Here is a 57046-nt window from a genome sequence, read left to right as displayed (position 1 = left end):
GCAAGGAAGGCCGAGCGGCGCAGCAGCGAGCCTTTCACCGCCCAGGTGATGCCGGCAATGACACCTGCGATCCCGAGCCAGCCGGCGACGATGCGCGGGCGGACGTCGTCGAGCATGCCGGAGACGACGAGGCACAGCATGGCGCAGAGCAGCGCGGCATAGGCGAACCACGGCTCGCCCGCCCGGGTCGCCGGCCAGATCGGCGCCGCGATCAGGACGAGGCCAATCGCACATGCCGCGAGCACCTCGCCTTTGCGTTTCGTGATGGCAGCGGACGCGAGCGCAAGAGCGACACCTGCAGCCCCGCAGAAAATCGCCCAAAGCGGCTGGGCCCGCTCCGCGCCGGTCCGGAAGTGGATGATGTCGTCGACCGTGACCACCTCCAAGAAGGCGACGACCGCCAGCGAAAACGCTCCGTAGATCGACAGAACACTGCCGAGGCGAAGCGCTCTCGGCGACGGCCTTGCTGCAATCGCGAGCCCGGCGCCGAACAGCAAGGCCGCACCGTTGGCGAGCAGGAACGACGGCTCGGCCCCATCGAAGTCGAAGCGAAGGGACGTCGCGCCCCACCACGGAAGCACCGCGATCGCGACGAGATGAGCCGCCGCACGGGAATTCCAGGCGAATGCGAGCGCGGCGGCGAGGAGCCAGACCGCCACGAACGGAAGATGCAGGACGTCGGGCGCGTCGTAGGTCCGCATGCAGGTCCAGATGCAGGCGGCGACGAGGCCGACCGCGAGCGCACCGCGCGAACCGGTCAGCAGCGCGGCGGCAAATGCCCCGATCGACCACAGCAGCATGCCGCCGGCAAAGTCGTCGCCGAGATGGTACATCTGGCCGACCAGCGCGATGCCGGCGCCGAAGATGATCGCGCCGATGCTTGCGCAGAGGTCGGCAAGAACCGTGCGGCCCGCGTTGGCGAACCACGCCCCGAGGCCGCTGGCGACTCCCATGCCGGCGAGCAGGATCGCGAACCGCGCCAGCCGCGCGATCTCGGTCCAGTGCGCCGCGACGAAGGCAAGGAATGCGGCTGCGATCAACAGGCCGCCGACGATGCCGACGACCACGGCAATGTTGATGCCCGCAGGGAGCGGCGGCAACGCGCCGCGGATGGAAGCGGCCGCGGCCGGCGCGATCACGCCGTCGGCTTCCCATTGTACAAGATCGGCTTCGAGGCGCTGCCGGTAGGCTTTGTCGAACATCGTCGTGGATCACCTAACTGCCGGCGGGCGGCCTGCCGCCAGTCAGCCGGCGGGATGTTGCTTGGTCGGATCCCGCCGATGGCGGGTTCAAGACCGCGTTGGCTGCGGAGACATAGACGGTTGCTGCGCAGCTCTTTCCAGCTTGCAGGAATGATCTCGCTGCCCCACAGCTCGATCATCTTTTCATATTCTGCAAAAGAGATGCTCAGATAACGCCAATGGTTGGAAGACCCTCACAGCTGTAACTTTCAGTCAACACGGCCATAAACGGCCACACGGCAGCGAGGGAGGACTGCAACCATGGAAGGCATCGCCGTCAAGGTGATGAGAGCGCTCCTGTGTCTCGTCGCCGCGACGACGCTGGCGCTCCAGGCGGGCGCCGCGGGGGCGCAGACGGCCGCGGAATCCTGGCCGAACCGCGCGATCACCTGGGTGGTGCCGTTCGGGGCGGGCGGCGTCACCGACCTCGTCTCGCGCAAGATCGCGGAGCTGCTGCGGACACGGCTTGGGCAGCCCGTGGTGGTGGAGAACCGGCCCGGCGCTGGCGGGACCATCGGGACGGAGTTCGTTGCCCGGGCCCAGCCCGACGGCTACACCGTGCTCTACGCCTCCGGCGGACCTATGACGATCCAGCCGAACCTCGGGCTGACGAAGCTCAACTACGACCCGCTCAAGAGCTACGTCCACGTCCGCGGCGTGAGCTCGTCGAACCAGATCCTCGTCGCGACCGCGGCAGCGCCCTACAGCACGCTTGCCGAGTTCGTCGCCTACGCGAAGGCCAACCCGGGCAAGGTCAATTTCGGCTCCCCCGGCCCCGGCACCGCCCAGCACCTCGCCGGCGAGATGTTCCAGGCGGCCGCCGGCATCAAGCTGACCCACGTGCCCTACAAATCGGGCTCGAGCCAGATGACCGACATGATGTCGGGCATCCTGGACGTCTCCTTCGACTACCTCACCGTGCTCAGGCCGCTGATCGACACCGGCAAGGTCAAGGTGCTCGGCACCACCGGCGCGGCACGGCTGGCCGCGCTGCCCGACGCGCCGACGGTGCTCGAGGCCGGCTACCCGGACGCCGTCAGCGTCGGCTCGACCTGGGTCTCGGTCCCGGCCGGGACCGACCCGAGAATCGTGGGCAGGCTCTCTGAGGCGCTGATCGCCGTGCTCGCCGACCCCGCCATCGTCGCGGACCTCGCCACCAACGGCCAGGTGTCGATCGCCGACAAGGGGCCGGCCGAGATGGAGCCGTTCATCGTCGAGGAGACCGCACGCTACAAGCGGGTGATCGAGAGCGCGGGCATCGGTGCGCGTTAAAGCATGATCCGGACCCGAAGGGCCGCGTTAGCGCAAAGTGCGCCTAAAGCGCGATGACGATTCATCCTCATCGCATCGCGCTTTAGTTCGCCTTGATCCCGGCCTCATTGATCAGCTTGCCCCATTTCGTGCTTTCGCTCTGAATGAAGCGCCCGAACTGCTCCGGCGACATCGGAGCCGGCTCTGCGCCGAGGGTCCGGATCTTCTCGACCACCGACGGGTCTTTCAGGGCCTTGACGAAGGCCTCGTTGAGTCTGCCGACGATATCGGGCGGCGTTCCTGAGGGAGCAACGAGCCCGAACCAGCCCACGGCTTCGAAACCGGCAATGCCGCTCTCGGCAAGAGTCGGCACATCGGGTAAGGACGCAAGACGGCGCGCCGAGGAAACGCCGATGGCGCTGAGCTTGCCTTCGAGGATCAATTGCCGCGATGCGGGGATATCCAGCACCGCGAAGGGGACATGTCCGGCGAGGACATCGACCGTTGCCGGCGCGGTCCCGCGATAGGGAACGAGCTCCATGGCGATCCCCGCCTTCTGGGTGAACAAAGCGGCCGTCAAATGCATGGCCGTCGAATTGCCGCCATGTCCAATCGACAGCGCGCCCGGCTTTGCCTTGGCGAGCGCGATCGTCTCCGCCGTGTTGTGCGCAGGCACGTCCGCGGACGCAACGAGCACAAAGGGAATTTCCGCCAGCAGGGTGATGGGCGCGAGATCTTTCGGATCGAACGGCATCGACGAATTGAGGTGCGGGTTCACCGTCAGGGCGCCTGCCGGCGCGACGCCGAGCGTGTAACCGTCGGGCTTGGCCTGCGCGACCGCGGCCATGCCGATGTTGCCGCCCGCACCAGCGCGGTTCTCGATCACCAGGCTCTGCTTCAGCTCGGCGGTGACCAAGGGCTCGAGCGCACGGATGACCGTATCGGCACTGCCGCCGGGCGGGAAGGTCACGACGATCTTGATCAACTGCTCCGGATAGGCCGCCTCAACGGCTCCCAGCGGCAGCATGGCGAAAGTCGCGGCCGTCAGCGCGGCCAGAGTGCGGCGCCTTGCAACGTGAAACACGTTCTTCCTCCTCGATGCATTTTTTGTTGGTGAGCCACCAGGCTGGCGGCGCCGTCAGACGGGCAGCTTGACCTTCCCTTCACGCCGCCGCGCCGGTGAGGCGCGCCAGCAGGCCCGGCGGATCTTCGGGGGCGGCGTGCCCGCGCCAGGCGATATGCTGATCGGGCCTCACCAGCACCAGCTTCTCCGCATAGGCGCCGTTCGCCTCATCGGGTGCGACGTCGATCAGCGCGAACGGCACGCCGCGCGCCTCTGCGGCCGACTTCAGCCGTGATACATCGATCGCGGCATCGAACCGCAGCAAATTGTAGCCCGGTCCGAACGCGTCATAGAGCGATCGCCCGTCGCGCAAGAAGAGATGCGGCGCGCGTGCCCCCGGCACGGTGGAGGGCGTAAAACTTCCCATCGCATAAGCCGGTGGCGTCTCGCCATCATAGGCGATGATCGGCGAGGCATCGTAGTAATAGCCGAAATTGAGGCCGGCACAGCAATATTGCTGCACGTTGAGACCGTAGGCCGCTCTCGCAAGTGCTGCGCGCGCCGCATGGCCACGCGGCGTGTCGTCCTCGATCTCCACTGAGACGCCACCGCGCTGCGCCATCATCTTCATCGCATGGTCCATCGCAAAACGTGACACCTGTTCGGTGATGGGCTGGCGTTCCGCCTCATAGGCATCGAGGATCGCAACCGGCGCCCAGCCGTTCAGATGCGCCGCCAATTGCCAGCAGAGATCGACGGCATCCGCGATGCCTGCATTCATGCCGTAGCCGGCATAGGGCATCCACAGATGCGCGGCGTCGCCACAGATAAAGACCCTGCGGTCGCGGAAGCGATCGGCCACCAGCCGGCGCCCGACCCAATCCTCCTTGCTGAGAACCTTGTACTCGAAGCGCTCGTCGACGCCGAGAATGGCGCGGATCGACCAGTCGCGATCGACCGAGTCGAACTCGGGCTCATCGGGCTTGAGGTGGTTGTGGATCAGCCAGCGATCGTGACCGTCGATCGCAACCGTGGTGCCGGAGCGGCGCGGGTTGAGCGAGAGCACCATCCACGCGGGCTTGTGCGCGCCCATCAACTCCTTGAGTTGCGGCGCTTCGATGAAGGTCGATTGCACGCGCTGGATCACCGGCGTCCCCGACAGGCTCGCGCCGATCGATTTGCGCACGAGGGAACGGCTGCCGTCGCAGCCGATCACGAAGCTGGCTTCGATGCGGAGCGAGTTGCCGCTGTCGAGATCGCGCGCCAGCGCGACCACCTGATCGCCGTCCTGCTCGATGTCAGTGATCTCCGTGCGCGCCAGTATCGTGATGCGCGGCTGGGCGGCGGCGTGGCTGAACAGGATCGGCTCGAGATAGACCTGGTTGATCCGGTGCGGCGGCTCGGGCGTCGGCCACCAGGTATCGGGGCCGCCGGTCGCGCTATAGCGGCGCGCGCGGGAGGGAATGTCGATACGGCACAGCTCGATGCCAGTCGCCGTGGTCCGGTAGGAGCAATCGTTTGGGAAGTCGGCAGGGAGTCCCGCGTCGCGCAGCTTTGCAGCCACGCCGAGCCTTCGGAAGATTTCCATCGAGCGCGCCGACACGTGATTGCATTTGACGCTGGGCGGATCGCCGGCGTGGCGGATTTCCGCGACGACCACGTCGATCCCACGCGAAGCCAGGTCCATGGCCGCGGTCAATCCCACGGGCCCGGCGCCCACGACCAGCACCTGTGTCCTCATCGTCTCCATCCCCAGTATCGCCGCGGATTCGTTGACCGCACAGCATGCATTTTATTGCAGGCTCGCTTATGCGATAAGCCGGAAAGAACTTATCAATTCATGAGCTTTGCCTATGAATGTGACCTTGCGACAATTGCGGGCCTTCACCACCGTCTATCGCACGCGCAGCATCACGCGGGCTGCGCACGAGCTGGGCATCACGCAATCGGCGGCGAGCCTCTTGATCCAGCAGCTGGAAGCTCAGCTCAGCGTCAAGCTGTTCGACCGCTCCACGCGGTCGGTGCAGCCGACGCTGGCCGCCAATGAGGCGTTTCACGCAGCCGAACGCATGCTGAGCGATGCGCTGGGCCTGTCGCGGCGCATGCGCGACCTCGCGCAAGCGCGCGCCGGCCGCGTCGCCTTCGTGGCCTCGGCCGGCGCCGCGTCGGCGCTGCTGCCTTTGGTGCTCGCGAAATTCCGCGCAGGTTATCCCGACATCGAGATCGACATGCGCGACGTCGCCGCCGACGATCTCGTTCCGCGCCTGATCGCAACCGACGCGGAGTTCGCGATCGGCAGTGTGGAAGGCGAATTTCCAGAGATGACCATCGAGACGCTGACCCGCGGACGGCTGAGCGCGATCGGCCGCCGCACCGCCGACTTCGCCGCGCGGCGTTCCCTCACATGGGACGAGCTGGCGCAGATGCCAACCATCGCGATGCGCCGCGAGACGCGGATCCGCATGCAGATCGACCAGGCGCTCGGCGCGCAAGGCAAGCAGCTCGCCCCCACCTACGAAGTGACGCTGATCAACACCGCGCTCGCCATGACCGCACAAGGCCTCGGCCTCGCCATCCTTCCCGCCACGATGCTGCCGGCCGACCAGTTTCCAACACTGATTGCAAGACCGCTGGTGCGCCCGGCGATCACGCGCCCGGTGTCGCTGCTCCAGCGGCAGGGCCGAACGCTGTCGCCGGCCGCGCAGGCATTTGTGGGCACGGCCCGAACGGTGCTGGCGGAGCAATCGGGATGAGCTTCGTCGACGTCAGGCTGATTATTCGGCGCTGATTTGGTGATGGCGGAGAGGGAGGGATTCGAACCCCCGATAGGCTTGCACCTATGCCGCATTTCGAGTGCGGTGCATTCAACCACTCTGCCACCTCTCCTGAAGGCGCCATGGTAGGAGCAGGGCCCCTGTGGTTGGGGGCGTTAATAGGCGAGGATGGCGGGCCAGACAAGGCGCGGGCGACGAAAATCAGACCGGTTTTCCGCAGGTCCGACGATGTCGCGGGCGGGAACGGGACCATTTGCGGATTTCGGCGGCAGTTTGGGCAAACTGGACGCGAACTGTTCCGTCGATCTCTTGGCGATGTCCTGGCGCGAGCGCCGCGGCGGCGGCATCGGCCCCGAATCACGCATCCGGTGCAAACCCAGAGAACGGGTGGGACCGCCAGACGCGGTAAACACTGGCGGTCCCGGTGCCGCTCATTGAAATGCTGGCTGGGAAGGGCGGCTTCGCCGGCCAGGTGAGACGACGATTCGACCCTAGCGTGCGGCTGATGCGCCGCAACGCAATCCGGTCCTTAACCTAACCAGTCAAGGTTACCCCTTGTCGGATTTGCCGCCGTCCTTGTTGTTTTCCTTGGCCTTTTTCTTGCCGTTCTCCGTAGTGTCCCGGTCCTTGCCGCTGTCCTTGCCGCTGTCCTTGCGGCGGTTGGTGAAGCGGGCATTGCCGAGCCCGGTGCCGATGGTGAGCACGCCCCAGCGCTCGACATCCTGCATGAACGGCACCTCGGAGAGGCCCTGAACCACGCCGTCATTGTGCATCAGGATCGCGGTGTCGTGCTCGCCGATGACGGGGATGCCCTCGACCAGGCTCGCCGGCAGGTTGAACTTGCTGCTCTCCCAATTGCCCGGCAGGTTCTGCGCGCCCTTCTCGATCGAGCCGTCCGCATTGATCACGCCGGGACAGGCGATGCCGACGAAAGGCGCGAGCTTGAAGCCCTCCTCTTCGGCCCCGGCGATCAGCCCCTTCAGCATCTTGGTGAGCCGCTTCACCGCGCCCTCGCGCGTCGGCTCGTCGTCGGCATGACGCCACAGCTCTGACGTCACGACCTTGGCCTTCGACAGGTCTTTTGCCTTTTTCCAGCCGGTCTCGACGAGGCCGCAGCGGATGTTGGTGCCGCCGATATCGACGGCGAGGATGCTGTCATGGGCCTCGAAAATCCAGGACGGCGCCAGATGCAGCGTGCCGAGCAGGCCGGCTTCATCGGGGTGATGGCGGATCGGCACCATGTCGATCTTGAAGTCCTCGGATTTGAGGATGATCTCGGTGCGCGCGATCGCGAGCTCCCCGAGCCGGGAATCGCGGAATCCGCCGCCGACCACGATGCGCTCGGTCTTGGCCCAGGCCTTGGTCTTGAGGAAACGGCGCGTGACGTAAGCGAGCTCCTGGGCAAAATCCTCGATGGCGCTGTGCACGACCGCGGAGGCCTCGGTGTCGTCGCCGACCAGCATGGCATCCAGCGTCTTCTTGCTGATCTCCTCCGACGGCTCCTTGCCGAACGGGTCCTCGCCGGTCTTGCGCAGCGGCTTGCGCCAGCGGTCGAGGATCTCGCGGAACGCACCCTTGCTGGCGCGGTCGCCGAGAAAGCCGTCCTCGTCCTTGATCTCGATGTTGAAGCTGTCGACGTCCACCGACGGCAGCCGCTCGGCGCCGTGGTGGGCGATGCCCGTCGTCTTGACCAGATCGTCCGTTGCCATGGGAGCCCTTGCCCGCTTACCTGTTCCGGCGGACTAACTGCGGGGGAACCCGTTTGTTGCAAGGCCGGTCGAGATTCGGCTGAAGGCCGCGAGCGCGGCCAAATCCTTCAAATCCGGGCTCTTTTGGGCAGTTTTCCTTGACTCTCCGAGCCCGGCGGCTATAAGTCCACCAACCGGCGCGGGGCGTTTCTCGCGCCGCCTGTTTTTGCGTGGGTTTTCAAAGGGATAACTCCCGCCCGCACAAAACTCTGGTAAACCCATAGCGACTGACAAAAAGCCGACCCCGACGATATCCGTCGCGAGGCCGGGATTGAACACGGAGAAAAAAACGATGTTCGCAGTCATCAAAACCGGCGGCAAGCAATACCGCGTCGTGCCGGATGATGTTCTCGAAGTAGGCAAGATCGAAGGCGAAGTCGGCTCGATCATCCAGCTGAATGAAGTTCTGGTGGTCGGCGGCGACACGCCGGTCCTGGGTATTCCGACGGTGGCCGGCGCCTCCGTTGCGGTCGAGGTGCTCGACCACAAGCGCGGCCCCAAGGTCATCGCGTTCAAGAAGCGCCGCCGCAAGAATTCGCGCCGCAAGCGCGGCTATCGCGACGAGATCACGGTGCTGCGCATCTCCGAGATCCTGACGGACGGCGCCAAGCCCACCAAGGGCCCGCGTCCGAAGAGGGAGAAGGTGGTGAAGGAAGCCGACAAGGAAGCCGACGCCGCATAAAATCGATCACGCGCATTCACGAATTGATGCGTGAGAGATTTTGAAATGATTCCGTCAAGGAATTGACCTAGAATTACGCAGGATTTCGGAGACGAGCCATGGCTCACAAAAAAGCAGGCGGTTCATCGCGCAACGGTCGCGATTCCAAGGGTAAGCGCCTCGGTATCAAGGCGTTCGGCGGGGAAGTTGTGATTCCCGGCAACATCATTGCGCGTCAGCGCGGCACCACCTGGCACCCGGGCCTTAATGTCGGCATGGGTACGGACCACACTCTGTTCGCCAAGATCGAGGGTCGCGTCACGTTCCAGGCCAAAGCCAACGGCCGCACCTTTGTATCGGTACTCCCGATTGCAGAGGCGGCTGAATAGACGGTGGATCAATTTGGAGTCCGCCGGGTCCTACCAAACCGGCGGAGTCCTAGAGATCACAGAGATCGAAGGCTCCAGGGGGAGGCGGGAAACCGGCCTCCCCTTTCGTTTGACTTGCTCACTTTCACTTAGTGACTTTCACGGAGCCGGACATGTTGCAGGATTTCTCGAGCGCGACCTTGCGGGAGGCGAGACCTGATGTCGTCGCCACCGAGCGGCTGACCTTGCGGCGGCCGACACTCGCCGACGTCAGGTCCATCGCCCGGCTCGCCAACGACCGCCGTGTCGCGGAAAACACCCGCCGCCTGCCGCATCCCTATTCGCAGGACGACGCCGTCGAGTTCGTCCGCGCCACCGCCGAGATCGGCAGCGAGACCGTGTTCCTGATCGAGCACGACACCGGGCCGGTCGGCATGGTCGGCATCGACTGCTCCACATCAGGCAATGCCGAGCTCGGCTATTGGCTCGGCGTCGAGCACTGGGGCAAGGGCTTTGCCACCGAGGCCGCGCGCGGCGCGATCGACTTCTTCTTCGAGGAGTTCGAGGACGAGCATCTCCATGCCGGCGCGCGCGTCACCAACCCCGCCTCGCGCAAGGTGCTCGAGAAGTGCGGCTTCCAGTGGAGCGGCGTCCAGCTGCACCGCTTCCTGGCACTGGGCTCCTCGACGCCGGTCGACTGCTTCCGCCTCTCGCGCGGCGTGTGGGCGTCGCTGAAGAGCTGGAGCAGTGCGAGACGGATGAGGTAGGCAGCCGCTGCCACACCAATGGTGTCGTCCCGGCGAAGGCCGGGACCCATAACCACAAATGCCGGTGGCGCGAAGATTCCCACTCCGAATCTTCGCCAAACTCCTCCCTGGGGGTATGGGTCCCGGCCCCCCGTGCGCAATTGCGCACTAGGCCGGGACGACGACTGAATATGTGGCGACACCTACGCCGGCGGATTCACCTCGGCGCTCTCGCGCCCGAGATCACGCTCACGCAGATAGATATAGAACCCGGCGCCGATGATGATCGCCGCGCCGACGATGGTGGCAATCGACGGCACATCGCCGAACACGACGAAGCCGAAGATCACGGCCCAGACGATCATCGAATATTGATAGGGCACGACGACGCTGGCCGGCGCCAGCTTGAGCGAGCGGTTGACGCAGAACAGCGCGGTCACCGAGATGAGCCCGGCCATCGCGAAGATCACGAGGCTGCCCGGTGTCGGCGGCACCCAGTTGAAGGCCGACAGCACAGCCCCCAGCGAAAACGTGCCGATGAATTGCGACGACGCCATCACGATGTCGGGCGTCTTGCGCAGGCTGCGCGTGATCAGCATCAAGGTTGCGAAGGACAGGCTGCCGCCGAGCGCGATCAGCGCCGGCAGGCTGACGGTCTGGGCCGACGGCCGCAGCGCGATCAGCACGCCGCAGAAGCCGATCAGGATCGCGGTCCAGCGCCGCCAGCCGACCTTCTCGCCCAAGAAGATCGCCGACATCGCGGTGACGAAGATGGGGCCGGCCAGATAATAGGTGATGACGTCGGCGAGCGGCAGATAGACGGTGGCGAGGAAGAAGGCGGCCACTTCCAGCGTCGACAGCACGACGCGAAACAGCTGCAGGCGCGGCCGCTCCAGATGCAGGAACTGGTGACGCTGCTTCCAGATCAGCGGCGACAGCAGCAGCAGCGCCGCGCAGGCGCGCAGGAACAGCAGCTGCCCCACCGAATAGGTGCCCACCAGGAACTTGCCCATGGCGTCGCCGAACGAGAACATGAAGATCGAGAGCACCATGAGTCCGATGCCGGCCAGCCGTGCCGAGCGGTCGTCATAGGCGGAGAGATTCTTGAAGAAGGGCATTGGGCGTCGTTGTAATGGCATGGGCCACAGGGACAAGCCCGCCACGCTGAATTGAACGGATTGTCGCACTCTTCGCATCACGGTAGCGATAAGCAACGCCCGAACGAGAGAGCACTGACATGACCGATTTCGATCCCTCCCAGCATCGCATGATCCCCGCGCAACGCTGGTTTGAGGATTTCGTGGTCGGCGAGCGCTTCGTGCTGCCGAGCCGGACCCAGACGTCGGCGGTGTTCGCCGCGTTCCAGACCGCGAGCGGTGACACCCATCCGGTGCACTATGATGTGGAATATTGCCGCAGCCGCGGCATGCCGCATCTGCTCGCCCATGGCTTCCAGACCCTGATCCACACCGCGCCCGGCGCCGGCCTGTTTCCGTTCATGGTCGAGGACTCCCTGGTCGGCTTCCTCGAGCAGTCGAGCCGGTTCCTCAAGCCCGTGTTCGCCGACGACACCATCTACCCCGCGCTCGAGGTCACCGAGCTGGTGCCGGGACGCACCACCGGCGTGGTGACGCTCACAAGCACCGTGTTCAATCAGCGCAAGGAGCTGGTGCTGGAGGGGATGCAGAAATTCCTGATCCGGCGCCGACCGACAGGTTAATCACGGCACCAAAATCGCCGAAATTCGGCCGATTTGCTGGTCAATCCGGGTTGCCGCGCGGGACCGGCTGGCCTACCTATGGCCCATGAAATTCCTCGACGAAGCAAAGGTCTATATCCGCTCCGGTGACGGCGGGAACGGCTGCGTGGCGTTCCGCCGCGAGAAGTTCATCGAATTCGGCGGTCCCTCCGGCGGCAATGGTGGCCGCGGCGGCAATGTCATCATCGAGGTCGCCGACGGCCTCAACACGCTGATCGACTACCGCTACCAGCAGCATTTCAAGGCCCAGAAAGGCGAGAACGGCGCAGGCTCGGACCGCCACGGCGCCAACGGCAAAAATATCGTGCTGAAGGTCCCCGTGGGCACGCAGATCTTCGACGAGGATCGCGAGACGCTGATCCACGACTTCACTGATGTTGGCGAGAAGTTCGTGCTCGCCGAAGGCGGCAATGGCGGCTTCGGCAACGCGCACTTCAAGTCCTCGACCAACCGCGCGCCGCGCAACGCCAATCCCGGCCAGCCCGGTGACGAGCGCTGGATCTGGCTGCGGCTGAAGCTGATCGCGGATGCCGGTCTCGTCGGCATGCCCAATGCCGGCAAGTCGACCTTCCTCTCCAAGGTCAGCGCCGCCAAACCGAAGATCGCCGATTATCCCTTCACCACGCTGCATCCGCAGCTTGGTGTCGTGAATGCCGACGGCCGTGAATTCGTGCTCGCCGACATTCCGGGCCTGATCGAAGGCGCGCATGAAGGCACCGGTCTCGGCGACCGCTTCCTCGGCCATGTCGAACGCTGCCGCGTGCTCCTGCATCTGATCGATGCCACCTGCGAGCATGCCGGCAAGGCCTACAAGACGGTGCGCAAGGAGCTCGACGCCTATGGCGGGCTCCTGACCGACAAGATCGAGATCGTCGCACTGAACAAGATCGACGCGGTCGAGCCGGACGAGCTCAAGAAGCAGAAAGAGCGCTTGAAGCGTGCCGCCAAGAAGACGCCGCTGCTGCTCTCCGGCATCACGGGCGATGGCGTGAAGGAAGCGTTGCGCGCGCTCGTCGAGGTGATCGGCGAGGCCCCGGTCTCGGCCAAGGCGAAGAGCGCGGCCGAAGCGGAGCCGTGGTCGGCTTGATCGTCTCCCGGCGAAAGCCGGGACCCATATTCCCCAGGGAGCAGTTTGACGAAGACTCGGAGTGGGAGTCTTCATACCGCGAAGATTCGTGGTTATGGGTCCCGGCCTTCGCCGGGACGACATGTGAATGTGTGGCTGCACGCACGCGCTTCTCTGGCGGGTTGCCATCGCCCTCCCGATATCGCAGCATCAAACAATCAAGAAACGGCGGGAATGACGCATGGCGCGCGCGAAGAACGTTCTCTGGATCATGTGCGACCAGCTTCGCTATGATTATCTCGGCTGCACCGGCCATCCCACGCTGAAGACACCGAACATCGACGCCATGGCCAGGCGCGGCGTGCTGTTCAGCAAAGCTTACGTGCAATCGCCGATCTGCGGCCCGTCGCGGATGTCGTTCTACACCGGCCGCTACATGCGCTCGCACGGCTCGCACTGGAACGGCTGGCCGCTGCGTGTCGGCGAGCCCACGCTCGGCGATCACCTGAACAAGATCGGCGTGCGCAACGTGCTGGTCGGCAAGACCCACATGGCGCCCGATATCGAAGGCATGAAGGCGCTCGGCATTCCCCCGGAATCGATGATCGGCGTGCATGTCGCCGAATGCGGCTTCGAGCCTTACGAGCGCGACGACGGCCTGCATCCGACCGGCCGCCCTCGCCCGAAATACGATGAGTATCTGCGTCAGCAGGGTTTTGAGGCCACCAACCCCTGGGAGCACTGGGCCAATTCAGGCGCGGCGGAGGACGGCTCCTTGCAGAATGGCTGGCTGCTGGTGCACGCCGACAAGGCCGCGCGCGTGCCTGACGAGCATTCAGAGACGCCCTACATGACGCGGCGCGCGATGGACTTCATCAGCGAGGCCGAGACCGACGGCCGGCCGTGGTGCCTGCATCTGTCCTACATCAAGCCGCACTGGCCCTACATCGCGCCAGAACCTTACGCCAGCATGTACTCGACCGATGACATGATCCCGGTGATCCGCTCCGAACGCGAACGCTCGAGCCCGCATCCGGTGTTCGGCGCCTATATGGACATGCGCTACTCCCGCAACATGGCGCGTGACGATGCCCGCGAGAAGGTGATCCCGACCTATATGGGCCTGATCACCCAGATCGACGACCAGATGGGCGTGCTGATGAAGTTTTTGGAGGCGCGCGGCCTGCTGGACACCACCATGATCGTGTTCACCTCCGATCATGGCGATTATCTCGGCGATCACTGGATGGGCGAAAAGGACCTGTTCCACGAGCAGTCGGCCAAAATTCCGCTGATCATCATCGATCCCTCGCAGGAGGCCGACGCCACGCGCGGCACGCGCAGTGACGCGCTGGTGGAAGGCATCGATCTCGCGCCGACCTTCGTCGATTATTTCGGCGGCAAGGTGCCGGGCCACATCCTCGAGGGACGTTCGCTGCTGCCCCTGCTGCGCGGGCCGACGCCGGGCGATTGGCGCAAGGTGGCGTTCTCCGAATATGACTATGCCATGCAGGACGTACGGCTGAAGCTGAACCAGCCGATCGAGCGCTGCCGCCTGTTCATGGTGTTCGACGGCCGCTGGAAATACATCCACGCCTCCGGCTTCCGCCCGATGCTGTACGACCTCGAAACCGATCCGGAAGAGTTTGCGGATCGCGGCGACGATCCCGAGTGTGCCGGCATCATCGCGCGGTTGCAGGCCGAGCTGTTCGACTGGGCGCTACATCCGAACGACCACATCACCACGCCGCGCGAGAAGATCGCGGCCTATGCGGACAACCAGCTGCAAGTGAAGGGCGGGGTTTTGATCGGCATCTGGGACGAGAAAGAGCTTGCGGCGATCAAGGACGGGATAGCGCAGCGCGCAAAGATGTAAGTTGCTCTCCGCGAGTCTGCATCGTCGATAGAATCCAACATCCATTCACGCCGTCATTGCGAGCGCAGCGAAGCAATCCAGACTGCCGCCGCGGAGACAGTCTGGATTGCTTCGTCGCAAGGGCTCCTCGCAATGACGGGAGGAGAGACTCAATTCTCGATCTTGTAGCCCGTCGCCTTGACGATCGGCTGCCAGAACGCCCTGTTCGCGGCGAGCTCTTTCGACAGTCCTTCCGAATTGCTGCCGACCGGAATGAGGCCGATCGCGGTCAGCTCCTCCTTCACCTCGGGCTTGGCCAGCGCAGCGCTCGCGGCGGCACCGAGCTTGCTGGCGAAGTCCGGCGGGCTGCCGGCAGGAAGCCACATGCCGTACCAGGCGTCAGCGACGAGATCGATGCCACTCTCCTTTAGCGTCGGAACGTCGGGTGCGAACGGCGAACGCTCCGCACTCGACACCGCGATGATCTTCACGCCCTTGGCACGATGCTGCGGCAGCGCATCCGCCAAAGTCGTGATGCCGAACGAGATATGACCGCCGATGATGTCGTTGAGGATCGGCGCACTGCCGCGATAGGGCACGCGGGTCAGGGGAATGCCAAGATCCTTCTCGAGCTTGGAGCCCATGAAGTGCGGGATGGTGCCGTTGCTCGGCACCCCGAACGAGGTCTTGTCCGGATGCGCCTTCAGCCACGCCACGAAGCTCTTGAAATCGGTGGCGTCGATCGCCGGGTTGATCACCAGCGCGAATTCGAACCGCGCGAGCAACGACACCGGCATGAAATCCTTGGCGGTGTCGAAGCTCGGAATCGTCTCTACCATCGGCAGCAGGTACATGGTGGGTCCCGTGGTCACCAGAACCATGCTGCCGTCGGAGTTCGCGCCCTTCACCGCCTTGATGCCGATCAGGCCGTCACCACCGGTGCGGTTCTCGACCACGAGGGTCCGTTGCAGCGTTGGCGCCATCTCCTGCGCGATCAGCCGGCACAGCGTGTCGCCGCCCGCTCCCGCCGCGAACGGGAAGATGATCTTGCTCAGCCCGGCCTGCGCCTCGCCAGCCTGCGCCAGCAGCGGCAGGCCAAGACATCCCCCAAGACATCCGGCCATGAATTTGCGGCGATCCATTCGCGTCCTCTCCAGCCCATTATTGGCTGGAGGCATTAGAACCGGGCCGTTGCCCAAGACAAGAGCCGTTTACCATCCCGCCCGCCTTGCGCCGGCCATCGTCCTGCTGCAAAAGCAGGCCTATCGGCGCCGCTTCTCGCTCCGCCGTTTCCAATGCAGAACAGATCGTCCAAGCGCGCCAACACACATACACACATGGCCAGCCCCGAACTCAGTCAATTCCGCCGCATCGTCGTCAAGGTCGGCTCCGCGCTGCTGGTCGATTCCGACAAGGGCGAGGTGCGGGCGTCCTGGCTCGCCGCGCTTGCCGACGACATGGCCAAGCTGCACCGCGAGGGCCGCGACGTGCTCGTGGTCTCCTCCGGTTCGATCGCGCTCGGCCGCAGCCGGCTCAAGCTGCCGCGCGGCCCGTTGAAGCTCGAGGAGAGCCAGGCTGCGGCCGCGGTCGGCCAGATCGCGCTGGCGCGGATCTGGTCGGAGGTGCTGGGCGCGCACGGCATCGGCGCCGGCCAGATCCTGGTGACGCTCCAGGACACCGAGGAGCGCCGCCGCTATCTCAATGCGCGCTCCACCATCGGCAAGCTGCTGGAATGGCGCGCGATCCCCGTGATCAACGAGAACGACACGGTCGCCACCAACGAGATCCGCTACGGCGACAATGATCGCCTCGCCGCACGCGTCGCGACCATGGCGAGCGCCGATTTGCTGGTGCTGCTCTCCGACATCGACGGGCTCTACGACGCCCCTCCGAAGAACAATCCGGACGCAAAGCTCATTCCGGTGGTCGAGAGCATCTCCTCGGAGATCGAGGCCGTGGCTGGTGATGCCGAGTCCGAGCTGTCGCGCGGCGGCATGCGCACCAAGGTCGAGGCGGCCAAGATCGCCACGACCGGCGGCACGCATATGCTGATCGCCTCCGGCAAGATCGAGCATCCCCTGCAGGCGATCGCCGACGGCGGCCGCTGCACCTGGTTCCTGACGCCGGCCAATCCCATCACCTCGCGCAAGCGATGGATCGCGGGCACGCTGGAGCCGAAGGGCACGCTGACGATCGATGCCGGCGCCGTGACGGCGCTGCGCGCCGGCGCCAGCCTGCTGCCGGCCGGCGTGATCAAGGTCGAGGGCCAGTTCGCGCGCGGCGATGCCGTGATCGTGCGCGGCCCCGACACCAGCGAGGTCGGCCGCGGCCTGATCGCCTATGACGCCGAGGTCGCCGAGCGGATCAAGGGCCGCTCGTCCCCCGACGTGATGACCATCCTCGGCATCAGCGGACGGTCGGAGATGATCCATCGCGACGATCTGGTGGTGGGGGGATAGGGACGGCGCCTCCGTCATTCCGGGATGGCCCGAAGGACCAGACCTCAGGTGCGCAATTGCGCACCGGGGAATCTCGAGATTCCGGGTTCGGTGCTGACGTACCGCCCCGGAATGACGTTGGACTGGGCCAGTGACCCAGCCAGCAGCGCGAACCGGGCCCCAGCCATACCCTCCCCGCCCTTCGCAAAACCGGGATTTCCGTGCTAGGACACGCCCTTAGCAGAAGGTTGAAACCCCAATGGCCGCCCCCCTCAAAGCCGTCGACGGCAATGCCGATCTTCAGGTCCTGATGTCCGATCTCGGGACCCGTGCCCGCGCTGCGGCGCGCAAGCTGGCGCTGGCTCCGCCGGAGCAGAAGAACCGGGCGCTCGAGGCCATGGAGCGGGCGATCCGCGGCAACGCTGCGGCAATCCTCGCGGCCAATGCGGAGGACGTCGCCGACGCGCGCGCGTCAGGCAACGCCACCTCCTCCTTCATCGACCGCCTGACGCTGACGCCGGCGCGGGTCGAGTCGATGGCCGAGGGCATCGGCATCGTGCGCGGCATTGCCGATCCCGTTGGCATCGTCACCGAGAGCTGGCAGCGCCCGAACGGCATGACCATCGAGCGTGTGCGCGTGCCGCTCGGCGTCGTCGGCGTGATCTTCGAGAGCCGGCCGAACGTTGCGGCGGACGCCGGCGTGCTGTGCCTGAAGTCGGGCAATGCCGTGATCCTGCGCGGCGGCTCCGACAGTTTTCGGTCGTGCCGCGCGATCCATGAATGCCTCGTGCAGGGCCTGCGTGAAGCCGGCCTGCCCGAAGCTGCGATCACGCTGGTGCCGACGCGCGACCGTGCGGCGGTCGGCATGATGCTGTCCGGATTGAACGGCGCCGTCGACGTGATCGTGCCCCGTGGCGGCAAGAGCCTCGTCGCCCGCGTCGAGCAGGAGGCGCGCGTGCCGGTGTTCGCACATCTCGAAGGCGTCAATCACGTCTATGTCGATGCCAGTGCCGACCTCGCCATGGCGAAGTCGATCGTGCTCAACGCAAAGATGCGCCGTACCGGCGTCTGCGGCGCGGCCGAAACGCTGCTGGTCGATCGCGCCGCTGCTGCGAACAATCTGAAGCCGCTGGTCGAGATGCTGATCGAGGCCGGCTGTGAAGTGCGGGGCGACGAGACCGTGCAAGACGCGGATGCGCGTGTAAAACCTGCCAGCGAAGACGATTGGGATACGGAGTATCTCGATGCGATCATCGCGGCGAAAGTGGTGGACGGCGTCAATGGCGCGATCGCGCATATCCAGAATCACGGCTCGCATCACACCGACGCGATCGTGAGCGCGGACGAGGCGGCTGCGAAAAAATTCCTGAGCGAGGTCGATTCCGCGATCGTGCTGCACAACGCCTCGACGCAGTTCGCCGACGGCGGCGAGTTCGGTTTCGGCGCCGAGATCGGCATCGCGACCGGCCGCTTCCACGCCCGCGGCCCTGTCGGTGCCGAGCAGTTGACGAGCTTCAAATATCGCGTTCACGGCACTGGGCAGACGCGGCCGTAAGCAACGTCGCGGGGCGGGCATTGAGTAACAAATTCGTCGTGCCGCGTTTCGTGGCGCAAGCGGTCCCGCCCCACACGGAGGGCATGCGCATCGGCCTGCTCGGCGGCTCGTTCAACCCGCCGCATCAGGCACATCGCGCGATCAGCCAGTTTGCGCTCAAGCGATTGCAACTCGATCGCATCTGGTGGCTGGTAACCCCCGGCAATCCGCTGAAGGAGAACGGCAATTTGCATGAGCTCGGCGCGCGCATGCAGGCCGCGCGCGACGTCGCTGATGATCCCAGGATCGAGGTGAGCTGTCTCGAATCCGTCATTCGCACCCGCTATACTATCGACACGATCAACACCTTGCGCCGCCGCTTCTCGGGCCTGCGCTTTGTCTGGATTATGGGCGCCGACAACCTCGCTCAATTCCATCGTTGGCAGGACTGGCGGCGCATCGCCGGCCAGGTGCCGCTTGCAGTCATCGACCGCCCGCCGCAGAGTTTTCGCGCCCTTGCCTCGCCGGCCGCCCAGGCGCTCGCGCGCTACCGCCTGCCCGAGAACAAGGCAGCACTGCTTGCGGATCAGCCGGCGCCGGCCTGGGTGTTCCTGAGCGGATTGAAGCTGAACCTGTCCTCGACCGGCCTACGGAACCCGGACGGGAGCTGGAAAGGTACGATGTGAGGCGGAGTGTGCGGATTTGGGGCTCTCTGGCATATTGAAACCCTTAACCCCACATGATGTAGTGTAACCAGTGAGCGCAGGATTCGGCGTTCGCGATACAGTGAAAGGAATGGTCCCTGACCACATCTGTATTGTCCAAGTCTGTTTTACCCAAGGTTGTTAAGCCTACGCGTAAAACATCGACCAAAGCTGCGGCCTTGAAGGCGCAACCCGACGCCGACAAGACGCTGAGCCTGATCCTCTCCCGCCTCGACGACATGAAGGCGGAAGAGACGGTCACCATCGACCTTCGCGGCAAATCGGCGTACTCCGACTACATGATCGTCACCACCGGCCGGGTGAACCGGCACGTCGGCGCGATCGCGGAAAACGTCGCCAAGGGCCTCAAGGAAAACGGCATCAAGAACATCCACGTCGAGGGCTTGCCCAATTGCGACTGGGTGCTGATCGATTCCGGCGATGTGATCGTGCACGTGTTCAGACCCGAGGTCCGTGAGTTCTACAACCTCGAGCGGTTGTACACGCAGGGCCCAGGGGCGGCGAAGGCGATCTAGGCTCACCTAAGCCGATTTCGAATCGGCTGACGCGCATGCTAGCGTCGTGCGCGCGCAAAATGCGCGCGGTCTCGAGAACACGACTCCGAAGAAGCCATGCGTGTTGCTGTCATTGCGGTGGGCCGGCTGAAGCAGGGCCCCGAACGGGAGCTTGCCGACCGCTATTTCGAGCGGTTCGACGAAGCCGGCCGCAAGCTCGGATTCCGCGAGCTCAGCATCCACGAAATCCCCGAGAGCCGCGCACGCGATACCGCGACGCGGATGGCCGAAGAGGCCGCGGCGATCTCCGCGCATATTCCGGAGAAATCGATCCTGGTGGCGCTGGACGAGCGCGGCCAGAATCTCGACTCGACCGTATTCGCACGGCATCTCGGGCGCTGGCGCGACGAGGGTGCCGGTCATACTATCTTCGTAATCGGAGGGGCGGACGGACTTTCGCCCGAATTGCGCCGTAAGGCCAAGCTCGCGATCGCGTTCGGCTCTGCGACCTGGCCGCACCAAATGGTCCGCGTCATGCTTCTGGAACAGCTTTATCGGGCCGCCACCATTCTGGCCGGCCACCCCTATCACCGCGCGTGATGCGCGCCACAACGAGCACCTTTGCCTAAAGCGATGCGAGCGCCTGTCCTCACCCTGCTGCTGATCGCTGGCCTCTCCGGCGCAAGCCTCGCGCAAGCTCAGACGCAAGGTCAGGCAATTGCGCCGGCACAGCAAGCCGCGGCCGTCTCGCCCGATGCGATCAAGCAGCGCGAGCAGGAGCTGGAGGCCGCCCGCGCCAGGCAGAAGAGCGCGGAGGAAGCCCAGGCCAAGCTCAAGGCCGAGATCACCTCGCTCGGCCAGGACCGCACCCAGCTCAACCAGCAGCTGATCGACACCGCCGCCAATGTGCGCACCGTCGAGACCAAGATCGACGAGACCGAAACGCGGCTGCGCGCGCTGAATGGCCGCGAGCAGGCGATGCGCAGCTCGCTTGATTCGCGCCGCGCCGACATCGTCGAGGTGCTGGCGGCGTTGCAGCGTGCCGGCCGGCGCACGCCACCGGCGCTGCTGGTGCGGCCCGAGGATGCGCTGCAATCACTGCGCACCGCGATGCTGCTCGGCGCCGTGGTGCCGGAATTGCGCGGCCGTGCCGAGAAGATCGCAGGCGAGCTCGGCGAGCTCGTGGCCTTGCGCAAGACCATCGCCACCGAACGCGACCAGCTCGCCTCCGACCGCGACAAGGTCCGCAGCGACCAGACCCGGCTGACGGCCCTGGTCGACGAGCGGCAGCGCCAGCAGGCCTCGCGCGAAAAGGACCTCGATGCCGAGAATTCGCGCGCCATCGCGCTCTCCAGGCAGGTCGGCGATCTCCAGGGGCTGATCGCCAAGATGGAGCAGGATCTGCAGAGCGCCGCCAAGGCGGCGGAAAAGGCGGCCGAGGCCGCAAGGCAGGCCGAGGCCAAGGCAGCGGCAAACGCGGCCGCCAACGTCAAGCCCGGCCCGGGCGCTTTCAAGGACCGATCCCGGACCACCCCCGCGATCGCCTTCGCGTCGGCCAAGGGCCTGCTGCCTCTTCCAGTTAACGGTAACAAGATCAGGGATTTTGGTGGTTCCGACGGGGGCGGTGGGGTCCAGAAGGGCATTTCACTGGCCACCAAGCCCGGCTCCCAGGTCACAACGCCGTGTGACGGCTGGGTGGTCTATTCCGGCCCGTTCCGCAGCTACGGACAACTCTTGATCCTCAATGCCGGGGGCGGGTATCATGTCCTGATCGCCGGGATGGAGCGCATTTCGGTCAACATCGGCCAGTTTGTGCTCACGGGGGAGCCGGTCGCGATCATGGGGTCGACCTCTCAAGTCGCCTCCATTCTCGCCACGAACGCGAGTCAACCTGTGTTGTATGTCGAGTTCCGCAAAGACGGCACTCCAATCGATCCAGGCCCATGGTGGGCCGCAAATGAAGGCGAGAAGGTTCGCGGATGATGCGCAAGACTTCAGTAATCCTCCTCAGCGCGGCCACCGGTGCAGCGCTGACGCTGTTCGTGACGCAGCCGCGCGCGGTGTTCATGGGCTCCAGCGCGCGAGCCGCCACCGCGGATACCTATCGCCAGCTCAATCTGTTCGGCGACGTCTTCGAGCGCGTGCGCTCCGACTATGTCGAGAAGCCCGACGACACCAAGCTGATCGAATCCGCGATCAGCGGCATGCTCACCGGCCTCGATCCGCATTCGAGCTACATGGACGCCAAGAGCTTCCGCGACATGCAGGTGCAGACCCGCGGTGAGTTCGGCGGCCTCGGCATCGAGGTGACGATGGAAGACGGCCTGATCAAGGTGGTCTCGCCGATCGACGACACGCCGGCCTCGCGCGCCGGCGTCATGGCCAACGACATCATCACCAATCTCGACGACGAAGCGGTGCAGGGCCTGACCCTGAACCAGGCGGTCGAGAAGATGCGCGGTCCCGTCAACACCAAGATCAAGCTCAAGATCATCCGCAAGGGCCAGGACAATCCGATCGACGTCACCCTGGTGCGCGACAACATTCGCGTCCGCTCGGTGCGCGCCCGCATCGAGGCCGACGACATCGCCTATATCCGCATCACCACCTTCAACGAGCAGACCACCGAAGGCCTGAAGCGCGAGGTCGCCAACCTCTCGAATCAGATCGGCGACAAGCTCAAGGGCTACATCATCGACCTCCGCAACAACCCGGGCGGCCTGCTCGAGGAAGCGGTCACCGTCTCCGACTCGTTCCTGGAGAAGGGTGAGATCGTCTCGACCCGCGGCCGCAATGCCGAGGAGACCCAGCGCCGCACCGCGCATGCGGGCGACCTCACCAAGGGCAAGCCGGTCATCGTGCTGGTCAACGGCGGCTCAGCCTCGGCGTCCGAAATCGTCGCCGGCGCGCTGCAGGACCACAAGCGCGCGACCATCGTCGGCACGCGCTCGTTCGGCAAGGGCTCGGTGCAGACCATCATCCCGCTCGGAAGCGGCAACGGCGCGCTGCGCCTGACCACGGCGCGCTACTACACGCCGTCGGGCAAGTCGATCCAGGCCAAGGGCATCGTGCCCGACATCGAAGTGCTGCAGGACGTGCCGGACGAGCTGAAGTCGCGCACCGACACCAAGGGCGAGGCTTCGCTGCGCGGCCACCTCAAGAACGACGGCGACGAGAAGACCGGCTCGCAATCCTACGTGCCGCCGGACGCCAAGGACGACAAGGCACTCAAGCTCGCCGACGACCTGCTCCACGGCATCAAGAACAGCGCCTCCGCGGCACCGACCCCGGGCGGCGACAAGGGCACGACGACCGACAAGCCCAAGGCCGCAAACTAAGGCTTCAAGCCAAATCTCGGCATCACGCGATCCCATGAAAAGGGCGGCTCCAGGAGCCGCCCTTTTTGCTTGGAACTCCTGACATCCCCGGCCTATCCCGGCCTGCCGCCGCTTGACCTCGACGTGGTATCGTCGGTGGTAGTGATTCGGGATCGCGCATGACTGAAACGGCCGATGATCTGAGCGCCCCGCTCGGACAGGACAAGCCGCGCCGGAAACGCCGGCTGCGGCTGCCGTTCACGGCCATGCAGGCGCTCGCCGTCATGCTCGGCCTGCTCCTCGTGACCTTTGCCGGCTTTGCCATCTTCAACAAGGACCCGCTCGGGGGCGAGCCGATGACGCGGATCGCGATCCGCGAGCCCAAGGCGACAGACAAGGCCACCGAGGAGAAACCGGCGGCCTCGGGTCATGGCGGCGAGAGCAAGCAAGAGAGCAAGCACGAGACCAAGGAGGCGCCGAAGCAGGCGGGCGAGCAGAAGACCGTCACCATGATCGACGGCTCCACCGGCACGCGCCATGACGTCGTGATCGGCGCCGGCGAGGCCGCCGACAAGGGCGAGGCGTCGGCCTCCGCGCCGCCGCCCGTCATGGCCGGGATCGATCCGAAACTGCTGGAAAAGTCGCGCTATGGCATGATCCCGGCGGTTTCCGGGGACCTCAAGCCGTTCAACGTCTACGCGGCCGATGCCGACCGCGCCAAGGCCGCCAAGATGCCGGTGGTCGCGATCGTGATCGGCGGGCTCGGCGTTGGCGCCGCGAAGACCACCGATGCCATCATGAAGCTGCCGCCGGCGGTGACGCTGGCCTTCACGCCCTACGGCGCCGACCCCGGCAAGCTCGCCGAGCGGGCCCGCGCCCAGCGCCACGAGATCTTCCTCCAGATCCCGATGGAGCCCTACGACTTTCCGGACAACGATCCGGGACCGCAGACGCTGCTGACCGCGCTCAGCGCCGACCAGAACATGGACCGCCTGTACTGGCACCTCAGCCGGATGCAGGGCTATGCCGGCATCACCAATTTCATGGGCGCCCGCTTCGTGGCGACGGAGCCGGCGATGCAGCCGATCATCCGTGAGGCCGCCAAGCGCGGCCTCGGCTTCTTCGACGACGGCTCCTCGCCCCGCAGCATCGCGCCCCAGGCCGCGGCGAGCCAGGCGATGCCGTTCGGCAAGGGCGACATCGCGATCGACGTGGTGCCGACCCCGGCCGAGATCGACCGCGCCCTCAACAAGCTGGAATCGGCGGCACGCGAGCGGGGCGTCGCCGTCGGCACCGCCTCGGCCCTGCCCGTCTCGATCGAGCGCGTCAACGCCTGGACCAAGACATTGGGCGACCGAGGTATCCTTTTGGTGCCATTGACAACCGCGATGCTGAAATCAAAATCCAGCTAAATCAACGGATTGGTACGGCACGGGTCTCGCGGGGCCGCATCAAGCCGGACCTAACGCAGGCGAGAGGGTCTGGCGGAATGGCGCGTTACGAGGATCTGCCCTACCGGACCTGTGTCGGGGTGATGCTGATCAACACGAAGGGCCTGGTGTTCATCGGTCGCCGCGCCGGTGGCATCGAACATGTCGACGACACCCATGTCTGGCAGATGCCACAGGGCGGCGTCGATCCCGGCGAAGACACCTGGGAAGCCGCCAAGCGCGAACTCTATGAGGAGACCAGCGTGCGCTCGGTCGAGCGGCTCGGCGAGGTTCCGGACTGGCTCACTTACGACATTCCGCGCACGGTTGCAGGGCGCGCCTGGAAGGGCCGCTATCGCGGCCAGCGCCAGAAATGGTTCGCGGTGCGCTTCACCGGCAAGGACAGCGAGATCAACGTCGAGAAGCCCGGCGGCGGCGGCCACAAGGCCGAATTCGTGAACTGGCGCTGGGAGCCGATGAAGAACCTGACCGGGCTGATCGTCCCGTTCAAGCGCCCGGTCTATGAGCGCGTGGTGCAGGAATTTTCCGCGCTCGCGGATGAATAAATCAAATCGTCGCTCCGGGTTCGATGCTAAGGCATCGCCGGAATGACGATGAGAGATGCCCGCGTGACGAATGAGAAGCCCTACCGCCCCAACGTGGGCATCGCCCTGTTCAATGCCGAAGGCCGCGTGCTGATCGGCCATCGCTTCAAGGGCGACGGACCCGAGATCATCCTGCCGGGCCTCGACTGGCAGATGCCGCAGGGCGGCGTCGACGAAGGCGAGAATTTGCGCGATGCCGCGATGCGCGAGCTCTGGGAAGAGACCAGCGTCAAGAGCGCCGCCTATCTTGGTGAGACCGATTGGCTCACCTACGAATTCCCGCCCTATGACGGACCGCAGACTCACCGGCTCGCAAAGTTCCGCGGTCAGCGCCAAAAATGGTTCGCGCTGCGCTTCACCGGCCGCGACGACGAGATCGATCCGCTGACGCCGCGCAACGATCAGCCGGCGGAATTCGACGCCTGGCGCTGGGAGCGCCTCGACCGTGTCGCCGATCTCGTGGTGCCGTTCCGCCGCGACGTCTACCAGGCCGTTGCGAAGCAGTTCGCTGCCTTCGGGAACTAGAACCGCGAAAACAACCCCATGCACAGTAGAACTGGGGTTGAAATGATTAGAGAATTTTTTCCGAGAATTTGCGCGTGAGGAGCACACCTCTCTCTCATTCCCTCCCCCTTGTGGGGGAGGGGCAGGGAGGGGGCCACACGGGGATTCTATCCGTCGCGCGCACACGTCTCGGTGCATCACCAACAACGAGCACCTTTTGCCGGGCTACCCCTCTCCCTACCCCTCCCCCACAAGGGGGGAGGGAACGCACCTTTGGTCGGACCCGAGTAGGGGCTTATCTCATCACCCTAATTGATCGGGCCCACCGTGAACGGGCCGATCGCGATGACGTGACAGTCGCTGTCGCGCTTGGCGCAATCGGCGAGCGCGGAGTTGACGGCGGTCTGCTCGTCCGCGGCTTTCAGACCGAGGCCGGGACGACCGGCGGTGCCGACCGCGACCGCATTCCAGCCCATGGCGTCACCAAGCTTACGCACCACCTCGCCGCGCGTATCCGCAACGATCGAGGCATTGGAAGCGGCATTGAAGAAGCCGGTGATCCTGAACAGGCTCGGGATCGGCACGACGAAATTGTCGTCGATCGCGACGACCAGGCAGGCCACGCCGGCGATGGCGCCGCACGATTCCAGGGAACGCCGCGCCGCGTCCTCAGTGGATGATGCGCCCAGCACCATGAAATATTGTCCGCCCGGGCCAAGCGCGACCGAGCGGGATTTCGCGGCCGGCACGAACATGTTCTCGAGCCGGACTTTCTGCGGCTCACGCACGATCGGAAAATCCTTCGACGCGAATGCCCGCTCGGTCATGGCGTCATGCCGGAAATACGGCGCCGGCGGCATCGGCGGCTTGCCGTGGGAGTAGACGACATTGTTGCCGACCGCATAGAGCTCGCAGCGCCGCGGCGATTGCGCGGCATCGGCGCGCTTCTGGCACTGCTCGAGCGCGCCGTTGCGCGCGGCCTCCTCGTTCGGCTGGTTCAGCACCGAGCCCGTGAAGCCGCCGACATTGAGCGCGAAGGCCTTGTAGTCGCCCGCCGCGGAATAATCGCCAGCCAGATAGTTGCGGACGCGCTCGTTGATGAAGGGCACGCTGTCGGCAGCAAGCTTGCCCGTCATCGGCGCTGCGGATGGTGACGGCGCGGGCATCGGCGCTATTGCAGCGCCGGCATTCGACGGAGCCATCGGGGCCATCGGCGCCTTTGCGACCTGGGTCGGCGTTGGGCTCGGCGCAGCGCTTGGCGTGGCGGCCGGCGTCGAGGCGGCGGTCGCCGTCTGCTTGAGCTTGGTGTTGTAGAGGAAGCCGCTGACAACGATGGCGACGATCGAGACCACGGCAACCACCAGCGGCCACATCCACACCGGTGCGGCGGCCACCTTGGAAGCCGCCTTCTTCACCTGCGGCGTGGCGTAGGAGCCATCCTCGCGCCGCATCGCCACCATGTAGGCGTGCACGGGCGTCGGGATGTTCTTGACCTCCTGCGCGCCGATATCGGCAAACTGCACCGACAGCTTGTTGGCGACCTGCTCGTGCACGGCGCGGGAGACGCAGATGCCGCCGACCTCAGCGAGGCCCTCCAGCCGCGCGGCGATGTTGACGCCGTCGCCGAGCAGATCGCCATCGCGCTCGACGACATCGCCGATGGTGATGCCGATGCGGAACGACATCTGCCGGCTCGGCGGATAGGCCATGTTGCGGGTACGCAGGGATTCCTGGATGTCGATCGCGCAGCGTACCGCATCGACCGCGCTCGGGAATTCCGCCAGCACGGCATCGCCCGCGGTGTTGAAGATGCGCCCGCCCGCCTTGGCGATGAAATCGTCGACGACCTCGCGATAGGAGGCAAGACGCCGCAGCGTCTCCTCTTCGTCTTCCGCGACCAGCCTCGAATACCCGGCAATATCGGCTGCGAAAATCGCCGCGATCTTGCGCTTCATCTGTGACCGGCCCCGGAACAAATTCGCGGGCGCAGAATGCCGCTATCTCCGGCGCGGTGCAACAAAGTTTCAGCGCCCGCCACTTCCGTGACGAGCGCTGAACCTGTTCAGGAATTTTGAGCCTGAGCCCCGGAGCGATGCCCCGGGGCTTAGTGCATAGCCGTGGAGCTGAGCTGCTGCTGGATGCTCTTGAAGTGGTCAAGCCGCGCAATGGCCTGATCGAGCTCGTCACCTTCGTGCTCCTTCAGGGCCTCTTCCATCTCCGAGATGGTCTCGGCGAACCGCGCACGGTCGAGCTCGTCCAGCGACGTCGCGACGTCGGCGAGCACGGTCAGGCCGTTTTCGGAGACTTCGGCGAGGCCGCCGAGCACGATGACCTTCTCGTGCCTGCCGGCGGTGGTGATGGTGAGAATGCCGGGCCGGATCGCAGCCACGACCGGCGCGTGCCCGGCCAGCACGCCGAAATCACCCTCGACGCCGGGGATGTCGACCTGATCGACCTCGCCCGAGAAGGCGAGCTTTTCCGGCGAGACGAGATCGAAGTGGAAGGTGGCCATGGAAAGAACCTGCGAATAGCGAGTGGCGAATAGCGAGTGGCGGTCGGGAGCAGCGGACTATTCGCTACTCCCCATTCGCCATTCGCTTCTTAAGCCGCTTCAGCGGCGAGCTTCTTGCCCTTCTCGACGGCTTCTTCGATGGTGCCGACCATGTAGAAGGCGGCTTCCGGCAGGTGGTCATACTTGCCTTCGCAGAGGCCCTTGAAGCCCTTGATGGTGTCGGCGAGGTCGACGAACTTGCCGGGCGAGCCGGTGAAGATTTCGGCGACGTGGAACGGCTGCGACAGGAAGCGCTCGATCTTGCGGGCGCGGGCCACCGTCAGCTTGTCCTCTTCCGAAAGCTCGTCCATGCCGAGAATGGCGATGATGTCCTGGAGCGACTTGTAGCGCTGCAGCACCTGCTGGACCATACGCGCGGTGTCATAGTGCTCCTGACCGACGACGAGCGGCGAGAGCATGCGCGAGGTCGAGTCGAGCGGGTCCACCGCGGGGTAGATGCCCTTTTCCGAGATCGCGCGGTTCAACACCGTGGTCGCGTCCAGATGCGCGAACGAGGTCGCGGGCGCCGGGTCGGTCAAGTCGTCGGCCGGAACGTAGATGGCCTGCACCGAGGTGATCGAACCCTTCTGCGTGGTGGTGATGCGCTCCTGCAGCGCGCCCATGTCGGTTGCGAGCGTCGGCTGATAACCCACCGCCGAAGGAATACGACCCAAGAGCGCGGACACTTCCGAGCCGGCCTGGGTGAAGCGGAAGATGTTGTCGACGAAGAACAGCACGTCCTGGCCCTGGTCGCGGAAATGCTCGGCGACGGTCAGACCGGTGAGGCCGACGCGGGCGCGCGCGCCCGGGGGCTCGTTCATCTGACCGAACACCAGTGCGCACTTCGACTTCACGCTCGGATCCGGATTGTGCGGATCGGCATTGACCTTGGACTCGATGAACTCGTGATAGAGGTCGTTGCCCTCACGGGTACGCTCGCCGACGCCGGCGAACACGGAGTAACCGCCGTGCGCCTTCGCGACGTTGTTGATCAGCTCCTGAATCAGCACGGTCTTGCCGACGCCGGCGCCGCCGAACAGGCCGATCTTGCCGCCCTTCGCATACGGAGCAAGAAGATCGACCACCTTGATGCCGGTGACGAGAATTTCAGCTTCGGTCGACTGGTCGGTGTAGGTCGGCGCTTCCTGGTGGATGGCGCGCACGCCTTCGGACTTGATCGGACCGGCTTCGTCGATCGGCTCGCCGATGACGTTCATGATGCGGCCGAGCGTGCCGTCGCCCACCGGAACCGCGATCGGCTGGCCGGTGTCGGTCACTTCCTGGCCGCGGACCAGACCTTCGGTCACGTCCATCGCGATCGTGCGCACGGTGGACTCACCGAGATGCTGCGCAACTTCCAGCACGAGGCGGATGTTGCCGTTCCTGGTTTCCAGCGAATTGAGAATGGCCGGGAGGTGGCCCTCGAACTGAACGTCGACGACGGCGCCCATGACCTGGGTGACGCGACCGACCGGGTTAGCTGCTGTAGCCATGAAGCTCTCCTTCGAAATTCTTTACTTGAACGACCGTCGTTAGTTCGTGCGTCAGACCGCCTCGGCGCCGGAGATGATCTCGATCAGCTCCTTGGTGATCTGGGCTTGACGGGTTCGGTTGTAGATCTGGGTTTGCTTGCGGATCATTTCGCCGGCGTTGCGGGTGGCGTTGTCCATCGAGCTCATCTGCGCGCCGTAGAACGAAGCGTTGTTTTCCAGCAGCGCACGGAAGATCTGCACCGCGATGTTGCGTGGCAGCAGGCCGGAGAGGAGTTCGTCCTCCTCCGGCTCATATTCGTAGGACGTCAACGGCGCGTTCGCCGCCTTTTCCTCGACGATCAGCGGAATGATCTGCTGCGCGGTCGGGATCTGGGCGATCACCGACTTGAACTGCGCATAGAACAGCGTGCAGACGTCGAACTCACCGTTGTCGAAACGGGCCAGCACCTTCTTGGCGATGTCCTCGGCGTTGACGAAGCCGAGCTGTCGAACGCTGCGCAGGTCGAGATGCTCGACGATCTGCTTGTCGAACAGGCGGCGGAGCTGCTCATAGCCCTTGCGGCCGACGCAGAAGAATTTGACTTCCTTGCCCTGCGCGATCAGCGCCTGGGCGCGCTCGCGGGCAAGGCGCACGATCGAGGAGTTGAAGGCGCCGGACAGGCCGCGCTCGCCGGTGCAGACCAGCAGCAGGTGAACCTGGTCCCTGCCGGTGCCGGCCAGCAGCGCCGGCGCGCCGGGCGAACCCGCGGCAGCGCTGGCGATATTGGAGATCACCGCACTCATCTTGTCGGCATAGGGCCGCGCCGCCTCGGCCGCTTGCTGGGCGCGGCGCAATCTGGACGCCGCGACCATCTGCATCGCCTTGGTGATCTTCTGCGTCGCCTTGGTGGAGGCGATGCGGACGCGCATGTCTTTAAGTGACGCCATTCTTCGTTCACCCCGGCGGTTCGACTGAAGCGTCGGACCGCTAGCCTGTCCCTATCGCAATGCCCGGCCGGGCGCCGGGCACGCTTCTTATTGTCTTGCCTCTCGTGAAGCGGTCGTGGCCGGAAGCTCCGGCCACGCAGCAATCAGGCGAAGCTCTTCGCAAAACCTTCGACCACCGACTTCAGCTTGGCGGCGGTGTCGTCGGAGAGATCGCGGCTGTCGCGGATCGCATTAAGGATCTCGGCGTTCTTGCCGCGCAGCAGCGACAGCAGACCGTCCTCGAACGCGCGCACCTTGTTGAGCGGGAGCGGATCAAGATAGCCGTTGGTGCCGGCCCAGATCACGCAGACCTGCTCTTCCATCTTCAGCGGCGCGAATTGCGGCTGCTTCAGCAGCTCGGTCAGGCGCGAACCGCGGTTGAGCAGGCGCTGGGTCGAGGCGTCGAGATCGGAGCCGAACTGCGCGAACGCCGCCATTTCGCGGTACTGCGCGAGCTCGCCCTTGATCTTGCCGGCGACCTTCTTGGTGGCCTTGGTCTGCGCGGAAGAACCGACGCGGGACACCGACAGACCGACGTTCACCGCGGGACGGATGCCCTGGAAGAACAGGTCGGTTTCCAGGAAGATCTGGCCGTCGGTGATCGAGATGACGTTGGTCGGAATGTAGGCCGACACGTCGTTGGCCTGGGTTTCGATGACCGGCAGCGCCGTCAGCGAGCCCGAGCCCTGGTCCTTGTTCAGCTTCGCCGCACGCTCGAGCAGGCGGGAGTGCAGATAGAACACGTCGCCGGGATAAGCTTCGCGGCCCGGCGGGCGGCGCAGCAGCAGCGACATCTGGCGGTAGGCAACGGCCTGCTTGGACAGATCGTCATAGATGATGACGGCGTGCATGCCGTTGTCGCGGAAGTACTCGCCCATGGTGCAGCCGGTGAACGGCGCGATGTACTGCATCGGCGCCGGATCCGACGCCGTGGCGGCAACGATGATCGAGTATTCGAGCGCGCCCTGCTCTTCCAGCACCTTCACGAACTGGGCGACGGTCGAACGCTTCTGGCCGATCGCGACGTAGACGCAATACAGCTTGATGTTCTCGTCCGGCTGCGCGTTGAGCGGCTTCTGGTTCAGGATGGTGTCGAGCGCGATCGCGGTCTTGCCGGTCTGACGGTCGCCGATGATCAGCTCGCGCTGGCCACGACCGATCGGGATCAGGGCGTCGATCGCCTTGAGGCCGGTCGCCATCGGCTCGCTCACCGACTTGCGCGGAATGATGCCGGGCGCCTTGACGTCGACGCGCATGCGCTTGTCGGCCTGGATCGGGCCCTTGCCGTCGATCGGGTTGCCGAGCGCGTCGACGACGCGGCCGAGCAGGCCCTTGCCGACCGGCGCGTCCACGATGGCGCGGGTGCGCTTGACGGTCTGGCCTTCCTTGATCTCGCGGTCGGCGCCGAAAATAACGATACCGACGTTGTCGGTTTCGAGGTTCAGCGCCATGCCGCGGGTGCCGTTCTCGAACTCGACCATTTCACCGGCCTGGACGTTGTCCAGACCGTAGACGCGGGCGATGCCGTCGCCGACGGACAGCACCTGCCCGACTTCGGAGACTTCAGCTTCCTGGCCGAAATTCTTGATCTGGTCCTTGAGGATCGCGGAAATTTCCGCGGCGCGGATGTCCATCAGCCTGCCTCTTTCATCGCGTGCTTGATCGAATTGAGTTTGGTGCGAAGCGAACTATCGATCATCCGGCTGCCAAGCTTGACGACGAGGCCACCGATGATCGAGGGATCGACATTCACGTTGAGCGCGACGTCCTTGCCGGTCACCGACTTCAGGGCAACCTTGAGGGCGTCGAGATTCTTGTCCGAGAGCTTTTCCGCCACGGTCACATCGGCCGTCACCTCGCCCTTGAATCGGGCGACGAGGGCGCGATAGGCGCGGATGACGTCAGCCACCGCGAACAGGCGGCGATTGGCGGTCAGCACTTTGAGGAAATTGGCGGAGATACCGGCGATGCCGGCCTTGTCCAGCACGGCCGAGAGCGCCCTGGACTGGGCATCGGCCGCGAACACCGGGCTGCGGACGAGGCGCTTGAGATCGGCGCTCTCGTTCAGCAAGGCCTCGAATTTATCGAGATCGGCCTTGACCTCATCGACCACTTTCTGGTCGCGGGCCAGTTCAAACAAGGCCGTTGCATAACGGCCGGACACACCGGAAACGGACGTATCTTCTGCAGCCACAGACGCGCTCTTTTTGCTGTCAAACTCGCAAGGGAAAAACCGTCGCCACGAAGCGGCGCCTAGCGATCCAAGCCCTTGGAATTCAAGCGGGACTTCGATTTACGACCGACACGGGAGGTGCCGGGCTCGTTAAAATCGCGGCTTTGCTAACATAGCAGGCGCGCACGTGCAACATGACGCCAAATTAAAGGCATGAGGTTCTGTCGCCAGTTCGTCGCAGTGCGCGGCAGTTGATGGGCGATCCGGACAACGACCTGCCACGTCACGGAATTGCCGCGAGCCTTGCGGCGGCGCGCGGCCCATTGGTTCCTGCCCTCAGCGCATAGCGGCCATGAACACAGATCGCAGAGGCGTGAATCCGGCCCTGTCGGCTCCACTCGCCGAATACTTACCCAATTCTAAACGCCGGAAGCGATGACTTCGCTTTACAGTATTAGAAAGTAATACTCAGGTTAACAAATCGTTAAAGCAAAACATTACGGAACATCGGCTGAATATCCGAGCCGGTAACAAGATATGTCACGACGACACAGAACGGATTTACTGCCCAATTCACGCCTTATTAGGAATCGAAACGCCAATCCGCTCACAAACTGATGGGGGCTCCACTAGCCACATATGTGGCAATACTAGATTAGGGACCACTAAATGCTGTCATTGAAGACGCTGGGCTCTGTGACCCGGCCGCGCACGGCGATCGCTTTCGTCGCCGCAACTCTCATCGTCGGTGGAACTGCCACCGAGGCTTCCGCCAAATCCAGGCATCACCGGCACCATCACCGCCACCACGCCCAGGCCGATACCAACGCGACCCCCGATTGGCGCAACGCCAATGCGTCGATGACGCCGTCGTCGGGCTCGGGCCACAGCTTCTCGGGCATGGCCTCCTATTACGGCAACGAGTCCGGCAGCCGGACTGCCTCGGGCCAGCGCTTCAACCAGAACGCCATGACCGCAGCGCACCGTTCGCTGCCGTTCGGCACCAAGCTGCGCGTCACCCATGGCGGGTCGAGCGTCATCGTCACCATCAATGACCGTGGCCCGTTCATCCGCGGCCGTGTCCTCGACCTCTCCACGGGCGCAGCCCGCGCCATCGGCCTCACCGGCGCCGGCGTCGGCCGCGTCACCGCGGAAGTCGTCTCCTAAGGCGCAAGCAGCGCCTCGGATCGCGCGCGCAGTTTTCATCAGTTTGATGCGCGCATGAAACAAGCCCGTGGTCTTGGGGGACCACGGGCTTTTTTTCGTCCCGTCATCCCGCATGTGTCCCGGACAAGCGGCAACGCGCGAGCGTTGCTGCGCAGAGCCGGGACCCAGAAGCGGCGGGCTGCTTTGCGACATGGGCCCCGGCTCTGCAGCGCAGCGCTGAAGGGCGCCGCGCCGCGTCCGGGGCACACTGGGGCCCTACAAGAAGCTCTGCGGATCGACGTCGACTTCGAGCTTCTGATTGCCCTTCGGCTTCGGGCAGACCGCGAGCCAGTTGCGCAAGTAATCCGACAGATCAAAACCGCGCGCCGATTTCACCAGGATGCGGAAGCGGTAGCGGCCCTTGATGACGGCAAGCGGCGCCTCCGCCGGTCCCAGCACCACCACGCGCTCGTCGCGCGGCGCGAGCGCGACGAGACGGCGGCCAAGACCTTCCGCGCTCGGGCGGTCGCCCGCGGAGATGATCAGGCTCGCGAGCCGTCCGAACGGCGGATAGAGCGTGCGTTCGCGCAGGTCGATCTCGCTGTCGTAGAAGGCCTCGCGGTCGCAGGCGATCAGCGCCTTCATCACGGGATGATCGGGCTGGTGGGTCTGGAGATAGCCGACGCCGCGGCCCTGCTCGCGCCCGGCGCGGCCAATCACCTGGTTGAGCAATTGCCAGGTGCGCTCCGCCGCGCGCGGATCGCCATTGGACAGGCCGAGATCGGCATCGACCACGCCGACGAGATTGAGCCGCGGAAAATTGTGGCCCTTGGCGACGAGTTGCGTGCCGATGATGATGTCGACGCGGCCCTCCGCGATCTCGGCAAGCTCGCTACGCATCGTCTCGATCGAGGTGATGAGATCGCTCGACAGCACCATGGTGCGCGCGTCCGGGAACAGTGCGGCCGCCTCCTCCTGCAGGCGCTCCACGCCGGGACCAACGGCGACCAGCGATTCCTCGGCCGAACAGTTCGGGCAGATATGCGGGCGCGGCATCGAGAAGCCGCAATGGTGACAGACGAGGCGCTGGCGAAAGCGGTGATCGACCAGCCAGGCATCGCAGATGGTGCAGGCGAAGCGATGGCCGCAACCACGGCACAGCGTCAGCGGCGCATAGCCGCGACGATTGAGGAACAGCAACGCCTGCTCGCGCTTTTCGATCGCGGTTCTGATCTCGCCAGCCAGGCGCGGCGAGATGAAACGGCCGCGCGCGGGCGGCTCGCGGCGCATGTCGATGGCCTCGATATGCGGCATGTGCTGACCGCCGAAGCGCGAGGGCAGCGCGATGCGCTGATAACGGTTCTTGCGCGCATTGACCTCGGACTCGACCGACGGCGTTGCGGAGGCCAGCACGACCGGGATCTTGGCGATATGCGCGCGCACCACCGCCATGTCGCGGGCATGATAATGCACGCCCTCGTCCTGCTTGTAGGCCTGGTCGTGCTCTTCATCGACGACGATGAGGCCGAGATCGGCGTAGGGCAGAAACAGCGCCGAGCGCGCGCCGACCACGACCGGCGCCGTGCCTCCGGAGATCGCCGCCCAATTGCGCGCGCGGGTGCGCGGGGTGAGCTCGGAATGCCATTCGATCGGCCGCACGCCAAAGCGTTGCGCGAAGCGGTCGAGGAACTGGCCGGTGAGCGCGATCTCCGGCATCAGGATCAGCGACTGCCTGCCGCGGCGGATCGCCTCCGCAACGGCCTCGAAATAGACTTCGGTCTTGCCCGAGCCGGTGACGCCATCGAGCAGCGCGACGTGGAAGGTGCCGTTGGCTGCGAGCGCGCGCATCGTATCGGCGGCGGTGCGCTGGAGCGGCGAAAAATCCGGCCGGCCGAAATCCGGATCGGGGGCCGGCGGCGGTGGCGGCGGCGGCATCGGCTCGACCGTGAGCGTGCCTTCGTCGACAAGCCCGTCGATCACGCCGGCCGAGACGCCCGCCTCTTTCGCCGCCTCGGACTTGGCGTGCAGCAGCCGGTCCGACAGCACCTCGATCAGGCGCTGCCGCGCCGGCGTCAGCCGCTTTGGGGGATCGCCGACCAGGCGCACGCCGGCGCGCACCCGCTCGGGGCCGAGGTTCTCGCCCATCCGCAGGCACATGCGCAGCACCATGCCGCGCGGGCTCAGCGTGTAATTGGCGACCCAGTCGACCACCGAACGCAATTCGGGCTTGAGCGGCGGAATGTCGAGCTTCTCGCTGACCTCCTTGAGCCGGTTGTGCAGGCGCGGATCGGGGTTGGCGTTTTCCCCCCAGACCACGGCTAGCACCTCGCGCGGGCCGAGCGGCACACCGACGAGATCGCCCGCCTTCAGCTCCATCCCGCGCGGCACCTTGTAGGAATAGGTCTGGTCGAGCGCGACCGGCACCAGCACGTCGACCATGCCGGTCGCGTTGGTGGGGGCGGTCGTGCGGCGCGACGTGTGATCCATGAACTGGCTTGGCAGAGGACTTGGACGGAGAATCGGAACCCGGGGGCGGAAAGCTAGCGCCGTGGGGCGGCCTTAGCGAACGATAAACGAGTGTGATGCGATATACTGTGCGGAATCATTACGTCCAGAGCGCATGAGCAAAGCGGCCCCACCCATCGAGCTCGCCAGCGCCGATCCCTCGATCGCGCAGGAGATGGCACGCTGGCTGTCGCACCTCGGCGCCGAGCGGCGGCTCTCGCCGAAGACGCTGGAGGCCTATGGCCGCGACTTGCGGCAGTGCCTGGATTTCCTTTGCAGCCATTGGGGCGAGCGCGTGACGCTCAAGCGCTTCTCCGCGCTGGAGGCCACCGACGTGCGCGCCTTCATGGCGATGCGCCGCGCCGACGACATCGCCGGCCGCTCGCTGATGCGCGCGCTGGCGGGCCTGCGTTCCTTCGGACGTTTTCTCGAACGCGAGGGCAAGGGCAAGGTCGGCGCATTGTCGGCGATCCGCGCCCCGAAAGTGGCCAAGACCTTGCCGAAGCCGCTGCCGATGGCGTCGGCCAAACGCCTGGCTGATGCCGACGAGCGGGCCGGCGAGGATCGCGAAACCTGGATTCTGGCGCGCGACGCCGCGGTGATGGCGCTGCTCTATGGCTCGGGCCTGCGCATCTCCGAAGCGCTTGGCCTGAAGCGCCGCGAGGTGCCGCGGCCCGGCGAAGGCGACGTGCTGATCGTCACCGGCAAAGGCAACAAGACCCGCATGGTGCCGGTGCTGCAGAACGTGCTGGAGCTGGTGCAGGAATACGTTTCGATGTGCCCGTATCCACTGCCGGCGGAAGGGCCGATCTTCGTCGGCGCGCGCGGCGGCCCCTTGAGCCCGCGCATCATCCAGCTCGCGATGGAGCGGCTGCGGGGCGCGCTCGGCCTGCCCGACAGCGCGACGCCGCACGCGCTCCGCCATTCCTTCGCCACGCATCTGCTGTCGCGCGGCGGGGACTTGCGCGCGATCCAGGAATTGCTCGGACATTCCTCGCTCTCGACCACGCAGGTCTACACCGGCATCGATTCCGAGCGGCTGCTGGAAGTCTATGCCAGTGCGCATCCAAGACGCTGAAGAATTGGCGCTGACACACTGACGTCATAACTGCCTTGCCTCTTGCGCGGCGCCCGCGGTTCGGTCAATCGTGGGGAACCGAGCCAGGAGGGATTTATGAGCGCACATGAAAGCATGGAGCACGCCGAGCACGCCGAACACGCGTCCGGCTCGAACAAGAAGATCGCCCTGCTGATCGCCGTGCTGGCGCTGTTCCTGGCAATCTCGGAGACGCTCGGCAAGGGCGCCCAGACCGAATCGATCAGCAAGAACGTCGAGGCCGCCAATCTCTGGGCGTTCTTCCAGGCCAAGAGCATCCGGCGCACCGTGGTGATCACCGCGGCCGAGCAGGGCAAGCTGACACTCGGCACCACGACCGACGAGGCCGCCAAGGCGAGCGTGCAGAAGCAGGTCGACGACTGGACCAAGACCGCGCAGCGCTACCGCTCCGAGCCCGAGACCGGCGAAGGCACCGAGCAGCTCGCCGAGAAGGCCAAGCACGCCGAGCACGAGCGCGACGAGGCGACCGCGAAGTACCATCACTTCGAGCTCGCGTCCGCCGCCTTCCAGATCGGCATCGTGCTGGCGTCCGCCACCATCATCACCGGCATGATCGCACTCGCCTATGTCGGCGGCATCCTGACGCTCGCCGGCCTCCTCATGACCGCACTCGGCCTGTGGTGGCCGCATCTGGTGCATTTGCATTGAGGGGTTGAGGCGCACTTGCTCCGCTGTCGTCCCGGCGAAGGCCGGGACCCATAACCCCAGGGAGAAGTTTGGCGAAGGCTCGTCGTTCGGTACTTATGCCGTTCGCAATCGATAGATCACGCGGTATGGGTCCCGGCCTTCGCCGGGACGACACCTGAGAGTTGGCGAAAGCTTTAGCTCACCAACCGCCACCGTTACCACCGCGACGCTCAGCGCGCTTCGTGCACGCTCTTGCGGAAGCGCTGGATCAGGCGCAGCGTGCGGGAGGACCAGCCTTCGCCGTTGCCGGTGATCAGCTCGCGGATGCGGCGCTTGATCGGATCGACCAGCTCGGCGGCCTTGGCACGCACCTTCAGCACCAGTTCGTAGAGCCGCTCGAACCAGTGCATCTCCAGCAGCTTGTCGCGCGTCACGTCGAACACGAAGGCGGTGACGCCGACGCCGGCGAGCTTTGCGAACACGATCGTGAAGACCGCGCTGGTCCAGTACTCATGCGTGAGCAGCCACAGGCCGACCAGCTTGAGCGGAAACAGCGGGATGATCGGCACGGCGAAGACGATCAGCGTCATCGCCGGCGACAGCGCATCGACGCGATCCGACAGCCACTGCTTGAAGCGCGCAAGTGGGATGATTGCGACAACCCGCGCGACGATCGGCTCAAGATGGTCCCACAGCCAGGCTTCGATCAGGAAGATGATCGCAAGCAGGACCCAGACCGGTTGAAGAAGGCGGCGCAGCATGTGTTTCCCGCCCGATTCGTCGCTAGGCGCGAACCTACATATGGATGGCCCGCTTGCCGACTGCAAGCGCGGCTTCCTTGACCGCCTCCGAGCGGGTCGGATGGGCGTGGCAGGTGCGGGCGAGATCTTCCGCACTGCCGCCAAATTCCATCAGAACGCACGCTTCATGGATCATTTCGCCGGCCTCAATGCCGATAATGTGCACGCCGAGCACGCGATCGGTCTTCGCATCTGCGAGAATCTTCACAAAGCCGTCAGTGGTCTGGTTGACCTTGGAGCGGCCATTGGCGGTAAAGGGAAACTTCCCGACGGTATAAGCCACGCCCGCCTGCTTCAGTTCTTCCTCGGTCTTGCCGACGCAGGACACTTCCGGGGTGGTATACACGACGCCTGGGATAACGTCGTAATTCACATGGCCGGCCTGGCCGGCGATGATCTCCGCGACCGCAACGCCTTCGTCCTCGGCCTTGTGCGCGAGCATCGGGCCGGCGACGACATCGCCGATGGCATAGACGCCCTTCAGGCTGGTGGCGAAATGCGGATCGATCTGCACGCGACCGCGGGGGTCGAGCGCGACGCCGGCTTCCTTCAGGCCGAGCGCGTCGGTGTAGGGCACGCGGCCGATGCAGACCAGCACGACGTCGGCTTCGAGCGACTCAGCGGCGCCGCCGGCTGCGGGCTCGATCGTCGCCTTCAGCGTCTTGCCTGACGTGTCGACGCCGGTGACCTTGGCGCCGAGCTTGAAGGCAAAGCCCTGCTTTTCCAGGATGCGCTGGAATTGCTTGGCGATCTCGCCGTCCATGCCGGGCAGGATGCGATCCAGGAATTCGACGACGACGACTTCAGCGCCGAGTCGCTTCCACACCGAGCCGAGCTCGAGGCCGATCACGCCGGCGCCGACGATGAGCAGCTTGCCGGGCACCTTGTCCAGCGACAGCGCGCCGGTGGACGAGACGATGCGCTTCTCGTCGATCTCGATGCCCTTGAGACGCGCGATGTCCGAGCCGGTGGCGATCACGATGTTCCTGGTCTCGACGACCTGCGACTTGCCGTCGGCGGAGACTTCCACCTTGCCGGTGCCCAGGATCTTGCCGGTGCCCTTGAGCACGTCGATCTTGTTCTTCTTCATCAGGAACTCGACGCCCTTCACGTTGCCGTCGATGCCCTGCTGCTTGAAGTTCATCATCGCCGGCAATTCGAGCTTCGGCGCGGAAACGCTGACGCCCATCTTGGCGAAGGAATGCCCGGCTTCCTCGAACATTTCGGAGGCGTGCAGCAGCGCCTTCGACGGCATGCAGCCGACATTGAGGCAGGTGCCGCCGAGGGTTGCGTTCTTTTCGACCACGGCGACTTTCATGCCGAGCTGGCTGGCGCGCACCGCGCAGACATAACCGCCCGGTCCGGTGCCGATGACGACGAGATCGTAGGTAGCCATGAGAGGAAGTCCCGTGAGTTTAGCGTGATGAGGATGTGTCAGCGTCCGCCGGTGCGTCAGCGTCCGCCGGACACATCGAGAATGGCTGAGGTGACGTAGGAGGCCTCGTCCGACATCAGCCAGACGATGGCGTTGGCGATTTCGTCGGCGGTGCCGACGCGCTTCATCGGCACCATATGGGCCAGACGATGGGCGCGGTCAGGCTCGCCGCCGGCGGCGTGGATTTCGGTGTCGATCAGGCCGGGACGGATCGCGGCGACGCGGATGCCTTCGCCCGCGACCTCGTGGCCGAGGCCGACGGTGAAGGAATCGACCGCGCCCTTCGACGCGGCGTAGTCGACATAAGTGTTGGGTGCGCCGAGCCGGGCTGCGACCGACGACAGGTTGACGATGACGCCGCCCTTGCCGCCATGCTTGGTCGACATCCGCTTGACCGCTTCGCGCGCGCAGAGGATGGAGCCGGTGACGTTGACCGCCATCACGCGCTGGATGCGCTCGGCCGACATCTCGTCGACCCGCACGCCGCTCTTGCCGACGATGCCGCCGTTGTTGACGAGAGCACCGAGCGTGCCGAACTTGTCGGCTTCCCTGAACAGCGCGAGGATGTCGCTTTCCTCGGCCACGTCGCATTTCACCGCGATGGCCTTGCCGTTGCTGGCCTCGATCTCGGAGACCACCTCGTCGGCGGCCTGCTTGTTGCTGGCATAGCCGACCACGACGCGGAAGCCGCGCGCGGCCGCCGCAATCGCGGTCGCCCGCCCGATACCGCGGCTGCCGCCGGTGATGACAACGACTTTATCCGTCACGCGCGCCTCCATGGTTCGACACGCGCCGTCGCGATGGGCGACGGCGCTCGCAGAGCATCAGGGATCAGAGATCGAGCACCAGGCGAGCCGGATCTTCCAGGCTTTCCTTGACGCGAACCAGGAAGGTGACGGCTTCCTTGCCGTCGATCACGCGGTGATCGTAGGACAGCGCTAGATACATCATCGGGCGGACCTCGATCTTGCCGCCGACGACCATCGGACGCTCCTGGATCTTGTGCATGCCGAGGATGCCCGACTGCGGCGCGTTCAGGATCGGGGTCGACATCAGCGAGCCGTAGATGCCGCCGTTGGTGATGGTGAAGGTGCCGCCCTGCATCTCGTCGATCTTGAGCTGGCCGTCACGGGCGCGGCGGCCGAAATCGGCGATGCCCTTCTCGATGTCGGCGATCGACTTGTGATCGCAGTCGCGCACCACGGGCACGACGAGGCCCTTGTCGGTGCCGACGGCGACGCCGATGTGATAGTAGTTCTTGTAGATCAGGTCGGTGCCGTCGATCTCGGCGTTGACGGCCGGGATGTCCTTCAGCGCCTGCACGACGGCCTTGGTGAAGAAGCCCATGAAGCCGAGCTTGCTGCCATGCTTCTTCTCGAACGCATCCTTGTAGTGGGCACGCAGCGCCATCACGTTGGTCATGTCGACCTCGTTGAAGGTCGTCAGCATGGCCGCGGTGTTCTGCACGTCCTTGAGGCGGCGCGCGATGGTCTGGCGCAGGCGGGTCATCTTGACGCGCTCTTCGCGGGCGGCGTCATCGGCTGGCGACGGTGCGCGCACCTGAACGGCGGCGGCGGGCTGGTTGACCGGGGTCGGCGCGGAGGCCGCACGCTCGATCGCGGCGAGCATGTCGCCCTTGGTGACGCGGCCGTCCTTGCCGGAGCCCGGAACGGTCGAGGCATCGACGCCGGTCTCGGCGGAGAGCTTGCGCACGGACGGGGCGAGCGGCGCGTCGGCCGGCGGCGCCTTCGCGGCCGGAGCCGGTGCGGCAGCAGCGGGCGCGGCAGCGGCAGGCTTGACGGGCGCAGCGGCGGGCTTTGCCGCACCGGCACCGTCAGTGATCTGGCCGAGCAGCGCACCGACCGCAACCGTCGCACCGTCAGCAGCGATGATCTCGCTCAGCGTGCCGGCGGAGGGCGCGGGGACTTCGATGGTGACCTTGTCGGTCTCGAGCTCCACCAAGGGCTCGTCGACGGCGACGGGATCGCCGGCCTTCTTGAACCAGCGGCCGATGGTGGCCTCGGTGACGGATTCGCCGAGCGTCGGCACACGAATTTCAGTCATGGTCTTTTCCTTAAGGAGATCGCCGGTGCGGTCGTGAATTCAGGTGTCATCGGCCTGCGAAATGCAGGCCATCCAGCGAGCCGGGACGTTCGCATTCGCGTCACGGTTACTGGATGCCCCGCTCCGGTGCGCTGGTTGCGCACAAGGCGGGGCATGACGCAGTTCAAAAAATTCAGCTCAGTGCTTCGTCCAGGAACGCCTTCAGCTGCGCCTGATGCTTGGACATCAGACCCGTGGCGGTCGCGGCGGAGGCGGCGCGGCCGACATAACGCGGACGCCGGCTCACACCGTTCACCTGGTTCAGCACCCATTCCAGATAGGGCTCGATGAAGTGCCAGGCACCCATGTTGCGGGGCTCTTCCTGGCACCACACCACTTCGGCCTTCTTGAAGCGCGACAACTCGGCCACCAGCGCCTTCAGCGGCACCGGATAGAGCTGCTCGACGCGCATCAGGTAGATGTCGTCGATGCCGCGCTTCTCGCGCTCCTCGTAGAGGTCGTAATAGACCTTGCCGGAGCACAGCACGATGCGGCGGATCTTCTCGTCGGGGACGAGCTTGACCGCCTCGTTCGGCAGCATCTGGGCGTCATCATAGAGGATGCGGTGGAAGGTCGTTCCCTTCGCAAGCTCCTCGAGACGCGACACCGCCCGCTTGTGGCGCAGCAGCGACTTCGGCGTCATCATGATCAGCGGCTTGCGGATCTCGCGATGAAGCTGGCGGCGCAGCGCGTGGAAGTAGTTCGCCGGCGTGGTCGGGTAGACCACCTGCATGTTGTCTTCGGCGCACATCTGCAGGTAACGCTCCAGACGCGCCGAGGAGTGCTCCGGTCCCTGGCCCTCATAGCCGTGCGGCAGCAGGCAGATGAGGCCGGACATGCGCAGCCATTTGCGCTCGCCCGAGGAGATGAACTGGTCGAACACGACCTGCGCGCCGTTGGCGAAGTCGCCGAACTGGGCTTCCCAGAGGGTCAGCGTGTTCGGCTCGGCGAGGGAATAGCCGTATTCGAAGCCGAGCACCGCTTCTTCCGACAGCAGCGAGTTGATGACCTCGTAATGGCCCTGCTCGTTGCCGAGATGGTTGTACGGCGTGTAACGGCTCTCGTCTTCCTGGTCGATCAGGACCGAGTGACGCTGCGAGAAGGTGCCGCGCTCCGAATCCTGTCCGGACAGGCGGACGTGGTGGTTTTCCTGCAGCAGCGTGCAGAACGCCAGCGCTTCGCCGGTCGCCCAGTCGATGCCGGCGCCGGTGTCGATCGCCTTGGCGCGGTTGTCGAGGAAGCGCTGGATGGTGCGGTGAACGCGGAAACCATCCGGCACCTTGGTGATCTTGCGGCCGATGTCCTTGAGGATGGGCAGGTCGACGCCGGTGACGCCGCGCCGCGCATCCTCTTCCTGATCGGCGATCTTGAAGCCGGACCACTTGCCGTCGAGCCAGTCGGCCTTGTTCGGCTTGTAGGAGGTGCCGGCTTCGAACTCGGCGTCGAGCCGCGCGCGCCAGTCGGCCTTCAGCTTGTCGACTTCACCCTCGGTGACCACGCCTTCGGCGATCAGGCGCCTGGAGTAGAGGGTGAGGGTCGAGGCATGGGCCGCGATCCGCTTGTACATCACCGGCTGAGTGAATGCCGGCTCGTCGCCCTCATTGTGGCCGTAGCGGCGATAGCACCACATGTCGATGACGACGGGCTTGTGGAACTTCTGCCGGAATTCGATCGCGACCTTGGCCGCGAACACCACGGCTTCCGGATCGTCGCCGTTCACGTGGAAGATCGGCGCGTCGATCATCTTCGCCACGTCCGACGGATAGGGCGAGGAGCGCGAGTAGCGCGGATAGGTGGTGAAGCCGATCTGGTTGTTGACGATGAAGTGGACGGAGCCGCCGGTGCGGTAGCCCTTCAGGTCGGACAGGCCGAAACATTCGGCGACCACGCCCTGGCCGGCGAATGCCGCGTCGCCGTGCATCAGGAGCGGCAGCACCGAGATGCGCATATCCGGCGGATCGCCGTGCTGGTCCTGCTTGGCGCGAACCTTGCCGAGCACGACGGGATCGACGATCTCGAGATGCGAGGGGTTGGCGGTCAGCGACAGATGGATGCGGTTGCCGTCGAACTCGCGGTCCGAGGAGGCGCCGAGGTGATATTTGACGTCGCCGGAGCCTTCGACCGCGTCGGGGTTGGCCGAGCCGCCCTTGAATTCGTGGAACAGGGCGCGGTGCGCCTTGCCCATCACCTGGGTCAGCACGTTGAGGCGGCCGCGGTGCGGCATGCCCAGCACGATCTCCTTCACGCCGAGATTGCCGCCACGCTTGATGATCTGCTCGAGCGCGGGGATCAGCGATTCACCGCCGTCCAGACCGAAGCGCTTGGTGCCGGTGAACTTGGTGTCGCAGAATTTTTCGAAGCCTTCGGTCTCGACCAGCTTCATCAGGATGGCGCGACGCCCTTCGCGGGTGAACGAGATCTCCTTATCCGGACCCTCGATGCGCTCCTGGATCCAGGCCTTCTGCGCGGCATTGCTGATATGCATGAACTCGACGCCGAGCGTCTGGCAGTAGGTGCGCTCGCAGATCGCGGTGATCTCGCGCAAGGTGCCGTATTCGAGGCCGAGCACGTGATCGAGGAAGATCTTGCGGTCGAAATCGGCTTCGGTGAAGCCGTAGGTGCGGGGATCGAGCTCTTCACGGTTGCGCTGGGCTTCGATGCCGAGCGGATCGAGCTTGGCATGGAAGTGACCGCGCATGCGGTAGGAGCGGATCAGCATCAGGGCGCGGACGGAGTCGCGCGTCGCCTGGAGCAGATCGGCGGAGGAGAGACCGGCGCCCTTGTCACCCCCCTTGGCCTGCGCTTTGGCGGCGATCTTGGCACCGACCGCCTTCTCGACCTCGGCCCAGTTGCCGTCGAGGGCGGAGGTCAGGTCATCCTGCGGTGTCAGCGGCCAGTTGGCGCGCTCCCAGGACGGACCCTCGGCGTTCTTGCTGATGTCACCGGGGTGGTCGTTGAGGCTCTTGAAGAACTCCTGCCACTCGGCGTCGACCGAGGACGGGTCCTTCTCGTAGCGGGCGTAGATTTCGTCGATGTAGGTGGCGTTGGTGCCCTGCAAAAAGGATGAGAGGGCAAAGGCTGCGTTCGCGTCCTGGCGAGACATACTTGAGTTCCTGGCGATTTCGGTTCGCGCATAACAAACGGCGCTGGCGCTGAGCTCCCCGGCAGAGGCTCAGCGCGACAGGCACCATTTATCCTATTTGCTGCGAAACTTCGCCCGGAAAAGCACGAAGAAGTGAATTAGCCCTTCAACTTTTCGGCAAGCGTATGGCCGAGCCGCGCGGGCGACGGGGACACTGTAATCCCTGCCGATTTCATCGCCTCGGTCTTGGAACCGGCATCGCCCTTGCCGCCCGAGATGATCGCGCCGGCATGACCCATGCGGCGGCCGGGAGGTGCGGTAACACCGGCGATGAAGCCGACCATCGGCTTCTTGCGGCCGCGCTTGGCCTCGTCCTTGAGGAACTGGGCGGCATCCTCCTCGGCGGAACCGCCGATCTCGCCGATCATGATGATCGATTCGGTCTTGGGGTCGCCGAGCAGCATTTCCAGGACGTCGATGAACTCGGTTCCCTTGACCGGGTCGCCGCCGATGCCGACCGCGGTGGTCTGGCCGAGGCCTTCCTGGGAGGTCTGGAACACGGCTTCGTAGGTGAGCGTGCCGGAGCGGGAGACGATGCCGACCGAGCCGGTCTTGAAGATGTTGGCGGGCATGATGCCGATCTTGCACTCGCCGGCGGTCATGACGCCCGGGCAGTTCGGCCCGATCAGGCGCGACTTGGAACCGGCCAGCGAACGCTTCACGCGCACCATGTCGATAACAGGAATGCCTTCGGTGATGCAGACGATCAACGGGATCTCGGCGTCGATGGCTTCGCAGATCGCATCCGCCGCGCCCGGCGGCGGCACGTAGATCACCGACGCGTCGGCGCCGGTCTTCTCACGCGCATCGCGCACGGTGTCGAACACCGGCAGGCCCAGATGCGTCGCGCCGCCTTTGCCCGGCGAGGTGCCGCCGACCATCTTGGTGCCATAGGCAATCGCGGCTTCGGAGTGGAAGGTGCCGTTCTTGCCGGTGAAGCCCTGGCAGATGACCTTGGTGTTCTTGTCGATGAGGATGGACATGAGGTCTGCTTTCGCGAAACTAACAGAGTGAGAGGGTCAGTGGATGCGGCGGTAGACGCCGGTGAGCACGTCGGCCCAGCCTTCCGCGTCCGGCGAGAACTGGATCTTCAACGAGTAGGAATTGTCGTCGATGATCTCGTAGACGTGGCGCGCATTGCCGCGGAGCGAGCCGCGCACCAGCGTCAGGGTCTTGCCGACCCACCCGCCGGAAGCGGGCGAGGGCGGCGTGTAGCCGAGCGAGTCGTACCAGAACAATTTGTAGGTCCGGTCGTCGCGGTCGAAGGTGAAGAGGCCGTGGGTGGCAAAACTCTGCTTGCCGTCGCGCATCTGGACCGCGTCCTGGATCAGGTAGAATCCGTTGAGGTCCATGCGCGCGACGGTTCGCGAGGTGGCCGGCCCGCCCGCCGTCCAGCGCGACGGGAAGACCACCTCTTCGCCATCCCATTCGCCGGCGAACGCGGCAAGGCGCGCGTGCTCGGGGAGCGGAGATGATGCGGCGAGATGGTCCTGGGTCATGGCCTTAGCCTCCCTTGACGGCCTTCACGATCTTCTGCGCGGCGTCGTCGAGATTGTCGGCCGGCACCACGTTCAGTCCGGATTCCCGAATGATCTTCTTGCCGAGCTCGACATTGGTGCCCTCGAGGCGGACCACCAGCGGCACGCTGAGGCCGACTTCACGAACCGCAGCCGTGACGCCCTCGGCGATCACGTCGCACTTCATGATGCCGCCGAAGATGTTGACCAGGATGCCCTTCACGTTGGGATCGGCGGTGATGATCTTGAACGCGGCCGCGACCTTCTCCTTGCTGGCGCTGCCGCCGACGTCGAGGAAGTTCGCCGGCGCCATGCCGTAGAGCTTGATGATATCCATCGTCGCCATGGCGAGACCGGCGCCGTTGACCATGCAGCCGATGTTGCCGTCGAGGGTGACGTAGTTGAGGTCGTACTTGGACGCCTCGATTTCCTTGGCGTCTTCCTCGGTCTCGTCGCGCAGCGCGAGCACCTCGGGATGACGGAACAGCGCGTTGTCGTCGAACGACACCTTGGCGTCGAGCACGCGGAGCTGGCCCTGCTTGGTCACGACCAGCGGGTTGATCTCCAGCATCGACATGTCCTTGGCGACGAAGGCCGCGTAGAGCTGTGCGGTGAGCTTCTCGGCCTGCTTGGCGAGATCGCCGGACAGCTTCAGCGCGTTGGCAACGGTGCGGCCGTGATGGCCCATGATGCCGGTCGCGGGATCGACCGAGAAGGTCACGATCTTCTCGGGCGTGTTGTGCGCGACGTCCTCGATGTTGACGCCGCCCTCGGTCGAGACGACGAAGGAGACGCGCGAGGTTTCGCGGTCGACCAGCAGCGAAAGGTAGAACTCCTTGTCGATGTCGGAGCCGTCCTCGATGTAGAGGCGGTTGACCTGCTTGCCGGCGGGACCGGTCTGGATCGTCACGAGGGTGGCGCCGAGCATCTGCTTGGCGAACTCGGTGACCTCGGCGGCCGACTTGGCGATGCGCACGCCGCCCTTGTCGCCGGCAGAGGCTTCCTTGAACTTGCCCTTGCCGCGGCCACCGGCATGGATCTGGCTCTTCACCACATAGACCGGCCCCGGCAGCGCCTTGGCGGCGGCTTCCGCGTCGGAGGGCTTCAGGACGGGCACGCCCTTGGAGATCGCTACGCCGAACTCGCTGAGCAGCGCTTTGGCCTGATATTCATGAATATTCATATGGTCGCTCCCTGAACCCGCGGGCGGTGACCTCAAGGGCCCACCTCAGTCTTGTGGCTGGCATACCATATACCACAGGAACTGCAACCCGGATTCTTTGACTTCGAGATCTCTGGACTGCTGAAACCGGACCCCACCAGCCTTTAACAAGACTTGCAGCCGGGCCCCGGAAGTGAAACCGCCGAAGACCGGTTTCCAGTCTTCGGCGGGAATTGCTGGCGCTTAGCGGCCGAGAAGATCGGGGGCGATCTTCTTGCAGGCGTCGACCAGGCCCTGTACGGCGCCGACCGACTTGTCGAAGGCCTCGCGGTCCTTGCCGGCGAGCTCGATCTCGACGACGCGCTCGACGCCCTTGGAGCCGATCACGACGGGCACGCCGACATACATGTCCTTCACGCCGTATTCGCCGTTCAGGTAGGCGGCCGAGGGCAGCACGCGCTTCTTGTCACGCAGATAGCTCTCGGCCATCGCGATCGCGGACGCCGCCGGGGCGTAGAACGCCGAGCCGGTCTTGAGCAGGTTGACGATCTCGGCGCCGCCGTTGCGGGTGCGGTCGACGATCTCGTCGAGGCGCGCCTGCGAGGTCCAGCCCATCTTGACGAGGTCGGGCAGCGGGATGCCGGCAACGGTGGAGTACTTCACCAGCGGCACCATGGTGTCGCCATGGCCGCCGAGCACGAAGGCGGTGACGTCCTCAACGGAGACGTTGAATTCGTCGGCCAGGAAGTAGCGGAAGCGCGACGAATCCAGCACGCCGGCCATGCCGACGACCTTCTTGTGCGGCAGACCGGAAGCCTTCTGCAGCGCCCAGACCATCGCGTCGAGCGGGTTGGTGATGCAGATGACGAAGGCGTCGGGGGCGTACTTCTTGATGCCGGCGCCGACCTGCTCCATGACCTTGAGGTTGATGGAGAGGAGGTCGTCGCGGCTCATGCCGGGCTTGCGCGGCACGCCGGCGGTGACGATGCAGACCTTGGCGTTGTCGAGTGCTTCGTAGGAGTTGGCGCCGGTGTAATGCGCGTCAAAACCGTCGACCGGCGAGGACTGCGCGATGTCGAGCGCCTTGCCCTGGGGCACGCCCTCGGCGATGTCGAACATCACGACGTCGCCCAGTTCTTTCAGGCCGATGAGGTGAGCCAGCGTTCCGCCGATCTGACCGGAGCCAATCAAAGCAATCTTGTCGCGCGCCATGTGAGCCTGTCCTTTAGACACGTAAGGAGGGAAAACTGAGACGGGTGGTTATCCCTTTCGCCTCCCCCGTTCAAGTCGCCGGTTGCCCAATTGTCGGGCTTGCCGCGTATACAAGCGCACAGCCGTCATTACGGGCTCGTCGCGTCGCGACGCCCCGGAATGACAGCGCTGGCAAATAGGACTTAAGTCTCCACCAGGCCCTTGGTGGAGCCGCTGGCGGTGGAATCCTTGCGGCCGTGAGGCAGCGCCAGATAGGATTTCGAGCTCATTTCGATCAGGCGTGAGGCGGTCCGCTTGAACTCGTTGGCCTCGTTGCCCTCGTGGGCAAGGTAGAGCGAAATCGGGTTGGCATCGGCCGAGGCCATCAGTTTCACGGCATTGTCATAGAGCGTGTCGATCAGCGTGATGAAGCGCTTGGCGGCATTGCGCTGGGAGAGGTCCATCACTGGAATATGGTCGACCAGGATGGTGTGATAGTCGTGCGCGAGCCTGAGGTAGTCGGATGCACCGAGCGGCTTCTCGCAGAGATCGGCGAACGAGAACCGCGCCACGCCATGGGCCGAGCAAGGCACGTGCAGGATGCGGCCCTTGATCGAAATATCGCGCGACCTGCATTTGGCGCCGCCGGACATTTTCGACCAGGCGCGGTCAAGCGCGGCGTCGGCATCGCCGTCCGCCGGCGTCAGCCACATCGGCACGCCCTGAAGTTTTTCCAGCCGGAAGTCGGTGCGCGCATCGAGCCGCGCGACGTCCATGTGGTCGGTGATCTGCTTGATGAAGGGCAGGAACAGCGACCGGTTCAGGCCGCCCTTGTAGAGATCGTCGGGCGCGACGTTGGAGGTCGCGACCACGACGGTGCCGAGCTCGAACAATTTAGCGAACAGACGCCCCAGGATCATCGCGTCCGCGATGTCGGTGACGTGGAATTCGTCGAAGCAGAGCAGCCAGCTCTCCTCGAAGATCGCGTTCGCGGTGAGCGCGATGACGTCGCCGTCGGCGATCTCGCCGCGCGCGATGCTCTGGCGGTAGTCATAGATGCGCTCATGCGCGTCCGCCATGAATTCGTGGAAATGCGCGCGCCGCTTGTGCTCGACGGAAGAGTGCTGGAAGAACAGATCCATCAGCATGGTCTTGCCGCGGCCGACCTCGCCATGGATGTAGAGCCCGCGCGGCGCATCGTCCTTGTCGCCGCCGCTGAACAGGCGGCTGAGCAGGCCCTGCTTGCGCTGCGGCTTGTAGTTCGCCAGCCGCAGATCCAGCGCGGCATAGGCTTCGGCAACTTCGGCTTGCGCGGCATCGGGCTCGATCGCGCCGGAGGCGACCTCGGCCTGATACGCTTCGCCGAACGGGGAACTGGGGGTCGAGAGCATGGCTCCTTACCGCCAGAGATGGGCGGAAATTGCAAGCCGTGAATTGGTGGACGGGGTATGCGGTTTCGTGTCCCGGACGCGCTGCCGCACGCAGTGACGCTGCGCAGAGCCGGGACCCACTATTTCGTACATCGCCATCGCGGAACGCTGGGCCCCGGCTCTGCGGCCGGGGCACGAGAGTTGCGCTACTCACACAGCTCGTAGGCATCCTCGACGATGTACGGGCCACCGCCCGTGGACGCCCGCGACGAGAACAAGACAAAACGCTCGGCCATGAATGCCTTGCTCGGGAAGTAGCCGCGCAGCGAGAGATAGTCGGCGACGTCGCGGTCGGAGGCGTCGTGCAGACGGGCGAGCGTGACGTGCGGGATGAACTTGCGTCCCTCCGGATCGAGACCGATCCGCTGCATCATCCGCTCGAGCTCGGCCTGCAATTCCATCAGCGGCTTGCTCGGTGCGATCGTCGCGACGACTGCCCTCGGTTTGCGGCCGCCAAAACTCGTCAGCCCCTGCACCTTGACCTCGAACGGCTTGCGGTCGACGCGAAACAGCATCGAGGCGATCTCGTTGGCGTACAGGCCGTCGATATCGCCGATGAAGCGCAGGGTGACGTGATAATTTTCGGGATCGATCCAGCGGGCGCCTGGAAGGCCACCTCGCAAATTGGAAAGCGTCTGGCAGACCTCGGTCGGGATTTCCAGACCAGTGAACAAACGCGGCATCGTTCAGCACTCCCGATGCTTGGGCATGATCCCAGAGAGAGACCATATCCAAATTTTAGAGCCGGCGACGAATCATCTGTACTCTAATTCCTATCGCAGTTGTGTGACTCTGCGAAGCATCGCGCGCCCCACCCCGGGAAAACCCTGGGAATTACGGCTGGCGCTGCCTGCTTTTCAACGCCGTTGCTCAGCGATCGTGCCAATGAATGCCTCCACCGTGGGCATGATCTTGCCGACGATGATGTCGACGCCTTTCGCGGTCGGATGAATGCCGTCGGCCTGGTTGAGCTTGGCGTCGGCCGCAACTCCGTCGAGAAAGAACGGATAGAGCGGCACGTCGAATTTTTTCGCCAGATCCGGATAAATCGAATCGAAGCGCGCGGCGTAGTCGGCGCCGTAGTTCGGCGGCGCCAGCATGCCGCACAGCATCACCGCGATCTTGCGAGCCTTGAGGCGCTGGACGATGTCGGTCAGCGCAGCGCGCGTCAGGCCGGGGTCGATGCCGCGCAGCGCGTCGTTGGCGCCGAGCTCGATGATCACGCCGTCGGTTCCGTCGGACACCGACCAGTCGAGCCGGTCGCGGCCGCCGGAGGCGGTGTCGCCGGATACCCCGGCATTGGTCATGTCGACATCTATACCTTTGTCCTGCAAGGCTTTTTTGAGTTTTTGGGGGAATGCCTCCTGGGCCGGGAGGCCGAGGCCGGCGCTCAGGGAATCGCCGAGGACGACAAGCTTGACCGGTTTTGTCGCGCCCGCCCGGGCCGGGTTCGCCATTGTCATGAAGGCGAGCATCAACACGGCTATGTGCATGAACAATCCGTAACGCCTCTCGACCGCGCGTGCGGAGTTGCCATATGACCGGACCATGGACACTCGCATCGATCCCTCTTCACTCGCCGGCACCTCGCCGGACACCATCGCCATCTCCAACGTCAATCTCTCATTGGGTACGGGGGCTGCACGCGTTCACATCCTCAAGGATATCAGCTTGCGGGTGGCCTCGGGCGAGACCATTGGCCTGATCGGCCCGTCAGGCTCGGGCAAATCCACGCTGCTGATGGTGATGGCGGGGCTGGAGCGTCCTGATAGCGGAGAGGTGGTGGTATCAGGCACACCTTTCAATGCCCTCGATGAGGACGCGCTCGCCCGCTTCCGCGGCCGCCAGGTCGGCATCGTCTTCCAGTCCTTTCATCTGATCCCGACCATGACGGCGCTGGAGAACGTCGCCGTGCCGCTGGAGCTCGCCGGCAACCCCGATGCCGCCAGGCGCGCGGCGCAGGAGCTGCAATCGGTCGGGCTCGGCGATCGCCTGCATCATTATCCGACGCAACTGTCCGGCGGCGAGCAGCAGCGCGTGGCGCTCGCCCGCGCGCTGGCGCCCGATCCCGCCATCCTCGTCGCCGACGAGCCGACCGGCAATCTCGATGAAGCCACCGGCAAGCAGATCGTCGATCTCCTGTTCAGCAAGCATGCCGAGCGCGGCATGACGCTGGTGCTGGTGACGCATGATTCCTCGCTTGCGCATCGCTGCGATCGCGTGATCCGCCTGCGCTCCGGGCGCATCGACACGCAGTCCGCACCGGCATGAGCGCCCCGGCCGAACCGTTTGCGAAGCCGGGCGGCGTCGCGCTGTCGCTGCGCTACGCGCTGCGCGAATTGCGCGGGGGCTTGCGCGGCTTCTACGTCTTCATCGCCTGCATCGCGCTCGGCGTCATGGCGATTGCCGGCGTCGGCTCGGTGTCGGCGAGTCTCAGCGACGGTCTCGCGCGCGAAGGCCGCACGCTGCTCGGCGGCGACGTCTCCTTCGTGCTGTTCCAGCGCGAGGCCAAGCCGGACGAAGTCGCCTTCCTGCGCTCGCGCGGCACCGTCTCGACCGCCGCGACCCTGCGCGGCATGGCGCGCTCGGCCGATGGCCAGCTCGCACTGGTCGAGATGAAGGCGGTCGACGACACCTATCCGATGCTGGGACAGCTGACGCTGGCGCCACAGCTGCCGATGTCCGACGTCCTTGCAGAACGCGACGGCGCGTTCGGCGCGGCCGCCGATCCGACGCTGCTGGCGCGGCTGTCGCTGAGGACCGGCGACCGCGTCACCATTGGCTCCGCGACCTTCCAGATCCGCTCGACCGTCGAAGCCGAACCCGACAAGCTTGCCGGCGGCATCGGCTTCGGACCGCGCTTCCTGATCAGCGAGGCGGGCCTGCGCGCCACCGGCCTGATCCAGCCCGGCAGCCTGGTGCGCTGGGTCTACCGGGTGAAACTGCCCGATGCCGCCAACGGCGAGCGCGCCACCGAGGCTTTCATCGCGGATGCGCGGAGCGCCGCGCCGCAGGCCGGCTGGGAGATCCGCAGCCGCTCCAATGCCTCGCCGCAGCTCGAGCGCAACATCAGCCGGTTCACGCAATTCCTGACCCTGGTCGGCCTCGCCGCACTGCTGGTCGGCGGCGTCGGCGTTGCCAATGCCGTCAAGAGCCATATCGACCGCCGGCTCGAGGTGATCGCGGCGTTCAAGGCCGTCGGCGCCACCGGGCGCGACGTGTTCGGAATCTATCTCGCGCAGGTCCTGCTGCTCGCGGGCATCGGCTCCGTGATCGGACTTGCGCTCGGCGCGGCGATGCCGTTCGCCATCGTCGGCCTGTTCGGCAAGCTGCTGCCGCTGCCGGTGGTGCCCGCCGTGCATGCCGACGAGCTTGCGCTGTCCTTCGTCTATGGGCTCCTGACGGCCCTCGCCTTCGGCCTGTGGCCGCTCGGGCGCGTGCACGACGTCCCCGTGGCCGCGCTGTTCCGCGACACCATCAGCTCCCAATGGCACCGGCCGCGCTGGAGCTATCTCGTCTTTATGGCCATCGTGATTACCCTGCTCATCGCGGTCGTGATCGGCTTGTCGTTCGACAAGCGCATCGCCGCTGTATTCGTGGCCTCCTCCGTCGTCGTGTTCGCCCTGCTGCGCGGCATCGCCGCCCTGCTGATGACAATCGCGCGCCGGCTGCCGCGGACGCGTCTGCCGATGCTGCGGCTTGCGATCGCCAACATCCACCGGCCGGGCGCGCTGACACCCTCCGTCGTGCTGTCGCTGGGCCTTGGACTCGCCGTGCTCGTCACCATCACCCAGATCGACGGCAATCTGCGCCGGCAGTTCCTCGCAGCCCTGCCGGACCGCGCACCGTCGTTCTTCTTCATCGACATCCCGAGCACACAGGCCGAGCAGTTCGACCTCTATCTCCGGCAGATCGCGCCGGGCGCGACGATCGAGGACGTGCCGATGCTGCGCGGGCGCATCGTCGCCGCGCGCGGGCTGCGCGCCGAGGAGCTCAAGCCCACCACCGATTCGGAGTGGGTGCTGCAAAGCGACCGCGGCCTGACCTATACCGGCGAATTGCCGAAGGGTTCCAAGGTGGTCGAGGGCGAATGGTGGAGCGCCGACTATTCCGGCCCGCCGCTGGTCTCGATGGAGAAGAAGATCGCGGACGGACTTGGCCTCAAGCTCGACGACGAGGTCGTGGTCAACGTGCTGGGCCGCGACATTCCGGCCAGGATCGGCAATCTGCGCACCATCGACTGGCAGGGGATGGGCATCAATTTCGTGCTGGTGTTCTCGCCGAATGCCTTCAAGGGCGCGCCGCATACCCACATCGCGACGCTGACGGAAGCGGGCGGCGATGCGGCCGGCGACGGCAAGATCATCAAGCAGGTCGCGGACGCCTATCCGATGGTGACGAGCGTGCGCGTGCGCGAGGTGATGGAGACGGTCGGATCGGTCGTGACCAATCTGGCGCTGGCGATTCGCGGCGCCAGCGCGGTGACCCTGATCTCGGCGATCCTGGTGCTGGGTGGTGCGCTCGCCGCCGGCCACCGGCACCGGGTCTATGACGCGGTGATCCTGAAGACGCTGGGCGCGACGCGGCTGCGGCTGCTCGGCGCCTATGCACTCGAATACCTGCTGATCGGGCTCGCGACCGCGGTGTTCGGCGTATTCGCGGGCAGCATCGCCGCCTGGATGATCGTGACGCGGCTGATGACGCTGAGTTTCGTCTGGCAGGCCGGCAGCGCGGCCGGTGTGGTCGCGGCCGCTCTCGTCGTCACGGTCGGGCTCGGGCTCGCGGGCACGCTGCTGGCGTTGAACAAAAAGCCCGCGACGGTGTTGCGGAATTTGTGACAAATGGTAGCGGGTCGCCGCAGGAGGGCGGAATCGCACGATTCCCGCGATTAACCACGACCGCTCGTCAGGTTCGCGTCAGGATTGCCGCCAAGGGCGACATTCAGCCGCGCGTGGAAGGTTGCGGCGAATGTGTTAGTTTCCCACATATCCAATGGGTTCGGAGCCCCCGATTGTTAGCCAAAATTTAGTCGGCAGACATCGGTATCCGAGATAGAGTTTGACGAACCGGCGGCATGGCGACCCTCATGCCGGACCGGCCAACCAACGGGAATTCGACCATGTCGGACCTAGACCGTAACTACGCTTCTCCTTTCGGCAGGGCCGCCGGGCGTGTTGACGCCGCGACGGTCGATGCCGGCCTGCGCGCCTACATGCTGCGCATCTACAACTACATGAGCATCGGCCTGGCCATCACCGGCCTTGCCGCGCTCGGTGTCTACATGGCCGCCGTGACCGACGTTCCGACCGCGGACGCCGTCCGCGTCGGCAAGCTGTTCCTGACGCCGTTCGGCTACGCGATGTTCGTCAGCCCCCTGAAGTGGCTGTTCATGCTCGCGCCGCTCGCCATGGTGTTCGTGATCTCGGCGGGCATCAACCGTCTCGCTCCCTCGACCGCCCAGATCCTGTTCTGGGTGTTCTCGGCGCTGATGGGCATCTCGCTGTCGTCGATCTTCCTGGTGTTCACCCACACCTCGATCGTGCGGGTGTTCTTCATCACCGCGGCGACCTTCGGTGCGCTGAGCCTCTACGGCTACACCACCAAGCGTGATCTGACCGGGATGGGCTCGTTCCTGTTCATGGGCCTGATCGGCATCATCATCGCGAGCCTGGTGAACCTGTTCCTGGCCAGCTCGATGCTGCAGTTCATCGTGTCGGTGGTCGGCGTGCTGGTGTTCGCGGGCCTCACCGCCTGGGATACCCAGCGGCTCAAGAACGACTACATCTACGGCTACGCCTCGGCCGGCGGTGACATCGCAGAGCGTGCGGCCATCACCGGCGCGCTGTCGCTGTACCTGAACTTCATCAACCTGTTCACGCTGCTCCTGCAGCTTCTCGGCCAGCGCGACTAAGCGATAGGCCAGAGAGAACGGACACGAGCCCCGGCCGAAAGGCCGGGGTTTTTGTTTGGGGGCCGTGGCCTCTCCTCGTCATATGTGGACGGCCCCTATTGGCAAGCGCTTTTTGAAGTATCGAACGAGTTGGTCTGCTTCGGTCATATGTCCGGCCTGTTGGTGCGGGGTTTATGACCGCTGGCCCTGATGAAATCC

At 65.1% G+C, this 57046-nt stretch carries 50 protein-coding genes and 1 tRNA gene (1 of these 51 cut by a window edge); 24 read left to right on the top strand and 27 right to left on the bottom strand.

Annotated elements, in window-relative coordinates; translation table 11 throughout:
• A protein-coding gene (locus RAD15_RS38695) for a DUF2157 domain-containing protein (protein ID WP_458183956.1) crosses the window boundary here: on the bottom strand, positions 1–1202 show its 5' portion. It extends 70 nt beyond the left edge of the window; 1202 of the gene's 1272 nt are visible here — the first part of the coding sequence; its start codon is at positions 1200–1202; the stop codon falls past the left edge of the window.
• A 300-nt stretch (positions 1203–1502) separates the two neighbouring features.
• Here RAD15_RS38695 and RAD15_RS38690 point away from each other — a divergent pair, with 300 nt between their 5' ends.
• Positions 1503–2513: a Bug family tripartite tricarboxylate transporter substrate binding protein gene (locus tag RAD15_RS38690; RefSeq protein ID WP_458183955.1), complete on the top strand. Its 1011-nt coding sequence runs from the start codon at positions 1503–1505 to the stop codon at positions 2511–2513.
• An 82-nt stretch (positions 2514–2595) separates the two neighbouring features.
• Here RAD15_RS38690 and RAD15_RS38685 read toward each other — a convergent pair whose 3' ends face one another.
• Both RAD15_RS38685 and RAD15_RS38680 read right to left on the bottom strand, forming a co-directional pair.
• Entirely contained in the window at positions 2596–3576 is a 981-nt protein-coding gene (locus RAD15_RS38685; RefSeq protein WP_458183954.1) for a Bug family tripartite tricarboxylate transporter substrate binding protein, read from the bottom strand.
• A 79-nt stretch (positions 3577–3655) separates the two neighbouring features.
• Positions 3656–5305 carry an FAD-dependent oxidoreductase gene (locus RAD15_RS38680; RefSeq protein WP_458183953.1) on the bottom strand — a complete coding sequence of 550 codons (1650 nt, stop codon included), beginning with the start codon at positions 5303–5305 and terminating at the stop codon, positions 3656–3658.
• A 103-nt stretch (positions 5306–5408) separates the two neighbouring features.
• Here RAD15_RS38680 and RAD15_RS38675 point away from each other — a divergent pair, with 103 nt between their 5' ends.
• Positions 5409–6308 (top strand): LysR family transcriptional regulator, encoded by a 900-nt coding sequence (locus tag RAD15_RS38675; protein ID WP_458183952.1) that lies wholly within the window; start codon positions 5409–5411, stop codon positions 6306–6308.
• A 43-nt stretch (positions 6309–6351) separates the two neighbouring features.
• Here RAD15_RS38675 and RAD15_RS38670 read toward each other — a convergent pair.
• From RAD15_RS38670 to RAD15_RS38660, 3 genes are all read right to left on the bottom strand, one after another.
• Positions 6352–6441: transfer RNA gene (locus RAD15_RS38670), tRNA-Ser, on the bottom strand.
• A gap of 436 nt (positions 6442–6877) precedes the next feature.
• Positions 6878–8038 carry an ROK family protein gene (locus tag RAD15_RS38665; RefSeq protein WP_458183951.1) on the bottom strand — a complete coding sequence of 387 codons (1161 nt, stop codon included), beginning with the start codon at positions 8036–8038 and terminating at the stop codon, positions 6878–6880.
• Positions 8039–8071: 33 nt separating this feature from the next.
• Positions 8072–8383 (bottom strand): hypothetical protein, encoded by a 312-nt coding sequence (locus tag RAD15_RS38660; protein WP_458183950.1) that lies wholly within the window; start codon positions 8381–8383, stop codon positions 8072–8074.
• Here RAD15_RS38660 and rplU point away from each other — a divergent pair.
• From rplU to RAD15_RS38645, 3 genes are all read left to right on the top strand, one after another.
• Entirely contained in the window at positions 8370–8759 is a 390-nt protein-coding gene (rplU, locus tag RAD15_RS38655) for a 50S ribosomal protein L21 (RefSeq protein WP_458183949.1), read from the top strand. The genes RAD15_RS38660 and rplU overlap by 14 nt on opposite strands.
• A 98-nt stretch (positions 8760–8857) precedes the next feature.
• The gene (gene rpmA, locus RAD15_RS38650) at positions 8858–9127 is read left to right on the top strand and encodes a 50S ribosomal protein L27 (protein WP_011083253.1); all 270 of its coding nucleotides are present in this window, start codon (positions 8858–8860) and stop codon (positions 9125–9127) included.
• Positions 9128–9279: 152 nt separating this feature from the next.
• The gene (locus RAD15_RS38645) at positions 9280–9873 is read left to right on the top strand and encodes a GNAT family N-acetyltransferase (protein ID WP_458183948.1); all 594 of its coding nucleotides are present in this window, start codon (positions 9280–9282) and stop codon (positions 9871–9873) included.
• A gap of 182 nt (positions 9874–10055) precedes the next feature.
• Here RAD15_RS38645 and RAD15_RS38640 read toward each other — a convergent pair whose 3' ends face one another.
• Positions 10056–10970 (bottom strand): DMT family transporter, encoded by a 915-nt coding sequence (locus RAD15_RS38640; protein ID WP_458183947.1) that lies wholly within the window; start codon positions 10968–10970, stop codon positions 10056–10058.
• 119 nt (positions 10971–11089) lie between these two features.
• On the opposite strand from RAD15_RS38640, the gene RAD15_RS38635 reads away from it, so the two are divergent.
• From RAD15_RS38635 to RAD15_RS38625, 3 genes are all read left to right on the top strand, one after another.
• The gene (locus RAD15_RS38635; RefSeq protein ID WP_458183946.1) at positions 11090–11572 is read left to right on the top strand and encodes a MaoC family dehydratase; all 483 of its coding nucleotides are present in this window, start codon (positions 11090–11092) and stop codon (positions 11570–11572) included.
• 85 nt (positions 11573–11657) lie between these two features.
• Positions 11658–12698: a GTPase ObgE gene (gene obgE / locus RAD15_RS38630; protein ID WP_458183945.1), complete on the top strand. Its 1041-nt coding sequence runs from the start codon at positions 11658–11660 to the stop codon at positions 12696–12698.
• Positions 12699–12918: 220 nt separating this feature from the next.
• Positions 12919–14553: an alkaline phosphatase family protein gene (locus tag RAD15_RS38625; protein WP_458183944.1), complete on the top strand. Its 1635-nt coding sequence runs from the start codon at positions 12919–12921 to the stop codon at positions 14551–14553.
• A gap of 149 nt (positions 14554–14702) precedes the next feature.
• Here RAD15_RS38625 and RAD15_RS38620 read toward each other — a convergent pair whose 3' ends face one another.
• Positions 14703–15674: a Bug family tripartite tricarboxylate transporter substrate binding protein gene (locus RAD15_RS38620; protein WP_458183943.1), complete on the bottom strand. Its 972-nt coding sequence runs from the start codon at positions 15672–15674 to the stop codon at positions 14703–14705.
• Between the two features lie 195 nt (positions 15675–15869).
• Between RAD15_RS38620 and proB the strand changes: the two genes are divergently transcribed.
• The 10 genes from proB to RAD15_RS38570 all read left to right on the top strand — a co-directional run bounded on the left by proB (position 15870) and on the right by RAD15_RS38570 (position 25600).
• Complete coding sequence (gene proB / locus RAD15_RS38615; protein WP_458183942.1) at positions 15870–16991, top strand: glutamate 5-kinase; 1122 nt, start codon at positions 15870–15872, stop codon at positions 16989–16991.
• A 238-nt stretch (positions 16992–17229) separates the two neighbouring features.
• The gene (locus RAD15_RS38610) at positions 17230–18525 is read left to right on the top strand and encodes a glutamate-5-semialdehyde dehydrogenase (RefSeq protein WP_458183941.1); all 1296 of its coding nucleotides are present in this window, start codon (positions 17230–17232) and stop codon (positions 18523–18525) included.
• A gap of 20 nt (positions 18526–18545) precedes the next feature.
• Complete coding sequence (locus RAD15_RS38605) at positions 18546–19190, top strand: nicotinate-nucleotide adenylyltransferase (protein ID WP_458183940.1); 645 nt, start codon at positions 18546–18548, stop codon at positions 19188–19190.
• A gap of 197 nt (positions 19191–19387) precedes the next feature.
• Positions 19388–19744: a ribosome silencing factor gene (gene rsfS, locus RAD15_RS38600; protein WP_027515020.1), complete on the top strand. Its 357-nt coding sequence runs from the start codon at positions 19388–19390 to the stop codon at positions 19742–19744.
• Between the two features lie 96 nt (positions 19745–19840).
• Entirely contained in the window at positions 19841–20323 is a 483-nt protein-coding gene (gene rlmH, locus RAD15_RS38595) for a 23S rRNA (pseudouridine(1915)-N(3))-methyltransferase RlmH (RefSeq protein ID WP_211410705.1), read from the top strand.
• Positions 20324–20356: 33 nt separating this feature from the next.
• Positions 20357–21706, top strand: a complete 1350-nt coding sequence (locus tag RAD15_RS38590; protein WP_458183939.1) for a murein hydrolase activator EnvC family protein — start codon at positions 20357–20359, stop codon at positions 21704–21706.
• Positions 21703–23061 carry a S41 family peptidase gene (locus RAD15_RS38585; protein ID WP_458183938.1) on the top strand — a complete coding sequence of 453 codons (1359 nt, stop codon included), beginning with the start codon at positions 21703–21705 and terminating at the stop codon, positions 23059–23061. The genes RAD15_RS38590 and RAD15_RS38585 overlap by 4 nt, the downstream gene beginning before the upstream one ends.
• Positions 23062–23219: 158 nt before the next feature.
• The gene (locus RAD15_RS38580) at positions 23220–24452 is read left to right on the top strand and encodes a divergent polysaccharide deacetylase family protein (protein WP_458183937.1); all 1233 of its coding nucleotides are present in this window, start codon (positions 23220–23222) and stop codon (positions 24450–24452) included.
• 77 nt (positions 24453–24529) lie between these two features.
• Entirely contained in the window at positions 24530–25036 is a 507-nt protein-coding gene (locus RAD15_RS38575) for an RNA pyrophosphohydrolase (RefSeq protein ID WP_458183936.1), read from the top strand.
• A gap of 63 nt (positions 25037–25099) precedes the next feature.
• Positions 25100–25600, top strand: a complete 501-nt coding sequence (locus RAD15_RS38570) for an RNA pyrophosphohydrolase (protein WP_458183935.1) — start codon at positions 25100–25102, stop codon at positions 25598–25600.
• 287 nt (positions 25601–25887) lie between these two features.
• Here the strand turns inward: RAD15_RS38570 and RAD15_RS38565 are convergent, their stop codons facing one another.
• The 6 genes from RAD15_RS38565 to RAD15_RS38540 form a co-directional block, all read right to left on the bottom strand.
• On the bottom strand, positions 25888–27534 hold the full coding sequence (locus tag RAD15_RS38565; RefSeq protein ID WP_458183934.1) for an adenylate/guanylate cyclase domain-containing protein: 1647 nt from the start codon (positions 27532–27534) through the stop codon (positions 25888–25890).
• Between the two features lie 149 nt (positions 27535–27683).
• Positions 27684–28091 carry a F0F1 ATP synthase subunit epsilon gene (locus tag RAD15_RS38560; protein ID WP_458183933.1) on the bottom strand — a complete coding sequence of 136 codons (408 nt, stop codon included), beginning with the start codon at positions 28089–28091 and terminating at the stop codon, positions 27684–27686.
• Between the two features lie 89 nt (positions 28092–28180).
• The gene (atpD, locus tag RAD15_RS38555; RefSeq protein WP_458183932.1) at positions 28181–29623 is read right to left on the bottom strand and encodes a F0F1 ATP synthase subunit beta; all 1443 of its coding nucleotides are present in this window, start codon (positions 29621–29623) and stop codon (positions 28181–28183) included.
• A 51-nt stretch (positions 29624–29674) separates the two neighbouring features.
• Entirely contained in the window at positions 29675–30550 is an 876-nt protein-coding gene (locus RAD15_RS38550) for a F0F1 ATP synthase subunit gamma (RefSeq protein ID WP_458183931.1), read from the bottom strand.
• Positions 30551–30693: 143 nt separating this feature from the next.
• Positions 30694–32223 carry a F0F1 ATP synthase subunit alpha gene (gene atpA / locus RAD15_RS38545; RefSeq protein WP_063980422.1) on the bottom strand — a complete coding sequence of 510 codons (1530 nt, stop codon included), beginning with the start codon at positions 32221–32223 and terminating at the stop codon, positions 30694–30696.
• Positions 32223–32783 (bottom strand): F0F1 ATP synthase subunit delta, encoded by a 561-nt coding sequence (locus RAD15_RS38540; protein WP_458183930.1) that lies wholly within the window; start codon positions 32781–32783, stop codon positions 32223–32225. Before RAD15_RS38540 ends, atpA begins: the two co-directional genes overlap by 1 nt.
• 648 nt (positions 32784–33431) lie before the next feature.
• Here RAD15_RS38540 and RAD15_RS38535 point away from each other — a divergent pair.
• Entirely contained in the window at positions 33432–33929 is a 498-nt protein-coding gene (locus RAD15_RS38535) for a septal ring lytic transglycosylase RlpA family protein (RefSeq protein ID WP_458183929.1), read from the top strand.
• 255 nt (positions 33930–34184) lie between these two features.
• Here the strand turns inward: RAD15_RS38535 and RAD15_RS38530 are convergent, their stop codons facing one another.
• Positions 34185–36395, bottom strand: coding sequence for a primosomal protein N' (locus RAD15_RS38530; RefSeq protein WP_458183928.1), 2211 nt, complete (start codon positions 36393–36395; stop codon positions 34185–34187).
• Positions 36396–36528: 133 nt separating this feature from the next.
• On the opposite strand from RAD15_RS38530, the gene RAD15_RS38525 reads away from it, so the two are divergent.
• The gene (locus RAD15_RS38525; protein WP_458183927.1) at positions 36529–37491 is read left to right on the top strand and encodes a tyrosine recombinase XerC; all 963 of its coding nucleotides are present in this window, start codon (positions 36529–36531) and stop codon (positions 37489–37491) included.
• A 96-nt stretch (positions 37492–37587) separates the two neighbouring features.
• A complete protein-coding gene (locus tag RAD15_RS38520) occupies positions 37588–38178 on the top strand; it encodes a DUF4337 domain-containing protein (protein ID WP_458183926.1) in 591 nt (196 codons plus the stop codon).
• Positions 38179–38387: 209 nt separating this feature from the next.
• Here the strand turns inward: RAD15_RS38520 and RAD15_RS38515 are convergent, their stop codons facing one another.
• The 12 genes from RAD15_RS38515 to RAD15_RS38460 form a co-directional block, all read right to left on the bottom strand.
• Complete coding sequence (locus RAD15_RS38515) at positions 38388–38918, bottom strand: hypothetical protein (protein WP_458183925.1); 531 nt, start codon at positions 38916–38918, stop codon at positions 38388–38390.
• A gap of 34 nt (positions 38919–38952) precedes the next feature.
• Positions 38953–40353 carry a dihydrolipoyl dehydrogenase gene (gene lpdA / locus RAD15_RS38510; RefSeq protein ID WP_458183924.1) on the bottom strand — a complete coding sequence of 467 codons (1401 nt, stop codon included), beginning with the start codon at positions 40351–40353 and terminating at the stop codon, positions 38953–38955.
• A 56-nt stretch (positions 40354–40409) separates the two neighbouring features.
• Positions 40410–41171 (bottom strand): SDR family oxidoreductase, encoded by a 762-nt coding sequence (locus RAD15_RS38505; RefSeq protein ID WP_458183923.1) that lies wholly within the window; start codon positions 41169–41171, stop codon positions 40410–40412.
• A gap of 52 nt (positions 41172–41223) precedes the next feature.
• Positions 41224–42456 (bottom strand): 2-oxoglutarate dehydrogenase complex dihydrolipoyllysine-residue succinyltransferase, encoded by a 1233-nt coding sequence (gene odhB, locus RAD15_RS38500; protein ID WP_458183922.1) that lies wholly within the window; start codon positions 42454–42456, stop codon positions 41224–41226.
• Positions 42457–42628: 172 nt separating this feature from the next.
• Positions 42629–45598 (bottom strand): 2-oxoglutarate dehydrogenase E1 component, encoded by a 2970-nt coding sequence (locus RAD15_RS38495; protein ID WP_458183921.1) that lies wholly within the window; start codon positions 45596–45598, stop codon positions 42629–42631.
• A gap of 137 nt (positions 45599–45735) precedes the next feature.
• Positions 45736–46620 carry a succinate--CoA ligase subunit alpha gene (gene sucD / locus RAD15_RS38490; RefSeq protein ID WP_458183920.1) on the bottom strand — a complete coding sequence of 295 codons (885 nt, stop codon included), beginning with the start codon at positions 46618–46620 and terminating at the stop codon, positions 45736–45738.
• Positions 46621–46656: 36 nt separating this feature from the next.
• Positions 46657–47136: a DUF1579 family protein gene (locus tag RAD15_RS38485; protein WP_458183919.1), complete on the bottom strand. Its 480-nt coding sequence runs from the start codon at positions 47134–47136 to the stop codon at positions 46657–46659.
• Positions 47137–47140: 4 nt separating this feature from the next.
• Positions 47141–48337 (bottom strand): ADP-forming succinate--CoA ligase subunit beta, encoded by a 1197-nt coding sequence (gene sucC / locus RAD15_RS38480; protein ID WP_458183918.1) that lies wholly within the window; start codon positions 48335–48337, stop codon positions 47141–47143.
• A 222-nt stretch (positions 48338–48559) separates the two neighbouring features.
• Complete coding sequence (gene mdh / locus RAD15_RS38475; protein ID WP_094972741.1) at positions 48560–49528, bottom strand: malate dehydrogenase; 969 nt, start codon at positions 49526–49528, stop codon at positions 48560–48562.
• A gap of 182 nt (positions 49529–49710) precedes the next feature.
• Positions 49711–50898 carry a cell division protein ZapE gene (gene zapE, locus RAD15_RS38470; protein WP_458183917.1) on the bottom strand — a complete coding sequence of 396 codons (1188 nt, stop codon included), beginning with the start codon at positions 50896–50898 and terminating at the stop codon, positions 49711–49713.
• 185 nt (positions 50899–51083) lie between these two features.
• Positions 51084–51620, bottom strand: a complete 537-nt coding sequence (thpR, locus tag RAD15_RS38465; RefSeq protein ID WP_458183916.1) for an RNA 2',3'-cyclic phosphodiesterase — start codon at positions 51618–51620, stop codon at positions 51084–51086.
• A gap of 174 nt (positions 51621–51794) precedes the next feature.
• The gene (locus tag RAD15_RS38460; RefSeq protein WP_458183968.1) at positions 51795–52430 is read right to left on the bottom strand and encodes an arylesterase; all 636 of its coding nucleotides are present in this window, start codon (positions 52428–52430) and stop codon (positions 51795–51797) included.
• A gap of 55 nt (positions 52431–52485) precedes the next feature.
• Between RAD15_RS38460 and RAD15_RS38455 the strand changes: the two genes are divergently transcribed.
• From RAD15_RS38455 to RAD15_RS38445, 3 genes are all read left to right on the top strand, one after another.
• Positions 52486–53208, top strand: coding sequence for an ABC transporter ATP-binding protein (locus RAD15_RS38455; protein ID WP_458183915.1), 723 nt, complete (start codon positions 52486–52488; stop codon positions 53206–53208).
• Positions 53205–55775 (top strand): ABC transporter permease, encoded by a 2571-nt coding sequence (locus tag RAD15_RS38450; RefSeq protein WP_458183914.1) that lies wholly within the window; start codon positions 53205–53207, stop codon positions 55773–55775. Before RAD15_RS38455 ends, RAD15_RS38450 begins: the two co-directional genes overlap by 4 nt.
• Positions 55776–56056: 281 nt before the next feature.
• On the top strand, positions 56057–56848 hold the full coding sequence (locus RAD15_RS38445; protein ID WP_026312126.1) for a Bax inhibitor-1/YccA family protein: 792 nt from the start codon (positions 56057–56059) through the stop codon (positions 56846–56848).
• Positions 56849–57046 lie beyond the last annotated feature (198 nt).

Source organism: Bradyrhizobium sp. 14AA (assembly GCF_054185205.1).
This window is presented reverse-complemented; position numbering and strand designations above follow the sequence as displayed.

Bases quoted from the DNA above. Each gene is read 5' to 3' on its own strand.
- RAD15_RS38690 (WP_458183955.1), top strand. From the start codon at position 1,503: ATGGAAGGCATCGCCGTCAAGGTGATGAGAGCGCTCCTGTGTCTCGTC.
- RAD15_RS38680 (WP_458183953.1), bottom strand. From the start codon at position 5,305: ATGGAGACGATGAGGACACAGGTGCTGGTCGTGGGCGCCGGGCCCGTG.
- RAD15_RS38675 (WP_458183952.1), top strand. From the start codon at position 5,409: ATGAATGTGACCTTGCGACAATTGCGGGCCTTCACCACCGTCTATCGC.
- RAD15_RS38665 (WP_458183951.1), bottom strand. From the start codon at position 8,038: ATGGCAACGGACGATCTGGTCAAGACGACGGGCATCGCCCACCACGGC.
- rplU (WP_458183949.1), top strand. From the start codon at position 8,370: ATGTTCGCAGTCATCAAAACCGGCGGCAAGCAATACCGCGTCGTGCCG.
- RAD15_RS38660 (WP_458183950.1), bottom strand. From the start codon at position 8,383: ATGACTGCGAACATCGTTTTTTTCTCCGTGTTCAATCCCGGCCTCGCG.
- rpmA (WP_011083253.1), top strand. From the start codon at position 8,858: ATGGCTCACAAAAAAGCAGGCGGTTCATCGCGCAACGGTCGCGATTCC.
- RAD15_RS38645 (WP_458183948.1), top strand. From the start codon at position 9,280: ATGTTGCAGGATTTCTCGAGCGCGACCTTGCGGGAGGCGAGACCTGAT.
- RAD15_RS38640 (WP_458183947.1), bottom strand. From the start codon at position 10,970: ATGCCCTTCTTCAAGAATCTCTCCGCCTATGACGACCGCTCGGCACGG.
- RAD15_RS38635 (WP_458183946.1), top strand. From the start codon at position 11,090: ATGACCGATTTCGATCCCTCCCAGCATCGCATGATCCCCGCGCAACGC.
- obgE (WP_458183945.1), top strand. From the start codon at position 11,658: ATGAAATTCCTCGACGAAGCAAAGGTCTATATCCGCTCCGGTGACGGC.
- RAD15_RS38625 (WP_458183944.1), top strand. From the start codon at position 12,919: ATGGCGCGCGCGAAGAACGTTCTCTGGATCATGTGCGACCAGCTTCGC.
- RAD15_RS38620 (WP_458183943.1), bottom strand. From the start codon at position 15,674: ATGGATCGCCGCAAATTCATGGCCGGATGTCTTGGGGGATGTCTTGGC.
- proB (WP_458183942.1), top strand. From the start codon at position 15,870: ATGGCCAGCCCCGAACTCAGTCAATTCCGCCGCATCGTCGTCAAGGTC.
- RAD15_RS38610 (WP_458183941.1), top strand. From the start codon at position 17,230: ATGGCCGCCCCCCTCAAAGCCGTCGACGGCAATGCCGATCTTCAGGTC.
- rlmH (WP_211410705.1), top strand. From the start codon at position 19,841: ATGCGTGTTGCTGTCATTGCGGTGGGCCGGCTGAAGCAGGGCCCCGAA.
- RAD15_RS38590 (WP_458183939.1), top strand. From the start codon at position 20,357: ATGCGAGCGCCTGTCCTCACCCTGCTGCTGATCGCTGGCCTCTCCGGC.
- RAD15_RS38585 (WP_458183938.1), top strand. From the start codon at position 21,703: ATGATGCGCAAGACTTCAGTAATCCTCCTCAGCGCGGCCACCGGTGCA.
- RAD15_RS38580 (WP_458183937.1), top strand. From the start codon at position 23,220: ATGACTGAAACGGCCGATGATCTGAGCGCCCCGCTCGGACAGGACAAG.
- RAD15_RS38575 (WP_458183936.1), top strand. From the start codon at position 24,530: ATGGCGCGTTACGAGGATCTGCCCTACCGGACCTGTGTCGGGGTGATG.
- RAD15_RS38565 (WP_458183934.1), bottom strand. From the start codon at position 27,534: ATGAAGCGCAAGATCGCGGCGATTTTCGCAGCCGATATTGCCGGGTAT.
- RAD15_RS38560 (WP_458183933.1), bottom strand. From the start codon at position 28,091: ATGGCCACCTTCCACTTCGATCTCGTCTCGCCGGAAAAGCTCGCCTTC.
- atpD (WP_458183932.1), bottom strand. From the start codon at position 29,623: ATGGCTACAGCAGCTAACCCGGTCGGTCGCGTCACCCAGGTCATGGGC.
- RAD15_RS38550 (WP_458183931.1), bottom strand. From the start codon at position 30,550: ATGGCGTCACTTAAAGACATGCGCGTCCGCATCGCCTCCACCAAGGCG.
- atpA (WP_063980422.1), bottom strand. From the start codon at position 32,223: ATGGACATCCGCGCCGCGGAAATTTCCGCGATCCTCAAGGACCAGATC.
- RAD15_RS38535 (WP_458183929.1), top strand. From the start codon at position 33,432: ATGCTGTCATTGAAGACGCTGGGCTCTGTGACCCGGCCGCGCACGGCG.
- RAD15_RS38530 (WP_458183928.1), bottom strand. From the start codon at position 36,395: ATGGATCACACGTCGCGCCGCACGACCGCCCCCACCAACGCGACCGGC.
- RAD15_RS38525 (WP_458183927.1), top strand. From the start codon at position 36,529: ATGAGCAAAGCGGCCCCACCCATCGAGCTCGCCAGCGCCGATCCCTCG.
- RAD15_RS38520 (WP_458183926.1), top strand. From the start codon at position 37,588: ATGAGCGCACATGAAAGCATGGAGCACGCCGAGCACGCCGAACACGCG.
- RAD15_RS38515 (WP_458183925.1), bottom strand. From the start codon at position 38,918: ATGCTGCGCCGCCTTCTTCAACCGGTCTGGGTCCTGCTTGCGATCATC.
- lpdA (WP_458183924.1), bottom strand. From the start codon at position 40,353: ATGGCTACCTACGATCTCGTCGTCATCGGCACCGGACCGGGCGGTTAT.
- RAD15_RS38505 (WP_458183923.1), bottom strand. From the start codon at position 41,171: ATGGAGGCGCGCGTGACGGATAAAGTCGTTGTCATCACCGGCGGCAGC.
- odhB (WP_458183922.1), bottom strand. From the start codon at position 42,456: ATGACTGAAATTCGTGTGCCGACGCTCGGCGAATCCGTCACCGAGGCC.
- RAD15_RS38495 (WP_458183921.1), bottom strand. From the start codon at position 45,598: ATGTCTCGCCAGGACGCGAACGCAGCCTTTGCCCTCTCATCCTTTTTG.
- sucD (WP_458183920.1), bottom strand. From the start codon at position 46,620: ATGTCCATCCTCATCGACAAGAACACCAAGGTCATCTGCCAGGGCTTC.
- RAD15_RS38485 (WP_458183919.1), bottom strand. From the start codon at position 47,136: ATGACCCAGGACCATCTCGCCGCATCATCTCCGCTCCCCGAGCACGCG.
- sucC (WP_458183918.1), bottom strand. From the start codon at position 48,337: ATGAATATTCATGAATATCAGGCCAAAGCGCTGCTCAGCGAGTTCGGC.
- mdh (WP_094972741.1), bottom strand. From the start codon at position 49,528: ATGGCGCGCGACAAGATTGCTTTGATTGGCTCCGGTCAGATCGGCGGA.
- zapE (WP_458183917.1), bottom strand. From the start codon at position 50,898: ATGCTCTCGACCCCCAGTTCCCCGTTCGGCGAAGCGTATCAGGCCGAG.
- thpR (WP_458183916.1), bottom strand. From the start codon at position 51,620: ATGCCGCGTTTGTTCACTGGTCTGGAAATCCCGACCGAGGTCTGCCAG.
- RAD15_RS38460 (WP_458183968.1), bottom strand. From the start codon at position 52,430: ATGCACATAGCCGTGTTGATGCTCGCCTTCATGACAATGGCGAACCCG.
- RAD15_RS38455 (WP_458183915.1), top strand. From the start codon at position 52,486: ATGGACACTCGCATCGATCCCTCTTCACTCGCCGGCACCTCGCCGGAC.
- RAD15_RS38450 (WP_458183914.1), top strand. From the start codon at position 53,205: ATGAGCGCCCCGGCCGAACCGTTTGCGAAGCCGGGCGGCGTCGCGCTG.
- RAD15_RS38445 (WP_026312126.1), top strand. From the start codon at position 56,057: ATGTCGGACCTAGACCGTAACTACGCTTCTCCTTTCGGCAGGGCCGCC.